49 protein-coding genes and 4 pseudogenes are annotated in these 48,872 nt (G+C 44.1%); 5 read left to right on the top strand and 48 right to left on the bottom strand.

Going from position 1 to position 48,872, the window contains the following annotated elements; translation table 11 throughout:
- Positions 1-358 precede the first annotated feature (358 nt).
- The 40 genes and pseudogenes from cas2 to DXA13_RS22040 form a co-directional block, all read right to left on the bottom strand.
- The gene (gene cas2 / locus DXA13_RS16550; protein ID WP_118246112.1) at positions 359-649 is read right to left on the bottom strand and encodes a CRISPR-associated endonuclease Cas2; all 291 of its coding nucleotides are present in this window, start codon (positions 647-649) and stop codon (positions 359-361) included.
- Positions 650-681: 32 nt separating this feature from the next.
- On the bottom strand, positions 682-1,713 hold the full coding sequence (gene cas1c, locus DXA13_RS16545; RefSeq protein WP_118246110.1) for a type I-C CRISPR-associated endonuclease Cas1c: 1,032 nt from the start codon (positions 1,711-1,713) through the stop codon (positions 682-684).
- Complete coding sequence (gene cas4 / locus DXA13_RS16540) at positions 1,710-2,375, bottom strand: CRISPR-associated protein Cas4 (protein WP_118246118.1); 666 nt, start codon at positions 2,373-2,375, stop codon at positions 1,710-1,712. Before cas4 ends, cas1c begins: the two co-directional genes overlap by 4 nt.
- Positions 2,375-3,263: pseudogene (gene cas7c, locus DXA13_RS16535) on the bottom strand (type I-C CRISPR-associated protein Cas7/Csd2). Before cas7c ends, cas4 begins: the two are co-directional and overlap by 1 nt.
- Position 3,264: 1 nt before the next feature.
- Positions 3,265-4,839 (bottom strand): type I-C CRISPR-associated protein Cas8c/Csd1, encoded by a 1,575-nt coding sequence (gene cas8c / locus DXA13_RS16530; RefSeq protein ID WP_347559899.1) that lies wholly within the window; start codon positions 4,837-4,839, stop codon positions 3,265-3,267.
- A 62-nt stretch (positions 4,840-4,901) separates the two neighbouring features.
- Positions 4,902-5,042: a type I-C CRISPR-associated protein Cas8c/Csd1 gene (locus DXA13_RS23265; protein ID WP_347559898.1), complete on the bottom strand. Its 141-nt coding sequence runs from the start codon at positions 5,040-5,042 to the stop codon at positions 4,902-4,904.
- Positions 5,039-5,698 (bottom strand): type I-C CRISPR-associated protein Cas5c, encoded by a 660-nt coding sequence (cas5c, locus tag DXA13_RS16525; protein WP_118246108.1) that lies wholly within the window; start codon positions 5,696-5,698, stop codon positions 5,039-5,041. The genes DXA13_RS23265 and cas5c overlap by 4 nt, the downstream gene beginning before the upstream one ends.
- A gap of 62 nt (positions 5,699-5,760) precedes the next feature.
- Positions 5,761-7,905: a CRISPR-associated helicase Cas3' gene (gene cas3, locus DXA13_RS16520; protein WP_118246106.1), complete on the bottom strand. Its 2,145-nt coding sequence runs from the start codon at positions 7,903-7,905 to the stop codon at positions 5,761-5,763.
- Between the two features lie 319 nt (positions 7,906-8,224).
- The gene (locus DXA13_RS16515) at positions 8,225-8,641 is read right to left on the bottom strand and encodes a YjdF family protein (protein WP_118246104.1); all 417 of its coding nucleotides are present in this window, start codon (positions 8,639-8,641) and stop codon (positions 8,225-8,227) included.
- Between the two features lie 330 nt (positions 8,642-8,971).
- Positions 8,972-9,337 (bottom strand): CPBP family glutamic-type intramembrane protease, encoded by a 366-nt coding sequence (locus DXA13_RS22055; RefSeq protein WP_243009194.1) that lies wholly within the window; start codon positions 9,335-9,337, stop codon positions 8,972-8,974.
- Positions 9,273-9,752, bottom strand: a complete 480-nt coding sequence (locus DXA13_RS22050; protein ID WP_243009196.1) for a hypothetical protein — start codon at positions 9,750-9,752, stop codon at positions 9,273-9,275. Before DXA13_RS22050 ends, DXA13_RS22055 begins: the two co-directional genes overlap by 65 nt.
- A gap of 62 nt (positions 9,753-9,814) precedes the next feature.
- Positions 9,815-10,315 carry a VanZ family protein gene (locus DXA13_RS16500; RefSeq protein ID WP_118246100.1) on the bottom strand — a complete coding sequence of 167 codons (501 nt, stop codon included), beginning with the start codon at positions 10,313-10,315 and terminating at the stop codon, positions 9,815-9,817.
- A 154-nt stretch (positions 10,316-10,469) separates the two neighbouring features.
- Positions 10,470-11,060, bottom strand: coding sequence for a 4Fe-4S binding protein (locus tag DXA13_RS16495; RefSeq protein WP_118246098.1), 591 nt, complete (start codon positions 11,058-11,060; stop codon positions 10,470-10,472).
- Positions 11,050-11,334 carry a 4Fe-4S binding protein gene (locus tag DXA13_RS16490; protein WP_118246096.1) on the bottom strand — a complete coding sequence of 95 codons (285 nt, stop codon included), beginning with the start codon at positions 11,332-11,334 and terminating at the stop codon, positions 11,050-11,052. Before DXA13_RS16490 ends, DXA13_RS16495 begins: the two co-directional genes overlap by 11 nt.
- 47 nt (positions 11,335-11,381) lie before the next feature.
- Positions 11,382-12,797 carry an oligosaccharide flippase family protein gene (locus DXA13_RS16485; RefSeq protein ID WP_118246094.1) on the bottom strand — a complete coding sequence of 472 codons (1,416 nt, stop codon included), beginning with the start codon at positions 12,795-12,797 and terminating at the stop codon, positions 11,382-11,384.
- A 49-nt stretch (positions 12,798-12,846) separates the two neighbouring features.
- Complete coding sequence (locus DXA13_RS16480; protein ID WP_147348046.1) at positions 12,847-14,028, bottom strand: O-antigen ligase family protein; 1,182 nt, start codon at positions 14,026-14,028, stop codon at positions 12,847-12,849.
- A 94-nt stretch (positions 14,029-14,122) separates the two neighbouring features.
- Positions 14,123-14,985: pseudogene (locus tag DXA13_RS16475) on the bottom strand (fumarate hydratase).
- Between the two features lie 11 nt (positions 14,986-14,996).
- The gene (locus DXA13_RS16470) at positions 14,997-15,500 is read right to left on the bottom strand and encodes a fumarate hydratase C-terminal domain-containing protein (RefSeq protein ID WP_118246090.1); all 504 of its coding nucleotides are present in this window, start codon (positions 15,498-15,500) and stop codon (positions 14,997-14,999) included.
- 15 nt (positions 15,501-15,515) lie between these two features.
- Positions 15,516-16,667 carry an HpcH/HpaI aldolase/citrate lyase family protein gene (locus DXA13_RS16465; RefSeq protein ID WP_118246088.1) on the bottom strand — a complete coding sequence of 384 codons (1,152 nt, stop codon included), beginning with the start codon at positions 16,665-16,667 and terminating at the stop codon, positions 15,516-15,518.
- 2 nt (positions 16,668-16,669) lie between these two features.
- Complete coding sequence (locus DXA13_RS16460; protein ID WP_118246086.1) at positions 16,670-17,563, bottom strand: peptidase; 894 nt, start codon at positions 17,561-17,563, stop codon at positions 16,670-16,672.
- 6 nt (positions 17,564-17,569) lie between these two features.
- Positions 17,570-18,307, bottom strand: coding sequence for a thiamine pyrophosphate-dependent enzyme (locus DXA13_RS16455; RefSeq protein WP_243009193.1), 738 nt, complete (start codon positions 18,305-18,307; stop codon positions 17,570-17,572).
- A gap of 20 nt (positions 18,308-18,327) precedes the next feature.
- The gene (locus tag DXA13_RS22045) at positions 18,328-18,690 is read right to left on the bottom strand and encodes a thiamine pyrophosphate-binding protein (RefSeq protein WP_243009192.1); all 363 of its coding nucleotides are present in this window, start codon (positions 18,688-18,690) and stop codon (positions 18,328-18,330) included.
- Positions 18,691-18,703: 13 nt separating this feature from the next.
- Positions 18,704-19,663 carry an aldo/keto reductase gene (locus tag DXA13_RS16450; protein WP_207662183.1) on the bottom strand — a complete coding sequence of 320 codons (960 nt, stop codon included), beginning with the start codon at positions 19,661-19,663 and terminating at the stop codon, positions 18,704-18,706.
- 12 nt (positions 19,664-19,675) lie between these two features.
- On the bottom strand, positions 19,676-21,022 hold the full coding sequence (locus DXA13_RS16445; RefSeq protein WP_118246084.1) for an MmgE/PrpD family protein: 1,347 nt from the start codon (positions 21,020-21,022) through the stop codon (positions 19,676-19,678).
- 13 nt (positions 21,023-21,035) lie between these two features.
- Positions 21,036-22,169 (bottom strand): ATP-grasp domain-containing protein, encoded by a 1,134-nt coding sequence (locus DXA13_RS16440; RefSeq protein ID WP_243009195.1) that lies wholly within the window; start codon positions 22,167-22,169, stop codon positions 21,036-21,038.
- 183 nt (positions 22,170-22,352) lie between these two features.
- On the bottom strand, positions 22,353-23,042 hold the full coding sequence (locus DXA13_RS21300; protein WP_207662182.1) for a hypothetical protein: 690 nt from the start codon (positions 23,040-23,042) through the stop codon (positions 22,353-22,355).
- 20 nt (positions 23,043-23,062) lie between these two features.
- Positions 23,063-23,551: a hypothetical protein gene (locus DXA13_RS21295; protein WP_207662181.1), complete on the bottom strand. Its 489-nt coding sequence runs from the start codon at positions 23,549-23,551 to the stop codon at positions 23,063-23,065.
- 39 nt (positions 23,552-23,590) lie between these two features.
- A complete protein-coding gene (locus DXA13_RS16430; protein ID WP_118246080.1) occupies positions 23,591-24,373 on the bottom strand; it encodes a sugar transferase in 783 nt (260 codons plus the stop codon).
- 63 nt (positions 24,374-24,436) lie between these two features.
- The gene (locus DXA13_RS16425; protein ID WP_118246078.1) at positions 24,437-25,609 is read right to left on the bottom strand and encodes an acyltransferase; all 1,173 of its coding nucleotides are present in this window, start codon (positions 25,607-25,609) and stop codon (positions 24,437-24,439) included.
- A gap of 25 nt (positions 25,610-25,634) precedes the next feature.
- Entirely contained in the window at positions 25,635-26,234 is a 600-nt protein-coding gene (gene rfbC, locus DXA13_RS16420; protein ID WP_118246076.1) for a dTDP-4-dehydrorhamnose 3,5-epimerase, read from the bottom strand.
- A gap of 26 nt (positions 26,235-26,260) precedes the next feature.
- On the bottom strand, positions 26,261-27,361 hold the full coding sequence (locus DXA13_RS16415; RefSeq protein WP_118246074.1) for a DegT/DnrJ/EryC1/StrS family aminotransferase: 1,101 nt from the start codon (positions 27,359-27,361) through the stop codon (positions 26,261-26,263).
- 245 nt (positions 27,362-27,606) lie between these two features.
- The gene (locus DXA13_RS16410) at positions 27,607-28,233 is read right to left on the bottom strand and encodes a hypothetical protein (RefSeq protein WP_118246072.1); all 627 of its coding nucleotides are present in this window, start codon (positions 28,231-28,233) and stop codon (positions 27,607-27,609) included.
- Between the two features lie 70 nt (positions 28,234-28,303).
- Entirely contained in the window at positions 28,304-29,410 is a 1,107-nt protein-coding gene (locus DXA13_RS16405) for an LCP family protein (RefSeq protein ID WP_243009191.1), read from the bottom strand.
- Positions 29,343-30,041, bottom strand: coding sequence for a CpsD/CapB family tyrosine-protein kinase (locus DXA13_RS16400; RefSeq protein WP_118246068.1), 699 nt, complete (start codon positions 30,039-30,041; stop codon positions 29,343-29,345). The genes DXA13_RS16405 and DXA13_RS16400 overlap by 68 nt, the downstream gene beginning before the upstream one ends.
- Complete coding sequence (locus tag DXA13_RS16395; RefSeq protein ID WP_347559897.1) at positions 30,034-30,816, bottom strand: Wzz/FepE/Etk N-terminal domain-containing protein; 783 nt, start codon at positions 30,814-30,816, stop codon at positions 30,034-30,036. Before DXA13_RS16395 ends, DXA13_RS16400 begins: the two co-directional genes overlap by 8 nt.
- A gap of 129 nt (positions 30,817-30,945) precedes the next feature.
- The gene (locus DXA13_RS16390; protein ID WP_118246066.1) at positions 30,946-31,680 is read right to left on the bottom strand and encodes a CpsB/CapC family capsule biosynthesis tyrosine phosphatase; all 735 of its coding nucleotides are present in this window, start codon (positions 31,678-31,680) and stop codon (positions 30,946-30,948) included.
- A 311-nt stretch (positions 31,681-31,991) separates the two neighbouring features.
- Positions 31,992-32,834 (bottom strand): tyrosine-type recombinase/integrase, encoded by an 843-nt coding sequence (locus tag DXA13_RS16385; protein ID WP_118246064.1) that lies wholly within the window; start codon positions 32,832-32,834, stop codon positions 31,992-31,994.
- A 274-nt stretch (positions 32,835-33,108) separates the two neighbouring features.
- Positions 33,109-36,655 (bottom strand): annotated as a pseudogene (nifJ, locus tag DXA13_RS16380) (pyruvate:ferredoxin (flavodoxin) oxidoreductase).
- A 374-nt stretch (positions 36,656-37,029) separates the two neighbouring features.
- Positions 37,030-38,655 carry a VanW family protein gene (locus DXA13_RS16375; RefSeq protein WP_243009190.1) on the bottom strand — a complete coding sequence of 542 codons (1,626 nt, stop codon included), beginning with the start codon at positions 38,653-38,655 and terminating at the stop codon, positions 37,030-37,032.
- Positions 38,652-38,930, bottom strand: a complete 279-nt coding sequence (locus tag DXA13_RS22040) for a hypothetical protein (RefSeq protein WP_243009189.1) — start codon at positions 38,928-38,930, stop codon at positions 38,652-38,654. Before DXA13_RS22040 ends, DXA13_RS16375 begins: the two co-directional genes overlap by 4 nt.
- 189 nt (positions 38,931-39,119) lie before the next feature.
- Between DXA13_RS22040 and DXA13_RS16370 the strand changes: the two genes are divergently transcribed.
- Positions 39,120-39,977, top strand: coding sequence for a PHP domain-containing protein (locus DXA13_RS16370; RefSeq protein WP_118246060.1), 858 nt, complete (start codon positions 39,120-39,122; stop codon positions 39,975-39,977).
- Between the two features lie 282 nt (positions 39,978-40,259).
- Entirely contained in the window at positions 40,260-40,496 is a 237-nt protein-coding gene (locus tag DXA13_RS16365; protein ID WP_118246058.1) for a polya polymerase, read from the top strand.
- 164 nt (positions 40,497-40,660) lie between these two features.
- Here DXA13_RS16365 and DXA13_RS16360 read toward each other — a convergent pair whose 3' ends face one another.
- The 5 genes from DXA13_RS16360 to DXA13_RS23255 all read right to left on the bottom strand — a co-directional run bounded on the left by DXA13_RS16360 (position 40,661) and on the right by DXA13_RS23255 (position 46,156).
- Positions 40,661-43,753 (bottom strand): insulinase family protein, encoded by a 3,093-nt coding sequence (locus DXA13_RS16360; protein WP_118246056.1) that lies wholly within the window; start codon positions 43,751-43,753, stop codon positions 40,661-40,663.
- Positions 43,754-43,840: 87 nt separating this feature from the next.
- Positions 43,841-44,614 (bottom strand): AI-2E family transporter, encoded by a 774-nt coding sequence (locus tag DXA13_RS16355; protein WP_347559896.1) that lies wholly within the window; start codon positions 44,612-44,614, stop codon positions 43,841-43,843.
- Positions 44,611-45,006 carry a hypothetical protein gene (locus DXA13_RS23260; RefSeq protein ID WP_347559895.1) on the bottom strand — a complete coding sequence of 132 codons (396 nt, stop codon included), beginning with the start codon at positions 45,004-45,006 and terminating at the stop codon, positions 44,611-44,613. Before DXA13_RS23260 ends, DXA13_RS16355 begins: the two co-directional genes overlap by 4 nt.
- Entirely contained in the window at positions 45,003-45,800 is a 798-nt protein-coding gene (locus DXA13_RS16350; protein ID WP_347559894.1) for a DHHA1 domain-containing protein, read from the bottom strand. Before DXA13_RS16350 ends, DXA13_RS23260 begins: the two co-directional genes overlap by 4 nt.
- Positions 45,758-46,156 (bottom strand): alanyl-tRNA editing protein, encoded by a 399-nt coding sequence (locus DXA13_RS23255; protein WP_347559893.1) that lies wholly within the window; start codon positions 46,154-46,156, stop codon positions 45,758-45,760. Before DXA13_RS23255 ends, DXA13_RS16350 begins: the two co-directional genes overlap by 43 nt.
- A gap of 224 nt (positions 46,157-46,380) precedes the next feature.
- On the opposite strand from DXA13_RS23255, the gene DXA13_RS16345 reads away from it, so the two are divergent.
- Positions 46,381-46,611, top strand: a complete 231-nt coding sequence (locus DXA13_RS16345; RefSeq protein ID WP_118246054.1) for a hypothetical protein — start codon at positions 46,381-46,383, stop codon at positions 46,609-46,611.
- 74 nt (positions 46,612-46,685) lie between these two features.
- Here the strand turns inward: DXA13_RS16345 and DXA13_RS21095 are convergent, their stop codons facing one another.
- On the bottom strand, positions 46,686-46,838 hold the full coding sequence (locus DXA13_RS21095; RefSeq protein WP_181995714.1) for a hypothetical protein: 153 nt from the start codon (positions 46,836-46,838) through the stop codon (positions 46,686-46,688).
- A gap of 178 nt (positions 46,839-47,016) precedes the next feature.
- Between DXA13_RS21095 and DXA13_RS16340 the strand changes: the two genes are divergently transcribed.
- Positions 47,017-47,439 carry a hypothetical protein gene (locus DXA13_RS16340; protein ID WP_118246052.1) on the top strand — a complete coding sequence of 141 codons (423 nt, stop codon included), beginning with the start codon at positions 47,017-47,019 and terminating at the stop codon, positions 47,437-47,439.
- Positions 47,440-47,455: 16 nt separating this feature from the next.
- Entirely contained in the window at positions 47,456-47,767 is a 312-nt protein-coding gene (locus tag DXA13_RS16335; protein ID WP_243009188.1) for a hypothetical protein, read from the top strand.
- Between the two features lie 95 nt (positions 47,768-47,862).
- Here DXA13_RS16335 and DXA13_RS22035 read toward each other — a convergent pair whose 3' ends face one another.
- Both DXA13_RS22035 and DXA13_RS22030 read right to left on the bottom strand, forming a co-directional pair.
- Complete coding sequence (locus DXA13_RS22035) at positions 47,863-48,174, bottom strand: hypothetical protein (RefSeq protein ID WP_243009187.1); 312 nt, start codon at positions 48,172-48,174, stop codon at positions 47,863-47,865.
- Positions 48,135-48,872 (bottom strand): annotated as a pseudogene (locus DXA13_RS22030) (hypothetical protein); the annotation flags it as partial. The pseudogene DXA13_RS22030 and the gene DXA13_RS22035, both read right to left, overlap by 40 nt.

Genomic DNA, 48,872 nt, shown 5'->3' with positions numbered 1-48,872 from the left:
TCAATCCACACCACCTTCGCAGGTGTCCACACCACCTTCGCAGGTGTGACTTCACCGTCAACATCACTAATCCCTAACACATCGATTTCAATCCACACCACCTTCGCAGGTGGTGACATTTATCATCCAAGATTGGATCATCCGTACAGAGCAGATTTCAATCCACACCACCTTCGCAGGTGGTGACAGCAATTTTAGACAAAAAACCTTATATCTTTTATCAAAAATCTATCAATATTTAATAATTTCTAAACTTTTTCGATCTCCTCTTTTCGTTACCCATATCCTTTCATTTCTAATTACAGCAATTTTTTTGGTGCGAATCTCCCGGGGATTTCATGTTCACTTGCCATTCGCACTAAAAAATCAATGGCTGCTCGACATGTATTCCCTTGCTCACTCCGACTTGCTCGACCCTGGCCTTCTTCTGGTTTCCTAAATAATAAAATCTAAGGCTGTCCACACTTTCATCAATGATATCCGTTAATATAGATTTTAACATCAGACACTGTCCAGGATCAAGCACACACTCAAACACAGAATTCTGTACTCTGGTTCCGTAGTTTACGCATTGCTTCGCAACCTTTCTCAGTCTAGTTTTACCGGCGGATGTCTCCGTATTTACATCATAAGTAATCAGCACCAGCATGAAATCCTCCTACTTTCTTTCACTACTTACTCCTACTTCCAAAGAAACGGCGGATACTCATCCAGATCCCCCCTCAAATACCGGGCCAGCAGCATAGACTGAACAAATGGTATCATTCCCCATTCTACCTTTTCTCCCAAATACGGGTGAGTAATGACTTCCTGCTTCTTATTCTGCCATTCTACCAGAAGACCTCTCCTGGCTTTATCGCTCATAAGAACTGCGCCGTCTTCTTTTTTGGTAAAATCCTTTCCGGTAACCATTTTCTTATTAATTAATGTGATAACAAACCGATCTGCCAGAACTGGCCGCAGTTCTTCCATCAAATCCAAGGCAAGGGAGACTCTTCCCGGCCTGTCGGTATGCATGAATCCCACATACGGGTCCAGGCCGACTGTTTCCAACGCAGACGCAACCATTCCCGTCAGTAATGTGTAGACAAAAGACAATAGTGCGTTTACGTTATCCAGTGGCGGCCTCTTGTTTCTGCCGGAAAATGTAAAGTCCTTCTTTTGCTGGAGAATCAGCTGATTCAATTCGCCGAAATAGACACTTGCGGCTTCCCCTTCATATCCTCTGAGCTGCGCTATATCGTTACATTTTTCTATATCTCCCAGAGAATTCTGTAAAAATCCGGAGGCCCTTTTTAATTGATCCACATCTACCTGCAGGCTGTGATCCCTGGTCGCCCGCTCCAATATCCACCGGGAGTTATAAATCTTTCCCAAGATGCAGTTTCTGGCTATGCCAAGGGCCGCTGCCCCATCGTTGGAAACCTCATATTGTCGCTTTCGCAAAACTACATTTCCCTTTACGCTACCGGTCACCCGGGCCAGAAATTTCCCATAAGGCGTCATAAAACACAGAGAAATATTCCGGGCGGCGCAGCCGCCCATAAGCGCCGGGCTGGCGCCTCTGTATCCGAAAGACACAATTGCTTCCAGATTGTGCAGCGGTATCCGTCCTGCCTCTTTTTCCTGATCGATAATTACAACATTTTCTCCATCGAGGGAAAGATAACTGTTTTCCGATGTCACATACAGGGTATTCAGCAATTTCTTCATAGACAGTCCTCCTCTACAGCCTTTTGGATATACTCCCTGACAGAAGAAACCTTTCCCAGCTTCGGCATACATACATCCTTGAGGGAACACGCGTTGCAGCCCTTTGACCATTTCACTCTAGGTGTATAACGCCTGTCATACAGCTGATGCATTTCCTCGAAATATCCCTTTACTCTGGAACGGAGTTCGTCCGTAAATGTAATACTGTCCCTCCGTTTTATTTCGCCATAGAAAATAGCGCCTTCATCGATTTTTGCCGTAAGCATTTCTTCCAGGCACATCGCCTGAGCCGTCAACTGCAGAACGTCAATTTCCGTATCCTTCGGCTTTCCCTTTTTGTATTCAATCGGATAAATTTCATAAAGTCCCCTGTGACCATATAGGGAAATGCCATCGTCCGCTTTTCTGAATTCCACAATATCGCATTCCCCGCTGATCCCCATCTTTCTTGAAAACACAGGCATTCCTCTGCTTATAATGACGTCGCTTCTTTTCTGGTTAAAATATGGATCATGGGCATTTTTATGAAGCAGTTCCCCTGCTATCGTCCGTTCATTCTCCGCCCATTGCTGTTCAATGTGAATTAACGCCCACTGACGCCTGCAAAATGCAAAATGCTGGATACCTGAAAGCATTAAATAGTCATCTTCCCCATATTCCATCATATTTTTCTGGACACCTCCACGGTATCCGGTATCTGATCTTCGTGAACCGTGACTGTGTAGTCTTTGTACTGCCTCGGATATACGACATCCTCACATTTTTTCACTTCTACTGCATCGAACAGCTTATATGCCGGACAGTCTCCCAGCTCTTTGCTGTGCTTAAAAACGATCAGTTCTCTGACCGCCATTTTTCCTCTGGCTGCCGAATGATCGATTTCAAACATATTTATAATCGCCTCCCACAAAAGAGAAAGATCGTCTTCGGAAAAACCAGTTACCTTTCTGGCTAAATTTGCAGAAATATATCCTTCTACACGATAAAGCGCATATGGAACGATATTTTTTCTGCCCATCTCCGTACTCTTATTTTCGGCGTCCTTCTCCGTTGTAATCGCTACGCGGGTAATCGTTACCTCTTGGCTTACGATCGGATCGATGCTTCTGGCAAATCCAAGCTGCACCGGTCCCCTTACCTGTCCACAGTTTAATGCTGCCTTTACAAAAGTAGTCATGACTGCACCGAGGTCGGATATCAAAGAAATTTCCACACATAAAGTCTCTGATTTTTTTGTCTATTTCCGGATCTTTTTTCTTTAATTCTTTAATTTCCTTTTCATTGGTGCGTAAATACTCATACGCCGTATTGTCGCTCCTGTTGAGCGGCACGTCTTCTTTAATATATATTTTATATCCGGCTGCATCCTCTTTTACTGTTTCCACATAATTACGAATTTTCCGTTTCAGACAAACATCGGTAACGATTCCATACCCGCTCTCCGGATCAATTCTCGGCAGATTCCCCGCATCTGGATCGCCGTTGGGATTTCCATTTTCCACATCAAATAATACGACGAATTCATACCTGTTTTTAATAACCTCACCCATACTACTCTTCCTCCCTCGTCTTCTTTTCATATCTTTTCTGAGTCTGATGATAGTATCCCAGAATAAACATTCCCTGTTCTTCCAGAGACAGCCGTTTTGGATAAGCGCCGCCTCCATCGTCTGATGTAAATACCTTATCCTGAAGTTCTCCTAATAATTTTTCATAATAAACTTCAGTTCCCTTATTATTCATCTTTCTGATATGACTGTTTTTTAACTTAAATAAAATGGGAAAGATGGAAGCAGGCGTCGCACAGGCTGCATTAAAATACCTGTCTTTGATCGTAGCGTTAATTCCAGGATTCGCGTCCTGCTGAATGGCTTCCAGCACTGCAAATTCCCGTCCTAACACATATGGCATATTTTTACTGTTTTCATTAAGGGCCATGGTAATTTCCTCCTTGTTAAAGGTTCCGTTTCTTAAAAGGAAAGCTTTAATAATTGCCGCTCTTCCCCTTGTAATTTTGTAAATGCCGCTGTCGCTGTCGTCCTGTTCCGCCCGTATCCTGCCCAAAACTGCCTGATACAAGGAATAAGGATAACGATCTCCTGAGATAATCGACCGGAAAACGGCTCCCGCCATGTTGGACACAGGCTTTTTATCCTTCGACTTTTTATTTACAGTCTCCATCAGCATACGCCAGATTCCCATATATTTGACCGTATCTTTCGCAGGCGCTACAATTTCCATCCTGTCATAATGTTCCTTTATGTGCTTCAGGATATTGCCAAAGCTGTCCTGATAGAAGAACCGGACCGCCAGCCTTGCCGCATTGGGAGCAAGACCCAGTATGTAAAAACGCTGATCCGGCGAAATCTGCTTTTCTATCCCGGCGATATTGATTGCTTTACCCGCCTCAAGATTTTTAAACACCCCGTCCACGATTTCGAAATTATCTGCCGTTGGATTCGAAATATTTTGAAAAACATCCTGAAAAACCTCATCTCCATCCTCCGACCAGTAGACGACCGCCGTATCGCCGATCGTTGTAGCGTGCTTTCTGTCGGCCAGCAGATGATTCAGAGCCGTCGTATAGGCATAGACGGCATAATTTCCAACAGGAGCATTGAAGCTCTGTTCCTTTCCATAGGATTCGAATGAAGGCGCATTAAAGGAGACAAGCGCCGCGCCACTGGACTGGGCACCCTGAACTCCTTTGATTGTTCCATGTATTCTGGAAATTGCAGTCCGTTTTCCTGTCACAAGGCAGATGCCCTCCAACCCTTCTGACGTCTCCTGGAAATATGTCTGCCACGCTGAAATAATCTGCTCATCTTTATGGGCGTAGTCATTCCCTGTCCAAAAGACCAGATTGGCCCCTGCGGCTATCTCATCCATGATTTCGGCTAAGGCAGGATGATCCACGGCCATATCCGGATTCCATTTTTCAAAATACCGGATGACAGCCTTAGCAGCCGGAGACTCCAGCGATTCTAGCACTTTGATATGTTTTTCTTTTGCACACTGAAAACATTCCTTCGACCGTTCCGGCTTTCCTTTATTATCGATGCCCAGGAAATAGCTGGAATTGTCGCACAAAAAGTTAGCGGCTGTTCCAGAAGACCTTGTCACCATCTGGGGAACCTGAATCAACTGCGGCTCGAGGACAACTTTCTTTCCCCTTTCCGTTTCCTGTTTCAGAGGATCATGCGTTTCAGTTCTCCATCAGCAGACAGATCCAGGGCAAATGATACCTTTGCATTGCACCATCCCGGCCTTGTAATTTCTCCCCTTTGCGCCAAAGCTTCATAGTATTGCACAAGTGACTGCAGTATCATCGCACCACCTCACAATCTCTGACATCCAGTACTCCATCCGTCAGTACTGCCCTGAAAAAAAGAGGCTGGATGTCTTCCGGGTCAGAGTATTCAAAATCATACAGCATGTATCCTAAATCTTTCGTTTGTCCTGCATACGCTGTTTCAATCACATCGTCCTCAAACAGTTCAAAATTAGCCGGGAATTCCCTACAGCCGAAATAAGGCATGTGATAACATTCACCCTTCCTTAACCGGCGCATGATGATATCCTTGAATTTCCCCGGATTATCGCTGGAATTAGCCTTTTCTGTCATCACAAAATGAGCTTCTATGACATAGTCCACCTCCCGCAGCAGAATCGCCGCCCGCTGGACAATATCTTCCTTGCTGCGGATATATAAAGATTTACTCCCTCCATTCATAACAGTGAGGACATTACCTGCCAGAACCTTGCTTTTCACTTCATTTCTCCGCACGCTTGTGAATTGAATCGGATTTCTGACATAAATCCGATCAATAACCCATCGCATCCCCGGATGCCAGTAGATCGCTTCCAGAATCCCTCTGGCCGCAGACGGCGTCATCATATCGTAGGTACAGCGCTCTACTTTCATTTCCGGACGTGAAAAGAGCGCTAAATCCCCCCACACCCGTACCTTTACTCCATGTCCCATAGCCTTGCATTCCTCCTCTCCAGTTCACTTTCAAACCTCATCACTTTCAAATGTCTCCCAACTCAAAAGATAACCGCCGCCCCTCTTTCCGCCAGAATCTCAAGTCCTTTTTCCTCCGTATACTGGCCCCGGTTCCGCAAGATGTAATATTCCATGTCATTGTCTATGAGCTCAAGCATTCCTGCTCCGTTTAATTTTTCAAAATCGTTCTCATATATATTCACGCAGTACTGTCCCGCTTCTCTTATGAGCCGCCTTGATGTATCTCCTGCTTTTATTCTGCATACAATATTTTTTGCTTCCTCTTCCCAGTCGATTAAGATGGTTTTCGTATCATTTTCAATCAGCTTAAACTGTTTTGCAACCGTCGTAAATGGGAATAGGAGGTTTCTTCTACCATCCTCCATCTGCCTAACAATTTCCTTTATATCGAGTCCGTTTCCTCTGAAATAAAAAAGGCGCCTAAAATATGCTTCAATCGCTTCCAGAGAAGCAATATCCTCGTATTCTTCCCCTACCTGGCCTGCCACTTCCATAGGAAGTTTTAACGCATTGGGCAGGTGAATGTCTTCCGACTGTTCTAATTTGAAAACATAAGTCTTACAATCGTCCCTGCACTTTTTCCCTTCCCGGTTACACCGGCCTGCCGCCTGAATGACAGAATCAATGCCGGCCAGTTCCCGATAGACCGTCTGAAAATCGAAATCCACTCCTGCTTCCACAAGGCTGGTTGCGATCAGCCTGCACGGCTTTCCCGTTTTCAACCGTTCCCTGATCAATTGAAGGAGCTTTTTCCTGTGTTTTGGATACATAAAAGTAGACAAATGAAATGTCCCCATTTCCTGCTGCAATGCCTCGTATACCCGCTGCACCCGTTTTCTGCTGTTTAGAATACACAGAACCTGATTTTCATGTTTCAACCGGTTCACCAGCTCATCTTCCGATAACGTTCCTGACTGTACCAGGCTGGTCCGCCTGAAAAATTCATACTGTCCTTTTACATCCGGACATATTTCTGTAATTTTCATATGTTCTGGGAAAAACTGCCTTAAAGCAGGCTGAGTGGCTGTACAGAGGACGGCGGTGCTCCTGTAATTATAAACTAATTCGCTGATCACCTGGATGCATGGTTTTAAATAAGGAACAGGAAGCATCTGCGCTTCATCGAATATAATCAGGCTGTTTGCCGCATTATGCAGCTTTCTGCATTTCGAAGTCTTATTGGCGAACATGGACTCAAAAAACTGAACGTTTGTAGTTACGATCACCGGGCATTCCCAATTTTCCGAAGCCAATTGAACCTTTTTCAGTTCCTCGGAATCCTCATAAACGACATTACAGTGGTCTTCCAAAACATTTTCTGCTCCTAAAATATCTTTAAACACCTGGGCGTTCTGTTCGATAATCGAAGTATAAGGGATCACATAAATAATTCTCCTCAAATGGTGTTCTTTTGCATGCTGAAGGGCAAACGCCAACGAAGACAATGTCTTTCCTCCGCCCGTAGGCACGGTGAGCTGGTAGAGTCCCTGTTCCTTTTTTCCGGCTTCATAGGAGGCCCTCAGTATCGCAGTTCTCCTTCCGTTTACCGTAGTGAGATCGCGATTGTCCAGCCATGGTTTCACATGGCGGTATAAGCGGTCATATAGGACTTCGATCGAATCAAAATCCCCCCGAGGGACCGTGTCATCGGTCATAAATTTTTCCGTATCCAGATAATCCGCGTCCACCAGACAGGAAAACAGCATACGGATAAAAAAGGACAGGCTGAATCCGCCCTTTCCAAGTTGTTTTAAAGGAATCGGTGGAAAATCAGGGATTGTAATTTCGCTTTGAAAGGCATGATAATTTTCAAGAGGCTTCTCCATCCTGCCTCTCAGCGTCGCCTCACCTGCGGCATCCGCCGCGCTTCCGCCGTCCAGAAGGCCGGAATGATGGCCGGATATACAGTAAGCGCCGATGATATTTTTCCTATGATACAGTTCCCTGGCTCCTGCCGTGGCATGATCTGTCACCGCCCCTCCATATAGACGTTTCTGAAATTTATCCGAATATTTTCCTATATCATGAAGCATTCCACAGCCGTATCCCCATCCACTGCATGAAAATGTTCCTGCGAATTGGCCGGCAAGCACTGCCGTACCGGTCAGATGTTCCTCAATCGTCTGCTCCCGGCCTCCGTCGTCGCTGATATGCGCGAAATACATATGTATATTCCCCCATCTGATATAATTGCTTAAATTTTAAAACTTTACTATATCTATCACAAAAATCCCTAACCATATTTTACCACTTTTTCACCAATAAATCTATCCATTTTCTGTTTCTATTGGTGATTTTGCACATTTCTTGAGAGTTTATAGGACCAGAATTCCTCCACATGGAACCGCTGCCTCCTATAACAGGGGATACAATCGCCAAAGAGGCATTTCTTTAAAAGCAAAAAAAGTCCAGGCATCCGCCGTGAACTTTTTCTGCTAAGCTTGCAAAGCTTCATTTGTCTTACAGAGTTTTTACAGGGACATTTTACCTGCCTCTGTGCTTCTCTTTTTTCTTCTGCTGTTTCAGTTCAAACATTCTCTGCTTTTCAGCTTCCTTTTGCTCTTTACTGATCTGCTTTCGTTCTGTTTTTAACTGCTCCTGCTGTAATTTCAGAGCCTGCTGGGACTTTGTTCCCATCGTATCGTCCTTCATTGATCTGCGGATTTCCTGCTGGATTTTTTTCGGATTTTTAGGCCCCTCTTTTACATCAGCTGCCACAGCCGGACTGAATCTCAGCTGATAGTAATTTCTTAAAATGAACTCATTCACCTCATAATCTTTCGGTTCCGGCCCGAATGTCACCTTGCATACCGACATTTTTCCGTCTGATACTGCTTCAAACACTCCGATCCAGAATGGTTCTTCAAAAAATACCTTCAGCGTTCCCGATGCTCTGTCCATGACAATTCCTCCTTAAAGACCTTGCATTTACTGCAAAGTGTAATGAACAAAGAAGGGACGACCAAGGAGGAGGGTTACTTATGCATGGGCTGATCATGCATGCTCTGAAAGTGCTGCTCTGCCCTATGCACGTCCGGACTACCAGCCGGATCTGTCCAGGCTCTTTCATTCGCCTGTACGTTGTGTTTTTATCTTTGTATATGATTGTTCAGCTGTTCCTTCGCCGTCCGGCCCCGATACTGACAAGAGTTCCGGATCCTGCGTCTGAAAAAGCTGTAAATTTATTATACTTCATGGTAAGAAAATGAGCAATTTATAATGTGCTTTCTCCTATACAAAATGTCTGCCGTCGCAATCGAGCTTTCTTTTGTTCTGAATGTAAAAAAAGAAAACTGCAAAAAACGATACCGCCTGCGCGATCGTTATCCTCACAACCATCAATTCGTCCGCACCTGACAGGGACACAACATGCAAAATATTTACAATCGTGTTATTAACAAAGTGATCACCCATAGCCATAGAAAGAGATCCTGTCAATTTTGTCAGCATTGCGAACTCAAAACCCACAAGCGCGCTTGTGCTTATAAGCATCAGAATGTTTGCTGCCGTTTCTCCCATGCTGCTGATCCCGTCAACATAATTCCGAACGGGGCCTATCACATGCCATACTCCAAAGAGTGTAGATGCTATGACCACTGCTGCGGTAAAGGAATAATGCTGCTGCAGGATTTTTTGATACAGTCCTCAGAACATCCCTTCTTCCATCGACTGCGTAACTGCTAACATATAGCCGCAATGACAAAAAGCGGCCCTGTGAGACGGCAAGCAGAATCTCTACGCCATATGCGATTGTAAATACACTAATTCCAAACAATAATCCTGAAAACAGCCGCTTTAAAGCTCCTTTTCTTGTAAAACCCAGATATTCCAAACTGGAAGAAAGCAATTTTACCGCAATGCATAAAGCCGCAATTCCAGCAATTTTATGTAGAATTGCTTCTCCCCAAGAGGTCTTGTCCGTCCTAATAATGAAATATTCAATCCATCGGAAAATGAAACAAAGTCCATAAATTTCCAGTACCAGCAACAACGGCTTTTTTAGTTTTATCATGGATTCTTCTTAATTTTGACGATCGATTAAAACACTTAATATCTGCATATGCCCTAGCTTTTTTACTGGTTTTTCTCCTTCTTTTCTCTACAGACATAGAACATCTTAACTGCTGCAGCTGCCAGAATCACTCCTGCGGCAACGCCAAAGCTGTCCAATACCATATCGCTGATCTGACAACTTCTTCCCGGAATAAAATACTGGTGAATCTCATCCGTAATGGCATAACACGTCCCTAGCAGCCAACTTTTTCCTCTCTTTTGACTTCCTAATACAGCTAAGCATAAAATTCCAAGAATCATGTACTCTGTAAAATGTGCACTTTTTCTGACCGTATGGTCAATTCGCTCTAAAAATACCTCCTGCTTCTTATCGCTCCATTCTTCAAAATCCTTTACCGTAATGCTGCCGATGATCCGTCCGGCCCTGCGGCTGACTTCTGTCGAATCGTCCGCCGGAGCATGGGAAAACATGAAAATAACGGCCATCCACAGGATCAGAAGAGCCGTCTTTCCATATTTTATTATAAAGTTTTTGTTTTTCCTGTTTCTCTGTATGTTCATAAGAAGAATTTTCCCTTCCAATATAAAATTTATGAATGTCCGTCCATAGAACGTTCACAGTACCAGCAGACATAATACGTTTTATTGAATCCCATAGCAGATATCATGCCTGCTTTAACGAAATTATATTACATCGGAAAGGATTTGGCTATATTTATTCTCGTGTTCCCCTGTGTTTTAACATGCAGATTCCCTGGGTCATGGTTCCCATCGGACAGTAGACGCACCAGGAACGCGGTTTGAAGAGAATCATGGTAAGCAAACCAAGTATTGTAGACGTCAGCATAACACTATAGAATCCAAATGCGAACTGAGCAACCCATGGTGCAATCACCGTACCATGATAGGCAAAATCCCATGGAAACCTGATGGTCCAAAGCACCTTCACAACAGCTCTCATATTGGACTGACCAGCAGACACGAGATATGTAGTGAAGAGCATATTTACAAACATTATCAGAAAGAATGCCAAGAAACCATATCGAAACCATCTGCTCTTAACAAAAGCAGGTATATCTTTTTTTCTTGACAGGCCAAGCCTGTTACCCAGCACTTCCAGCAGCTGCCCTCTTCCACAATAACGGTTGCAGTAATGCTTATTCCCTTTCACGACGGCAAACATCAACGGAACGAAAAAACAGATTAATCCTGCCCATGCAAAGAGGATATTCACAAATCCAAGTACAAGATATATAAGAGACGCAATCCAAAGGTATTCGTACCAGTGTTTTTTCCTATTTTTCATCCATTTTCCCCTCCTGATCTGCCGCTGTACTCCCTCCATTCGCACTGGAAACCGTATAAATCGAAATCGTAGAGGCGGGACATGCCCTGGCACAGAGTCCGCAGCCGACACACCGGTCCGTATCCACCTCTGCATATATTCCTGATACGACCCGGATCGCCTCTCTAGGACAGTATTTCACGCAGCAGCCACAGGCCACGCAGCCTGTTTTATCAACGGATGCCCTACTTTTTTTCCTGATATCTGTATTCTGATTCTGTACAAGACGATTCATCTTCCACACTCCTGACTGTTCTTTTTAGTCAGTATATGCGAAATGTTTTATTGTGTCGGTGACGAGGTCACATTGAGAACTTTTCGGAACAAAATTTTAATAATACCTGAATTTAAGAAGCAGGCTGCGGCTGTTCCTGCTGCAAAATTAATAACATCTAAAATAAACCGCTGTTGGGCGCATGATATACAGAGCAGAATCAATACGCACAAAACTGCAGCGATGTGTCTGACGTTGTAATGAAGCTTTATTAGCTTCTGCACTCCGATTATGCGGAATATGCACAGTACAATATAGCTGGCTAACGTGGATATGGAAGCGGCATATATTCCGATTCTCCGTATCGTTAACAGATCGATTGCCAAGTTTATAGCCGCAGCACAAACAGTAGTCGTTCCAACTATTTTCGTTTTCTTATACGCTACAAAAATACCGCCCCAGAACGATGATAACGCAAAGAACAGCATACCCATATAAAGGATTGGTATTTGATTATAAGCGGCTTTATAATTTCCTCTGACTAAAATTTTAAATAGGATTGGTGTGATTCCTATTAAAACAGCCAAGAATCCGGCAACAATATTAAACAATACCTCAAACATTGCAGAATAATAAGCGGCGGCGTCCTCATCCTTTGATACGATTGAAGCATTCTCCTGCCATGCCATATTAAAGGTCATCTGGGCGAAATTTAATATAGAAGGGATTTTATATGCGACTGCATATATGGCATTCGCCGCAACTCCCATAAACAAAGTGATAATCATGCGATCTGAAACATTCATCACCCATTGGGATAAACTATTTGGCACCATAGGCCATGAATAGCTTAATAATGATTTCAGCTTTACCCGGCTGATTGCATTCATGTCCAAATATCTGTAAATTCCACTTTTAAAAAACAGAAATACAGCCGACAGAAATTCCGCACACGCAAGCGCGATAACTCCCCCCAGCAGTCCGGTTTTAAGCCCGAGGACCAGAATAATGATTAAAAGAATCTGGCCGGCTGAACTTATGCAGGCGCTGATCGTATAATCTTGGTTCTTTGACAATCCCCTGACTATTTGGCGATTGGCATTCGCTATAATATCGAATAAAAAATAAGCGCAGATTCCTAACCGGATCTCAGCCGGCTGGCTCCTTAATAAAAGAAATAGAATCATCAGCACCACCACAGATACCGGAATAATAAAACCATATATATTGCTGACAATCGACTTTTTTTCTACCTCATCTTTTTGTGTATCGATCAAAAAACGGAATGCAGCCGATTGTATCTGCAATGTCGCCGCCGGCAGCAACAGTGCCACAAGTGTAATTACGAGATCATATGTACCATACTCTGCCTGTGTCATGTATGCGGTCAGAATCGGCAGCGTAATAAAAATAGCAAACTTAGGAAAAAATGTCCCTACTGCTAAAATAATCGTATTTTTAACAAGTGCTTTTTGTCTGTTCATTTCTACATCCAATCCTTTTTATTACCCGTCGGTCCCAGCGGGACCGGCCTTACCAATTCTTATATTTTTTTCGGTCGGCATACACCCCATTAATAATCATACAGGATATCATATACATGGAAAAGAAGTAAATATCATAAAACGGCACTTCAATAAAGGCATATGCAGCCGTAAATAGCTGAATAAAAACGGCAAATATAATCATCCATTTTTCCTGTTCGTTATCTTCCCTCCTAATCACTTTTCTGCTTATAAAAACAGCTTGATACAGGGTAGTTACCAATGGAATCAAATTCAAAATCAAGCCAATTATCCCCGTCTCGCACAGCCATTGAAGATAATCCAGATTAACTTGATGCCATGAATTATAACCATAATCCGTCACCGTTTTAGAGACAAAATGATACCACCCAATCCCGAATAATTTATGCGAATTCCATTCTGAAACAGCAATTGCATATAAAATATTTCTTCCGGAATCGACTGCCTTTCCTTTATTCAGGTTATCAAAAAACTGATACATTCTATAAAACACAGTATTATCTGGATGGGTCATAATATAGTATTTCGCCATTTGAAACATTAGATAAGCAGCCGCGACTGTAAATATGGCCCTGTGCCATTGTTTTCTTGAACCGTACAAAATTAAAACACATATAATAAAAGACAGAACTGCAAGACCAAGGACCCCTTTTTTTCCGACTAAAAACAGGGTGACCGACAGAATAATCACAAGAAAATAATTTTTCACCTTGCCTTTTCTTTCAATCACACGCCACAACAGCAGCCCCGCTATGGAAAAGGATAAGATTCCTGCTACTTCATGGGGACTGTATAAAAGTCCGAAATTATAACCTAATCTGCTGTAACGCATTGCGTTTTCTTTCGCTCCGGTAGGTAATATCGGAAAATAAAGGGATTGAAAACTTTCTTCTGCCGCCAGCTGCAGAAGAACAAAAAAAGTATGAAATGCGGCGATTATGACTAACAGACGAAATATCTTATTGAAATTAAGCTCCGTATAGCTGCATGTCATAGTAAAGAGGACAATTTCAACCATAAGTATCGCATTGCCCCATGCGCTGAAAGAAAATCCGCTGATTGTAACACTTAACAGAATATTAAAACAATACAGCAGCCAGATTCCGGATGTCAGACAGATGTGAAATCTCTTTTGTAAAAGCGTAATTAACAACACCGTTCCCAACAGAATAACCGTTAAAAATTTCATCTGTAAAACGCCTTCAAACAACCACTTATTTGTGCATACCAGCATTAATACAGAGATCGGTATATTCTTTTTATTTATACAAAGCGTCCATTTTCTATCCATTTGATAACTCCACGCTCGCAATTCTAGGTTCAAAACAGCAGCACGGCCTCACACAGACGATTCTCACCCCGCTGGCCCTCTGGGGGCCGACTTTCATAAATGTAGCGAGTACGGTTGTATCACCGCCAAGCCCCAGCGCGCCAACATGTGATTCATTCACCCTGCGTGTAATTTCCCTTTCCATTTCAGACTGATTCTCATAAGTGCCGTCTACCAGCGCCTCCACCATCATAGAAGCCGCCTCATAATGGGAACGCCCTACGCCGACTGCCAGCGTGCACGGGGAACAGCCCAGCTTCGCCGTGGATTCTTTTGCCCAATCTACGATCTGATCGATAACCGTGCTCACTTGGTGCTTATGAAACACTCTATGTGTATTGGCCCGGATCGCAGGACCTCCGCCAAACATCAATACGTGAACACGAAGAACCTCCTGATCTGTACTGCGGATCAGAATCGGCGCCGCCTCCAGCATATCCGGCTTACCAAACATCCCCTCCGACTGAGCGATGCGCTGTGCGTCATTTCCCTTTACGGCCATTGGTCTTCCCGGAAGGTTTTCAATCCTTTCCGAATCCCCTCTTTTATGGACTCAAGGACCCTGCCTGTTACAACGGCATTGGGGCCCGCCTCTACAATCACATGGGGGATACCCGTATCGTCACAAAGAGGGCTGCAGTTCCTTTCCGCCACCTCCGCATTTTCCAGCACGGTCTCCAGGACCCACTTTGCCTGGGCGTTTGTCTCATTCTTAATTGCCTTCTCATATGCCTTCTTTTTATCTGGTAAAAATGTTGAACCGGCCCTGACAAGGGTATCGCATACTTTTTCTACAATTTCCTGATCGTACCCCATAATTCCCTCCATCAATAAATGCTCCTGTTATGAGCGGCGGCAATAATTGCCGGATAGTCCACGACTTTTAGTTCGTAAAGAGCTTCCATCCCTAATTCCGGAAAGGCTGCCAGTCTTTGTTCCAATGTATTATTACCAAGCAATGCTGTCACTGGCGGAATAACGGCATAAACAGCATTTTCCGCTTCCAGCATACGGATGGTGTCCCTGCTGATTTCACCCTTACCGAGATGGATTTTCACACCTGCTTTTGAAAGCCCTTCAAAACTGCCTTCAATCTCCGGCTTATTGCTGGAAGTCGGACCAACTCCGGCAGGGCTGACCGCCGTATGGAAAATCACACCGCCCTGCAGGCAGATTCCTATATTTTCAATTTCACCGGACTCAATGAATGCGCAGACCCTGGGGAGCACGGCGTCCCTGCCGCAGTATATGTAACCTGAAATTAAAATCTGATCGCCGACCTGAAGCTCTCTTGCTGTTTCTTCGCTGATCGGAGTCGTTATTCTTTTCATCTTTATCTCTCCTTCTTATTCTCCTTTTGGAGAGAACAGCTGGATAAAACTGTTTTCATTTTCAATCACGCCAAATGCACGGGACCGCATGTAAATCTTTTTGGCCCAGTTTGTGTGTGGCTTTACTTCGTTCATTTTATTTCCGCTCTCACCTTTAAATACGCCGCCTGTTTCACTTCCCAGGATATTGACTGCATCCTGATACTCTTCCTTCGTAACAGCCTGCATTGCATTGACGTATTTAATATGAGTCGGATGTATGACCGTTCTTCCAACAAAACCATTCGCTTTGTCAAGGACCACTTCTCTCAACAAACCGTCTACCTCATTATTCACAATTGGAATTCTCTTGAGCAGGCAGTCTTCAATATCGTGACTTGGCAGTTGATCGAACATCATCTGCTTGCTAACGCGGAAATACTCCCAGACAGGACCGGAAATGACATAGTCGTTGTTTCTCCCGAACACGTTGATAATATCCGTCAGGATTTCCCGTACCGTAAGAATGTCATAAATGGAGTAATCCACGCCGCGCCTTGCGCCAAAACAGGACGAGAAGTCGGTGGCGCCGACACGGACTTGAAGAACAATGTCCTTATACTTGTCGAGAATCTCTTTGATTCCCATCAGTTCGGTCATTCTGGTTTCTTTAAAGGCCACCTCTGGATCTTCGATAATCGGCATACCATAGAGAATTTCTCCGAATTTTTCGTTTAACTGCTTTAAATAAAACATATAGACATTTCCGTTATGCGCATTAAACTTCGGAAAATTGATGCCGGTCAATGCCTTCACATGATGAGGCGTCAGCTGCTTAGCAAACCTGATAAATTGTTCCTGGCTTCTGACACGGCAGAAAATAAGCGGCAGATCATCATAAGTTAATGATCCGTCATCTAAAGCCGTGCTGAGCACGTCCAGCACATGAATGACGTTTTTCTCCGCCTCTTCCACCTTTCCCTCCGGACAGGCATCCTCGAAACAAAATACCATAGACGTAAGACCTGGTATTTCGCGATTTAGTATTTTCTGCGTAAAATCTTTTGTTCCCGGCATATACATCGTAGCTCCAAGACAATACTGCAAAATTTCCTTATCAGAGTATTTTGAAAAGTTCTCCGGTTCCACTACGAATTTAAAATCCGGGTTATATTTATGATGTTTCATACTTATCTTATCGTCCCTTTCTTGGAGCCAACGGCCTCCGGATAATAGTTGTCAATCATCCTCTTAACAAGGGAAACCTGTTTTGCCCGCTGCCTCGCATCTCTCTCCGTACTGTCCCAACTGTGAGTCGCCGCAACAGACCCTCCTGTTTTTAAGTAAATCGGCGCCGCTACCCGGATCATCTCAGGCACTTCATAGTGACGGATAAATCCGCCCGTAGACTTTGGATTCTCCGTATGAATATCGATGGGAATATCAATTGCCTGACGCATCGCCGCCAGCATCGGAAGCTGGATATCACGCACAGGATTAATGGAGCTTGCCCCCAGCATTTCCAGCACCTTTGCGGAGCAGGGATTTCCATGTCCCGCGTGGGCGGAAATTTTAAAATGAGAATCTGCCGGAATCTCGCCTGCCTTCTTCATTTCATTGAGCACCCAAAGGCATCCTTCATCATAGACAAGGAAGGACTTGCAGCCGAGGGAAGCCGCGCGTTTTACATCCTCGATCGCACGGACGATCTGCTCCTGTCCACGAAGGCGGTATCCCATTCGTACTCCTTCTTCCGTATGAACAGAAGCGCTCGTATCCGTCGTCGCTCTCGGTCCGATTGCCAGAATCAGATCGGTTTCAGCCTGCGCTGCAAGTCTCACCATCTCCATGATTTCATTATCCGTTAACATCATAATCCCTTTTGTCTGAGTGACGCGATGCAGCGGAATACCGTACTGATCCATGGTTTCCAGAAGGGTTTCCATCACTTTTGGTCCCTGGATTCCCGGAACTTCAAAGCGGTACTGCGCGCCGTCCGAAAATCGTTTTTCAGAGGTAGGAAGGTCGTAAGCATCTCCTCTCGGCAGACCGATTGACTTTAAAAATTCCCTTGTTTTTTCCATACACGTTTACCTCAATTCTTTCTGTAATTTCTCTATCAGTTGGTGGCTTTTAAGATGAATCGATTTCAAATCGCTGCGAATACCACTGTGAATCCGCATATCTATAAAAGATGCCCTCCCGCATTCCATGCATTTTTTTATTGCTTCCGTCAAATCCTCTGCATTTTCCACAGCATGTCCGACCGTATAATATCCGCAGCTTTCCGCAATTTCCGTAAAGTTGATTAAATGCCCCGCAGACGGCTGCCCACCTACGGACTCATGTTCTCCGTTATTTAATACGATATGGATAAAATTAGGGAGATTTAATTTGCTGACTGTTGTCATTGATCCCATGTGCATAATCGCAGCGGCGTCGCCGTCCAGGCAGACGACTCTGCGCTTTAAATTGCCTAATGCCAGTCCCATTGCCACAGAGGATGCATGTCCCATAGAACCAATATTAAGGAAATCCCGTTCATGTCCCTCTCTCCAAAGTTCCCTTTGGCAAAACAATTCCCGCGTCGCTCTTCCTGTGGTCGCCGCATATAACGTATTCTCTGGTAAAGAACGCAATACAATACTGATCGCTTCTTCACGGCTCAGCGGATAACGATTATCCGGTTCGTTTTTCTTTTTTTCAGTTAAGACGCCGTTCGGAGCAAGCAGCGCAGTCGGAATTCTGTTTTCTCCTGCATATGCCGCGGCCCAGGTAATATCTGTATTCGCCGTGTTATCCGAAAGAACGCGATAAGGAATCTCCATATCATCCAGCAGACGCTTCGTCAGTCTCCCTGCATCGTATGCTGCTCCCTCTCGGCATCCTCAGTTCCTGGTTCTCCCCGCCAGCCGATCAGCAATATCATAGGGATTGAATACACATGCTTATCAGCTAAAGATACCAATGGATTAAAGGAATTCCCCATTCCGGAATTCTGCATATATACGAGAGGAATCTTTCCCGTACTCAGATAGTATCCTGCCGCTAACGCGACAGCGTTCCCCTCGTTTGCAGTAATCACATGATCCTGTACAGAATAATGTAACTTTAGATAATTACAGAACCCGTTCAGGTAAGAATCCGGAACGCCTGTAAAAAAGGAAACATTATTTCTTTTTAATGAATCAAAGAATTGTTCTATAACCATATCGAATCCTCTCTCAGCCTTGGTAGTATTTGAAATATTCAGGCGCATCGTGTTTGCAAAGTTTCCATGCTTCTGAGAATGCGGACAGAATACGTTCAGGAAGCGGTCCCTGCTGTAATGCCGCAAGATTCTGCTGAAGCTGGCTCATTCTGGAAAATCCCGCAATCAATCCGTCTCCCCGCTCCCCGCTTAACATGGAATGGTAAGCCATCCAGCGGTAAGCCGCGGCGGCAATATCAACGTCTTCTTTCCTACAGGCCTCTTTCACCAGACCGATGCCATCAAAATAAGACTGTTTCCAGTAACGGTTTTGATAATTTGGACGGTAAGTAAATCTGCCCTTTGTTGGACCGTCTGCAAAACTGCCGTATTTATTTGTAAGCATCCCACCCGCCAGAGGATTGTAAGCATGGAATCGAATGTGATAGGCATTTAACGCTTCGTTCAGCTCGTTCTCAGCTTTCCTGCTCAGGGGGTTGTAAAGGCCTTCATAAACCGTTGGCAGAACCCATTCACGTTCTTTACAAATGTGATACACATAAGATACCAGCCATGCCGGGAAATTACTGAGTCCCAGTTCTTTCAATTTCCCTTGTTTATGGAATTCGTCACAAGCTTCTAATGCGGATTCTATCGGCGTGTTCCGGTCAGGAAAATGCAGATACAGAATATCCACAGAATCAACGCCCATGCGTTCCAGGGATTTCATGAATTGTAAACGCACCGCATCGCCGTCCAGCCTTCCTGTAGCCCTCGGATTCGCCTTTGTAGCTATCTTTACTTTATCCGGACCCAGCTGCTTCAAGCACATACCGATTAATTCTTCGCTTCTGCCTTCGTTATAAACATAAGCCGTATCGATTTCACGGTAACCGGAATCCAGAAAATTTTTCACGATTTCGCTCACGTCATCTTCAAACAATTGCTCCCCGAACGTCATCGTTCCCAGTATCAGATTTATTTGTTTATTCAAAGTCACCCCTCCTTAAATAACATCGAAAAGTTCCATATATCTATGCTCAAAATCGGAACAGATATCAATGATCTGTTGGATTCGTTCCTCCGGCATACCGGCATACCGCGTCAGCATCCGGAATTTATCTTCTACTTCCTCTTCTGTTAAAGGATTTTCAGGTTCGCCCTTAGGAAAATCGACTTGTTTTGTATAGCAGTTTCCATTTTTCGTGTAAACTTCACAAAGAGCTGTCGTAACCTTTGGAAAAGCTGCCGTCATAGTCTCATCCTCATAGACCTCGACTTTCTTTGTCAGTTCCCTGACCTCTTGTGTTTGAATAATTTCGTTATCAAATTCCCTCATGCCGGCTTTTCCATAGATGAAAGCGACGGCGGCGCTGTATGGAATACTCATCTTTGCCGACGTAATCCCCATGATTTCCGTATGGTCATGTTTTTTGACCGCCCATTTATATGTACGTACGACAATTTTCTGAACATCCGCCGGAATCAGTTTATATTCATTCTTTATATCAATCATAGCGCCAATCGCAGGATGGCAGTATCTGCAGGCCGCAAATGGCTTAATGTAAGCCTTTTCCACGGCATATGTATCCAGATAAAGAGGCGCTTTTATTTCCACCTCATCCAAACCTGTCATCTGTTTTATAAATCCCTGGAATCCCTCCAATACATCATCCGGAGCACGATATCCGCTATAGCCCAGCAGAGAAGAGTAATATCCATTCAAAGCTGCTTTCGCCACATTATACGGCTTATAGTCCGATCCGTCCTCAAGCGCTTTCAGGCTGCCAGAAGCAGCCAGAGCAGCCGCCGAAAATCCGTCCTTTTTCTGTCTCTTATTAAATTTCAACAGATACGCAATTGCCATAGCAACTCCTATCGTTCCACACGTGCCGGTGGCATGATAACCGCGCTCTTTATGTTCCGGCTGTATCGTAATTGCCATGGTAAACGAAGTCTCATAGCCCATAACGACTGCTTTCAAAAACTCTGTCACCGGAATTTTCTTATGGCGTAATAATGGAAGCAGCGCTGTAAATATTGGGGAACCAAGGTGAATAATTCCCGTATTTGTTCCATCATCGAAGTCAAGGGCATGTGCGTTAAGGCCGTTAATCAATAATGCTTTTTCAATATTTACTGTTTTATTCAACCCAATCAGCGGGCTGACGCCTTCTATATCAATAGCTGCATTCAGTATTGCGCTCGTCTTATCTTTCGTGCTCGCAGCTCCAGCAATCGTAACTCCCAGATAATCGAGAATCAGCTGTCTGACCTTAACGGCAACATGTTCAGGTATCGTTTTCTCTGAAAATCTTTCCAGATTATCCAGAAAAGTATCCGTATAATTCATTTTACTGTCTTCCTTATTTATTATTTTCTTGCATAATGCGTTTCACTTCAAAATCAGGATATAACATATTTTTTCCGTCTGTATCAAAAACCTTCAAAGCGTCTTGTACAAACTTGATTGTGTCCGTCAATTCAGCCTCTGAATCGCACACACAGTAACAAATAAATTGCCTCTGTTGTAAAGTACCGTTTCTCGGTATCGTATCGCCGGCCTTGTGCCTGACATCGATATATACCACTCTCTCATCTGCAAGGACTCGATTTACACCTTCTATCCTTCCAATAGTTCCGCCTTTACTGAGTATAAATAAAATACATGCGCGCTTTCCCCTCAGGTTGGCATCAAGCATATCGAGACTATACAAATCCATCTTCCCGGTCAATGCATATTGTGTCATCAATTCCATATCGTTAAATTTATTGATTTTTGACACAAACCGGTATACCGCACCGCCTCCCAGCCTTAAACCACATTCAAAGAAATAAAATTTTCCATTTGCAAACATCCCCTGAAGAAAAAAGGCTCCATTACAATACCCAATAGAACGGAACATTGCGGATATCTTAGGCATTTCAGTATCAAGATATATTTTTGTTTCCTTTGCCGGGTAAATGGAGGCATCTGCAAGGGGCAATAAATCTTTTTGGGTTTTGTTCAATGACTTTGTACACAGTGCGCTGAATCCATACTCACCATCGATTGCAAACATCGTAGCTGAAAATTCTTTTCCAATGAGATATTCCTCAATAATCACCGAATCAGAGGGTGATTTCTCCATCGCATCCTTGTATCCGCTTTTTAATTCCCGGATGTCATTGCATATATGTACTCCAATACTTGCAGAACAATCTGACGGTTTTACGATCAAAGGATAGGAAATTCCGATCGATTTGTTTTGTTCCAGGCAATCGCTGTATGAATATTCCTTTGGCGTTAACAGGCCAAATCTGGTACAAAGTTTTTTAAATTCAGCTTTATTCTGGAATATCTCCCACTGCTCTTTCGTATGATAACATGGCAGCTTCAGACGCTCAGCGGCTTCCCGCACCGCCGCAAGATTAATTTCGCTCACTCCGCAAAAGATGCCATCTATCCCATTTTTTTCAGCATAACGGCACACTTCGTCAATATCGACGGTGCTTATCATCGCATGTTCATTTGCGACCTGTTTTGCCTCCGAACGCTCAGGAGGAATATAGTCTATTACATAGACATACGCTCCTTCCGATTGAGCATATTTTATAATATCTATGGAACTGATACTATTTCCTAAAATCAGTAATTTCTTTCCTTGATACCTACCCGGCATATTCCCATCTCCATAACAGAATTAATTGACCACAACTTTTACATGCTCATAAATATGATTCACAAGATCATTCATCTCATTTTTATCATCAAATCGCAAAACTAATGTCCCGATTGAGAAATTAGCCGCTGAAAATTTATGTACCTCATCCCCCGGTTCCACCCATAAATCTGTCTGGTAAAGATGATCCTTTACAGAATTGTCAGCAATCAGTTCTTTAAACACGCCGTCTTTTTCGCTGTGCAATATAATTTCCGCCCAGTATCCATCATAAACCGGATCGGTCATAGGTCCGACCGGATCACCGACAGCGGCCCGAACAGCGTTTTTAATCAATTCTGTCCCTGTGGCGAATTCCAAAACTTCTGCCAAACGGTTCCCTCCGCCTCTTGGCGTACATTCCATAATATAAGGCTTCCCATTCGTTCCCTCCCTGGTTTCTACATTATAAATGGAAGTATTTAATTTTAAGAGCCTCATCAACCTCTGCAGTTCTGACCGCAATAAATCCTGGCTATCCTGGCTCATTTCGCAAGGCCATGTAAACGCGCACGGCGCATAAGGGTTATCGGCATTTACATCAAATTTCTGATTGTTAAAGGAGGCAAATACCAACTCTCCATTTACACTAAAACATTCCGTATCAGAAGAATCCCCATTTTTTTCGATGAATTCCTCAATGATAAATTCTCCTGTAAAAGAATAGCTCAACGCATATTCGATACTTTCCTTCAGCTTCTTTGGGTCGTCGACTCTGGTGACCCCTTTGCTCCTGCCGAATCAGTAGGCTTAATAATGACCGGCCAGTCATACCAACCGGCATCTTTGAGAGCCTCATCGACGCATGTATATCCCTTAGCCTTTGGGACATGAAAGCCATGATCTGTTAAAAACTCCCGAAATAGCGCCTTATTCTGCATAATCCTAACTGACTCATAAGGATGGGTAGGCAATCCCAGATGTTCAGCCACATAAGCTGCAACTACAACTCCTGGATCGCAGGCAAATGACATAATGCCGTCTACCTTTAATTCAACTGCAAGATTTAAAACTGCTTCCTTGTCTATAATACTCACATTATGATATTCATCAGAAAATTTGTGCGCTACATTATCCGGCAGATAATCACAGGTGATCGCATAATAGCCAAGTTCATGTGCTGCCCTGATAACCGGCAGAAGGTATCGTGACCCGCCCAGCAAAAGAATCTTTTTCATCATTTATACCTTCTTTCATCTAAATATAAATGCCCTTCATTTTCATCCGACTTTTTTCTCCATTATAAATTCATGAAAAGCACGTTCAATGTACTCTTGTGGAACCTGCTCGTAATTAATTACAACTGCGTTTTCGTCATATCCCATAAAAGTTCCGCGCTTAGCGCCAGCTCTTGCAGCAGAGTTCTTTCTGTCAAACGCAAACCTCACTAAATTGATTGCTAATTTGCAATCAGTCAAAAAGCTTATATTCTCCACATACCATACATCGTTTTCAAATTGATCCTGCCAGGTGAGAACATGATCCAACCGGCCACGCGGCGGGCATTCCAAACCTGGTCTGACGGCAAGGCGCATTTTATGTCTATTACTATATCTTTCCAAATATTGCGGTACCAACGGTCTTGGACCTATCAGGCTCATGTCTCCTTTGAGTACAGACCAGAAATTTAATAATTCATCCAACGACGTTCTCCGGACAAATGTTCCCCATTTTGTGACTCTCTGACTGGCTGGCAATAATTCCCCGTTTTCATTCATTGTATTGCGCATATTTCTGAACTTCACGATCGTGAAGGGCCTGCCATCTTTTCCTATTCTCTCTTGTGAAAAGAAGATAGGCCTGCCCACATCAAAAAACGTAATGATGCCAATAACAAAATTGATCGGTAATGTAACAATTAATGCAGTCAAAGAAACCACTATATCAAGCAAACGCTTTATGTATTTCGAGTATAAATTTTGTCTTAAATATACTCCCTCCAATTTTGCATTAATTGCCGGTAATCGATCTTCTGCTAACCAATCGGCTATCTGCCAGCGCATGTATTTTGTTAATTGGGATCGGTCTGTCTCAGCCTTTTCTCTAGCTCCATCCTCTCATTCCTCCTAGCAGCTAAGACACTTCTTTGAAAACTTGTTCCGCATAATCACCCTGATACCAGCATTCACACACCATGCAAAAACAATACTCAACAGAAGTGTACTCAAAAATCTTGTACCTGTGTGATAAATAAGCCAGTTTTTCAGGCTCTTACTGACAATTCCGGCTATAACTGGCAATCCTTCGTACACAAAGGCATGCGTCATATATAATTCAAAGGAGATATCCCCCAGAAACTGCCATCCTCTGCCTTTCATACATTTGGAAATAATACCCATATCGCTGTTAAATGCAATCATTACTAATACAAATGGAATGGACCAGATCCATGCACTCCATACAGAACTGGAAATGAAGTAATTTATCGGGAACCACACGGTCAGCACTATGAAAGCAACCGTTTCAAGCACACTTTTATTCCATGTACTGATCCTTTTCTGTATTTCCGGCATGCTTTCGCAAAGCAGTACCCCAAGCATTCCCTCACCCAAAATGCGAAAATATGGATTTACATAGGTCAAATATAGTCTGTATTCTAAAATTCCTTTCACATCAACAATCATACAAATCGTCAGCTGTATCAGATAAATCAACAATATAGCCCTTCTAAGTCCCCGAAGAATATGGCGGTATTCACTGCTTCTCTTATTTGCGTATTTATCATTTAACTGGGCACGCTTTATCTTTCCTACAACAAAGTATCCGATCACATAGAACGCAAAGAGTACGGAAATGTACCAAGATGGACCATGGAAGGAATAAAACACCTCTTCAATCGGAACAAATGCCTTCAAAAGCAGCAGATTCAATATGATGCTTCCTAACCAAATCGGACTTCCTATTACCATACTTCCGTTTACTTCGTCATTTAAAATAAATGAACACCCTACCGCCAGGATAAACACAAATAAGGCCAGGGGATACAATCGTTTCAGTTTTCCTCTAATATAATCTTTAAAGGGCATATCCCTCCATGTGTAAGCCAGAAGGAAACCAGACATAATGAAGAAAAACGATGTACAGCGGGATCCATATTTCAAAAAACAGTTATAGAGCTGCTGCCAGAAAAGACTGCCTGCATCTGCCAGATATGAATTATGGTGGCAGAAAATTCCCAGTGCACATACGCCTCTAAGGGCGTTATACGAAATGATGGTTCTTCTCTTTCTATTCTCCATGCCTTTCTCCCCTGTAGTCTGTAATTTAAAACACAAACGTACTTTTGAGTCCAAGCCACTTCTGGTCTTTATCACTAAGAATAAGCTCCGTACCGTCTAAGCAATACCCCTTAGCAGAGGCCGTACCAGCATATTTTCCAGTGACATACGGCCACTCCACACCGATCTCCGGATCGTTCCAGGCCACGCCGCCTTCGTCTCCCGGATGGTAAAAGTCAGTACACTTGTAACAGAACACCGCTTCTTCTGTAAGTGTGAGCAAACCGTGAGCGAATCCCTCTGGAATATAGAACTGTTTTTTGTTCTCTGCTGAAAGCTCAACACCGTACCATTTTCCATAGGTCTTACTATTTCTTCTCAAATCCACTGCAACATCAAACACTGCACCTTCCAGCACTCTTGCCAGCTTACCCTGCGGATATTGCTTCTGAAAATGAAGCCCGCGCAGCACACCCTTTATAGACTTAGATGTATTTTCCTGGACAAATGTCATACCCAGTCCGGCTTCATGCATATCGTTTTGGTTATAAACCTCGAAGAAATATCCCCTCTTGTCTTCAAAAACAACAGGTTCAATCACATACAGCCCTTCGATCGTACATTTGGTCACTTTTATTTTTCCCATAATATTTCCTCATATCTTCTATGTAATCAGTTAAGAATTATGTCACAGATTCGATCTACGTCTTCAACGGTCAGGTCTGCATACATCGGAAGTGTCAGCACATGATCTGCAATATGGGCTGATACGGGCAGATCCACACTGCCATATGTATCGGCATAGCAGGCCGCCCTATTGACGATCGGATAGAAATACTTACGGGCATAGATATTATGCTGTTCCAGCTCCGCCTTAATCTGGTTACGGTTCTTAAAACCATCGAATACCACCGGAAAATAAGCATAGTTCCACTTCAGATCAGCAGGAATTCTGTTCAAAATAATCCCTTTTTTACCGGACAGTCTCTCATAATATCGATTAGCTGCTGTTTTACGCTTGGCAATCTCTTCTTCAATATATTTCAGATTACAGATACCGGCGACTGCTTCAAATTCATTCATTCTGGCATTTGTACCTATATAGTCAATATCTTCCTGGGAAGTGTATCCAAAGTTGACAATCTTCGACATAGCCTTGAACAGTTCCTTATCCTTATAGCTGATAATTCCCCCTTCTATGGTGTGGAATACCTTTGTTGCGTGAGTACTGAACATAGCGGCATCACCAAAATTGGCAGCACTGATTCCTCCCTTAGTAACGCCAAATGCATGAGCTGCATCATAGATCACGAATAAATTATGCTTTTTGGCGATTTTACTGAACGCCTCATCATCACACAGGAAACCATATACGTGGGTTGCAACAATAGCCACCGTATTTTCAGTGATTTTTTCTTCAATCAGGTCTGCATTCAGGGTATAGTCATCCTCTTTAATGTCGCAGAACACAGGGGTCAGCCCATTTCTGACGATGGCATGAATCGTGCTGCAATGTGTATACGCAGTCGTGATCACTTCACCTTTCAAATATAGAGCATTCAATGCGACTTCCAGGGCCACATGACCATTTGCAAAAAGGTACAGGTTCTCAGTATCCAGATAGGACTTCAGCATTTCCTCAAATTTGATCGATGCTGCGCCGCGGTTGGACAGCCATCTGCTGTCCCATACAGGTTTCAGCTCGGCCATATATTCCTCAAAAGGAGGCATAGATGACCTAGTCACATTAATTCTGTTCTCATTTGTACTCATAACTGTTCTCCCCATTATTTATTTGACTTACTCTGTTTCATAATTTATATATCTAAAAAGTTCAACTGCAGATATATACAGTTAGAATCTTAATCATTCTTATTCATGCGATCCCTGACAGAACTATCCTGTAAATTTTAGCCAGAGGTTCATCATCCATTCTTAAAAATTCAAGCTTAACATTAAGCAGTTATCTGAGAACGGCCTTGCGGCCGCCCTCAGTAAACCTTTGCCAACTGCACAAATTACTTCTTGTAAATTACCGTATAAGTACCGGAACCGCTGATATTTACTGTCAGCTGTTTCGTTGCGAAATCAACCTTTATCGGCTGAATCACTTTCCACTGTCCAGTTACATTATCGTAGAATAAAAGCTGAACATCATTCAGATTCTCTACGAGATTTGCAACATACAGTGTAACCTGTACTTCACCTGTTGCCACATTCTGTGTAGCAGCATCCTTAACAACTACTGCCTGTGTTTCCGTCAAAGCCGCATAGCCGCTCACGTCAACGCCGCTTACTGCTGAAGCCAGTTCCGTGCCTTTGTTAATGGCATTAATCGCTTCTACAGCTGCAGCCGGTAGTCCTGCTGTTGCAGCTTCTCCTGTTGCGAAACTGAGACTCTTATCGCCTACTGTTGCGCTGTTGGATGCATTACTGCCGCCCGTCACAAAGCCTGTAGGTCCCTGGCTTGCCGATGAATTGCTCGTAGAGCTTGTTGAACTGCTGGAGCTGGATGAGGAACTATTCGAAGCATGTCCGCCTGAACCTGATGATCCACCCTGGATACTCCCTGCTGCCAGTACGCAGAATGACTGTGAGGCCACAAGCGCCATTGCCAGCATAATCCCTGCACATCTCTTTTTCATGTTACTTCACCTTTCCTTTCCTTTTGGCTTTCCGCCTTTTATCAATAAACAGCATTTCTGCTGATTACTGTCATCTGATTTCCTTATAAAACAGGTCCAGAACAATCTGTTTTGAAGCTTCTATATCCGGATGGTATTCGTCAAATAATTCTGTTTCTACGCCCTCGCCCGGCAGCATGATGAAATCGCTGTTTCCCACACTCTGCCTGCTGTTTAATACGGCCAGTCCCATATCCATGTATTGGTCCTTTGCCATATTGGTAATCATATGATCCTGGATATCATTCATCATGCGTGTAATCAGATTTTGATCCCTGGCAGCAGTTTCTTTTGATTTACTTATAAATGCTTCTATATAGACCATCTGGCGGCTCATACGGCCAATTGCCGTCTGCGGTTGATTAATATCCCGGTACCGCACGAATAGTTCAGCCTGGCTTCCATTCAGCGTAATTGTTTTCCCTTTTGTCATTTCAGGGTCTCTCGCTTCCATGCCGCTTTCTTCGATCGTAACCTCCACTCCGCCAATTTCATCATTCAGTATGGGGATCATACTGGTATTCACGGCCATGTATCCGTCGATTTTCAGGCCTCCCAGCAGTTCGGATACTGCCTCCTTTACAAGCTCACAGCTCTTCTCCCGCCCATCACCATATGCAAATGCAAGAGTCAAATGCTGCTTATCTTTTCCCAGACTGTTTCCTGATAAATCATATAGGTTAATATCTGTCATCGTATCTCTCGGAATCATCAGTATTTTGACCGTATCCCTGGCCATGTCCTGTGCTACGAGGAAAATTCCGTCTGCCTGTCCAGCTGAGCCGATCACCTGGCTTTGTTCCATTTTTCCGGCTGTATCCACACCGATGCATAAGATCGCCCTCACAGCTGTATTTCGTCTGTATTTTTTTTCACCGTACTCAACCGTTCCGTCCTTCTTATTTTCTGCAAGCCACAGTTCTTCCGTTTCTCTCCTGGCCGACACAGCCCGTTCCGCTTCCTTTCTGGAACCGTAAAGGCTGACTGTCGTTCTGACAAACCAGACTGCAAGCACTGCCGTCAATATCATCCCAATGACGATTACTGCCCTTTTCTTCATCCTTGTCATTTTAATCTTCTTTTCCATAGGAGTAATACTCTCCATACTTGCCGTAGTAATGGTAATATCCGCTCTCATGGATATTCACCTTATTCAGCACTACACCGAGTATTCTACAGCCGCTCTTTGAAAGCTGCGTCTTTACCTTCTGCAGAATACGGTAGCTGATTGCCCCGCTCTCTATCACGATGACTGCTCCGTCACAATGCTGGGAAATTACCGCCCCGTCGATCAGATTGCTCATAGGAGGCGTATCGATAATCACATAATCGTAATATTCTCTTCCCCTGCTAATCAGGTTTCCCATGAGGTTTTCTTCCAGCAGTTCCGCCGGATTTGGGCAGAACGGACCTGCAAATATCATGCTCAGGTTCGGAATATTCGTCTGATACACCACTTCTTCCATCTTCTTCTGACCGCTCAGATACTGGGAGAGGCCGTCAACCGCTTTTCCCAAATGATACCTGGATGCAAGAACGGATTTACGGATGTCCGCATCGACCAAAAGCACCTTTTTGTCCAGCTGTGCAAGGGAGGATGCAAGGCTGAACGACGTTTCGCTTTTCCCCTCATTTGGAACAGAACTCGTCATCATAATCACCTTTAAATTTCTGCCAGAAAATTGTATGTTGGTACGGAGCGTCTTAATCGCTTCTTCATACTGGTAATCCTTTACCTCTAACCGGTTCAGACGTATTTCATTATTCATCGGTCTCTGTTCCTCCTGACTTCTTTCTGGATGTGCCTGCTTTATTTGTACTGCCTATTTTATCTGCATTGCCTGTTTTATTTCCGCTTCCTGTTTTGCTTATTGTTCTTCCGCCCGCTTTTACGTTCCCGCTCTTGCGCTTCTGTTTCGACCTTTTGTCCCGATCTGCAGTTCTCACGGGAACTACTGCAAGCACCGGCAGGTCGAGGTATTTCTGTACATCCTCTTCTGTCTTAACCGTATCATTTAAAACGACCCGCAACGTAATTGCACCGCAGACGAGAAACAGTCCGATCAGACCACCGATTGCCGCGTTTCTTCCATTTCTAGGACTCGTCTTTTCGGTCGCTACTTCTCCATCTTCAATGAGTTTTGGAGGAATCATTTCCATGATCTCTCCTATGTAATCAGAGGCAGTAGACGCTACGTCGTCGACAATTGCCTTCGCCATATATGGATCCGGGTCCTCAATCGACAGGGCCAGAATTCTGGTATTGTTTGGATTATCAATTTTCAGCTTTTTCTCCAGTTCCTTGTAGTCCATATCCAGTTCCAGATGAGCGATTACATCCTGAAGAACCGGCCGGCTTGTAATCATAACTTTATAGTCCTGCGTCAGCTGGCTGCCGATCTGAAGATCGGCCAGGGAAGCAAGTGTTGTCTCCTTCGAAAGTACATATAACTTGGCTTCGGACGTAAATTGAGGGGTCAGGATCAGCTTGCTGTAAGCACCTACGGAAACGGCGCCAATTAAAAATGCAGCAAAATGACCCACCACCGCTTTCTAAATTCAAAAAACAATTCTCCTAAGTCAATTTCAATCTCATCATTCTCTTCTTCATGTGGTCTTTTCATTTCAATTTATCCTTCTCTGTTTACCCTTTCCCTTTATTATGTATACTCGTCAGTTCAGAAACTTGTTTTCCAGCATGGAAACAGGATTTCCCCATACTAGTCTGTCGGCCTGTCCCTGATCTACTTTTCTGTAAAGCCAGCCAATACCCTCGGTTACCTTCGGAGGGCGGTAATCCATCCTGTGCATATCAGTTCCCAGGAAGTGAATTTGATCCTCTAAAATCATTTTTCTGCACCACCTTCTGTCTGCCAGATGACGGAATCCCATAAGGCTACCATAATTCATCTGCATACACGCACCGGCTTTTGTAAGTTCCTCGACAGCGCCCTCTGTCCTAAGGCTGCGGTAACGTTCAATATGAGCAAGAATCGGAATGTATCCGGCGCCTATAAGCTTTCTGACTGCCCTGTAAATTCGGTTATAAGAAGCGCTTAAAGAAAATTCCACCAATACATATCTGGTTCCTGCCATAGTCAGAATTTCCCCGTTTCCCAGCTGATCCACAGTACTTTCGGCATAAAAAATTTCCTGACCAGAATAAATCTTAAAGTCGTCGGCAATTTGCTCAGCGATTTTTTGAACCTCTTCTGTCAGGATTTTTATAGACTCTGGCTGTATTTGGTGATTCCTGTAATGATAGTGAGGCGTTGCAATTATGATTCTGATGCCTTGAGCATATGCCTTTAAGAGCATAGCCCTCGTTTCCTGCATGTCTCTGGCACCGTCATCAAGCCCAGGCAATATATGAGCATGAATGTCGATAATTTCAGCTGTTTCATTCAACGTCCGTTCTCCTTCGTTTTTTCCTGAAAAGAACAGCCCATGTTTCACTACAGAATGTTTATTATGTTGTTACATTTGTTGGAAATAATCAGTGACGCGAAAAAAGTACTTAATAAAATGCAATCTGAGATATGATTTTCGTTTGTTTAAACCTTGCAATATCCAATATTTGGTGTTATGATGTAGGAAATTGTAAAAATAAAGTCAATTCTAGAAATATCAGCCTATTTCATACAACATAATAAACATTATGTCGTAAAATATCAGTCTATTCTATACAACATAATAAACATTATGTTATTATGTCTATTTCACAAAACAAGCTTCATTTGTTCAATCTGTTTCTTATGTTCTTCCCCTGATGTCATAATATAAATTCTTGTCGTGTTTACATTGCTGTGTCCCAGAAGATCTGCAAGCTTTGCTATGTCTTTTTCCATTGTATAATAAGTTTTGGCAAATAAATGGCGCAGATTATGTGGAAACACTTTGCTTTCAGCTACCCCTGCTTCCCTGCAGAGCGATTTCATCTGCCGCCAGATATTGCTCCTGTCAAGACTCGCCCCTCCTTTTGTTACAAATACCTCTCCTTGAATAATACCCTGCTCTTTTATGTATAAAAACAGCTGATGGCGCAGCTTCTGCGGCAAAAAGACCTGACGGTATTTCCCTTTGCACTCAACGCGTATAATTCCTTTCTGTACGGCGTCTACTGTCACGTAAGACAGTTCGCTCACACGAATTCCAGTGCTGCAAATCGTCTGTATAACGAGCCCAAGACGATCTCTCTTCAGTTTTTTTGCCGTCCTGATCAGGCGGAAGTACTCCTCCTTTGTTAAGTCCTTCTCTTCCGGACAATAAACATTTCTCTGCTGTTTTAACTGTTTCACTCTGTATTGATGATATCCTGTAAAATCCAGGTAGCTGTTGATCGCCGACAGGATGGAATTTACGGTGCTTACAGAATAGCAGTCTGCCAGCCTTTCCTTATATTCGATCACAATCTCTTTTGTAACCTCTCTTCCATTCAGGAACCGATTAAACGTCCTTAAATCCCGTATATATTTCTCTATTGTCAGTTTTCTTTTCTCTTCTTCTACCAAATGATGCATGTAATCATTCAAAATCGTCTCCGTTATTATGCAGCTGTCCATGATGATATCCTCCCTTGTTTGAAAACCAATTTGAAAGTAACAATTTATTTTTCAGTATATCACAGATAAATAATTCAACAATTATCCATTATTTTCCAGTCACTACCTGATATATTTAAAATTGGCTCCTTTTTCTTATAATACTGAGAGGCTGAAAAACGATAATTATTCTTCTCTTAACAAACGGAGGAAATCCGTGCAAGCAAAAAAGCCCGTCCCCCGCCAAAGCGGGGAACGAGCCTTTTTTAAATCTACTGTATTGCGAAGATAGTAATTAGTCTTCAACTTTATACAGGTCTGCCAGTCTTGTCAGATGTCTGTATCTTTCCTTAGCATTCTGAGCTGCCTTCTCAAACAGTTCGTCTGCTCTTCCAGGATTCTTAAGAGCTAAGGATGTGTAACGAACTTCGCCCTTTAAGAAGTCTTTGTAATCGCCTGTTGGAGTCTTGCTGTCTAATGTATAAGGATTCTTACCCTGTTCTTTAAGAGCCGGGTTGAATCTGAACATATGCCAGTAGCCTGTCTCAACTGCCTTCTTCTCTTCATCCTGAGCCTTGCTCATACCAACCTTGATACCATGGTTGATACATGGAGCGTAAGCGATGATTAAGGATGGTCCCGGATAAGCCTCTGCCTCTGCAATTGCTTTTACGGTCTGGTTGTAATCAGCACCCATAGAGATCATAGCAACGTATACATAGCCATATGTCATAGCGATTCCAGCAAGGTCTTTCTTCTTGATATCTTTACCGCCAGCAGCAAACTGTGCAACTGCACCAGTCTGTGTAGCCTTGGAAGCCTGTCCACCTGTATTGGAGTAAACTTCTGTATCGAATACCATGATATTCAGATCCTGTCCGCTTGCCAGTACATGGTCAAGTCCGCCGAAACCGATATCGTAAGCCCATCCGTCACCACCGAAGATCCACTGAGATTTCTTAGCGAGGAAGTCTTTGTTATCAAGAATTTCCTTGCATGTCGGGCAGTCAATGCCTTCCAGAGCTGCAACTAACTTGTCTGTAGCTTCTCCGTTCAGAGAACCAACAGCGAATGTATCCAGCCAGCCCTTGCAAGCTTCTTTAACTTCTGCAGAAGACTTGTCAGACTCATAAACTGCTGTTACTTTATCTTTTAACCAGTCTCTTAAAGCGTTGTTTGCCAATACCATACCATAACCAAACTCTGCGTTATCCTCGAATAAGGAGTTATCCCATGCAGGACCCTGTCCTCTCTTGTTAACTGTGTATGGTGTGGATGGTGAAGAGTTGCCCCAGATTGAAGAACATCCAGTTGCGTTTGCAATGTACATTCTCTCACCGAATAACTGTGTAATCAGTTTTGCATATGGAGTCTCACCACAGCCTGCACAAGCGCCGGAGAACTCAAACAGAGGCTGTTTGAACTGGCTGCCTTTAACAGTTGTTGGTTTGAACTTAGCAAGAACTTCTGGCTTTTCAGCTACATTTAAACCAAATTCGAAGATTGGCTGCTCACCCATCTGGTTAGCGAGACGATCCATGGTAAGAGCCTTCTCACCCTTCTTGCCTGGGCAGACATTTGCACAAGAACCACAGCCTGTACAGTCAAGTGCGGATACTGTCATAGAGAAGTAGTATCCTGGCATACCTGTCATAGGAAGCTTCTTCATCTCAGCCGGAGCTGCTGCTGCTTCTTCTTCGTTCATAACTACAGGACGGATAACTGCGTGCGGACATACATATGCACAGAAGTTACACTGGATACAGTTATCAGAATTCCATACAGGAACATTAACTGCGATACCACGCTTCTCATATGCAGAAGATCCGGACGGTGTTGTACCATCTACGTAATCTTTAAATGCAGATACTGGTAAGGAGTAGCCCTCCTGAGCATTAACCTTAGCCTGAACATTGTTAACGAAGTCAACAACGTCTTTTCTGCCTTCTTCGATGTGAACCATGTCAAGACCCTCGTCTGGGCAGCTCTTCCATGATTCCGGAACCTGAACTTCAACAACCTGCTTAGCGCCGGCGTCGATAGCAGCCCAGTTCTTCTTAACAACGTCTTCACCCTTACGGCCGTATGTTGCCTGAGCAGCAGACTTCATTAAGTCAATTGCTTTCTCCTCCGGAATAATCTTAGCCAGCTTGAAGAATGCGGACTGAAGGATTGTGTTGATACGTGTCGGGCCCATGCCTGTTTCGATACCGATCTTAACACCGTCGATGGTGTAGAACTTGATGTTGTGATCTGCAATATATTTCTTCATCTGTCCTGGTAAGTGCTGATCAAGTTCTTCAGCGTTCCATGGGCAGTTCAGCAGGAATGTACCGCCGTCAACAAGTTCCTGAACCATGTTGTACTTACGTACATATGCAGGATTGTGGCATGCTACGAAGTTTGCCTGCTTGATTAAGTAAGTTGATTTGATCTTGGAATGACCAAAACGTAAGTGGGACATAGTAACGCCGCCGGACTTCTTGGAGTCATAGTCAAAATATGCCTGAGCATACATGTCTGTGTTGTCACCAATGATCTTGATGGAGTTCTTATTAGCGCCTACAGTACCGTCTGCACCAAGGCCCCAGACTTACAGTTAATCGTTCCCTCTGGTGTTGTAACAAGCGGAGCGCCTGCATCCAGAGACATGTTTGTAACGTCATCAATGATACCGATTGTAAATTTCTTCTTATCGCGGTTTTTGTAAACAGCTACGATCTGAGCCGGTGTCGTATCCTTAGAGCCTAAGCCGTAACGTCCTGAGAATACAGGAATTGTTTCGAACTTTGTTCCCTTGAATGCAGCGATTACATCCAGGTACAGAGGCTCGCCGATAGCGCTGGTTCTTTTGATCTGTCTAATACAGAAACGATCTTAGCAGTTTCAGGAATTGCTTCTACCAGCTTCTCTCCAACGAATGGTCTGAAAAGACGAACCTTAACGACGCCGACTTTCTCGCCCTTAGCCATTAAGTAATCGATTGTCTCTTCAATTGTATCGCATGCAGAACCCATAGCAACGATAACATGCTCTGCGTCTGGTGCTCCATAGTAGTTGAACAGCTTGTAGTTTGTTCCGATCTTCTCGTTAACTTTGTTCATGTAATCTTCAACGATTGCCGGAAGAGCATTGTAATATGGATTACAAGCTTCTCTTGCCTGCATGAAGATATCAGGGTTCTGTGCAGAACCTCTCTGAACCGGGTGATTTGGATTTAAAGCCTGCTTACGGAAAGCAGCAACTGCATCCCAGTCTACCATTTCCTTTAAATCATCATAATCCCAAGCTTCGATCTTCTGGATTTCGTGAGATGTACGGAAGCCGTCGAAGAAGCTGATGAAAGGAACTTTTCCCTTGATTGCTGAAAGATGTGCAACTGCAGTCAGGTCCATAACTTCCTGTACGTTGGATTCGCACAGCATAGCACAGCCTGTCTGACGGCATGCATAAACATCAGAGTGATCGCCGAAAATAGATAATGCATGGGTAGCCAGTCCACGTGCAGATACGTTGATAACGCCTGGTAACTGCTCACCAGCAATTTTGTAAAGGTTTGGAATCATCAGTAACAGACCCTGGGAAGCTGTATAAGTAGCGGTCAGTGCACCAGCAGCCAAAGATCCGTGTACAGCACCTGCAGCACCTGCTTCAGACTGTAATTCTGTGATTTGTACAGGACGTCCGAAAATATTAAGTCTTCCGTCTGTTGCCCATTCATCTACATGCTCAGGCATAACAGATGAAGGGGTGATTGGAAACATAGCCGCTACTTCGGTAAACGCATACGATGCATGAGCCGCAGCTTCGTTTCCATCCATGGTTTTCATTTTTCTTGCCATTGATTTATCCTCCTACAATGAAATATGAATATTGTATAGTTGTTCTCCTATTGGGAGACTGACCTGTATTATATTATAACAATAATTTGACAATTTGCAAAGACATAAAACAGCAAATTAACGTATTATTTTACGAACAATCAGAAAAGACTGCGCGAATATGCCGTCTCTCCCTGCAGCAGGCCGTAAAAGCGACACCATATTCATACGCCGCCGGCTCCTTTCGTACAAGTCATATCTGAACGAATCAGGTTCTGCGGCCGGACCGGAACACTTCTTTCGCCGCAACAGCACGTACCCGCGGCTGAATAGGATATAAAAAGAGCCTGCACTATGCCCTTTCGGACTGCCGTGCAGGCTCTTCTATACTTCTGTTATAGTCCCGGCCCCGCCGGAACTTCCTGTACTGCTTTACTCTCCGTGGACGGAGGAGCTACAGTAGCGCTTTGTGAACCGGATGTTTCCGCTTCCGGCCCATTCGGCACCTGCGGAGGCTCTGACTGGCCGTTTCCAGCAGGTCCGTCCGTCGGATGGCCTGGCCCTCCCGAACCGTCGTTCGTTCCGGTGTTAGGGGCATTGCCGTCTCCCGGTGTCCCCGTTCCATTCTCACCATTGTCGCCTGGCTGTGCCGCCGAACTCTCATCCGGATTCTCAACCGAGGAGGATTCCCCTTCTCCGGCAGTCGTGATCTGTACATCCGACGTATTTCTATGGATAAGTGCCTCATGCCCCTTATATGTGCTGCTGTGGAAGAACTCATCACTGATGACCTCTCCATTTTTCTTCTTTACAAGATTCGTCACCCAAACGCTTCCGTTGCTTCCCTGCTTAACGACCTTTTCCTCTCCCGGCGCAAGCGTCTGGTCTTCTTCATAGGTCGGTGCCGGAGGATCCAGCTCTTTCGTTTTTTTCGAATGCATGGAAACGGTTACACCTTCTTCCAGAATCGGAATTCCGACAATGGAAATCGTCAGCTTCATTTTTCCGCTAAGACTTCCCTCCAGTTTTGCACGAATAGCGATCGCCGTATTGGATGTATTAATAAATTTCATATCTGGTCCGCCGAAGCTTACTGTCGCATCTTCACCCGGCGTTACATAAGAAGGTTCAAAGCTGTGTGCATGGCGCTCCGTCGTATTCAGACCTGAAAAGATAACTGCATTATATAAGGTAGACGAAACCTGGCACACACCGCCGCCTGGTTCCTCAACCAACTTTCCTTCCACATAGGCTCCGGCGGGTCTGTATCCCTTATCCGTCGACCTTTTTCCAGTCGTATCGTTAAATGAGAATGTTCCGCCCGGCTGGATAATCTTGCCGTCCAGGCTCTCGGAAGCCAGCTTGATATTTGTATTTCTGTCTTTGTTCGCGGTCGTCGTCGTCGTATACTGCCCGATCACTTTATACATGGACTTGGCCTGTTCTTCCGAAATCTCCGGTGCCACATCCTTCCCCTGGGCTTCGATCTGAGCAATGAAGTTCTTAGCCTGAATCGCTTCGTTGATGTCGGATTTCAGTTTTTCCTGATCAATTATCACACCTGTTTCTTCACCGGAATATATGAACGTACCCTTTTCCTTGTCAAACCCGGAAATCTCTCCGTTCTTGGCAGGTTTGTCCCATTTTTCCGCCATATTTGCGACTTCTTTTTCTACATATGATTCCATGCCGGATGTATCCAGGCTGTAAGATTCCTTTGGTTCCCCTGTGAAAATTTCCTGAAGTAGACGGTCTACCTTATCTCCCATCAGATTTTCCACTTCGTATACATCATCCTTGTAAGTGACCTTCATAGACCACGTATAATTATGGAGAATTGCTTCCCGTGCCTGTTCTCTGGACATTCCAGTGATTGTTACGCCGTCTACTACGACCTCTCTCTGAAGCTCTGTCTCAGATTCCGTCGTAGGCTCATCGATCCGCTCTTTTCCAAATCCCTTCATCATCATTACAATTCCAAAGATAACCAGGATCAGTAAAACACCTCCTACGGCAATCATCTTGTAATTGTGCTGCGGTTTTCTGTTTCGAGTACCATTGCGCCTTGCCTGTCCAGCTGCATTCGCTCTGGCAGCCTGCCCGGTGCTTCTGGAAGAGCCGGTACTTTTGCCGGAGGAACTGCCGCTTTTGCTATAAGAAGAACCTGACCGCGAAGATGCGCTTCCCCTTGCCCTGCTGTTCCTTGGCCCTGAATAGCCATTGTTTGAGGCAGTGCTTTTCCTCGTTCCGCTGCCTCCTGCTCTGGAGGAGCCTTTCGTTCTGTTTCTTTCATCATTTTGATTCATACTGTCACCTATCTATACCCTATCTAGTTTACAACCTAGAGTATAACACAATTCCTAGAAAAAGAAATGACTATTTTCATGTTTTTTTCTGAATATTTTTTGACATTTTACTTATTCTTTTTCATGTGTTACTATTGTATTATCAAATTGTTACTAATGTGTTTCAACAGGAGGTTTTTATGAATTATGTAGATCTTCACGTCCACTCCAATGCGTCGGACGGCACCCTCTCCCCATCCGGTGTTGTCGCTCTGGCGGCCGAAAAAGGTCTGAAGTCAATTGCTTTAACTGATCATGACACCATAGATGGCATAGAGGAAGCTCTTTCAGCGTCATCTTCTCATCATATAGAAGTAATTCCAGGTGTAGAGCTGTCCGCCTTATACCATGAAAAAGAGATTCACATACTGGGACTTTTCGTGGATATCCATCATCCGGTCATTGAAAAAGCGCTTGGCCATATGCGTGAAATCCGGCACAGGCGAAATGAGGAGATTCTGCGCCGTTTTTCAGAAGCCGGAATGGAAATTACCATGGCAGAGCTCCAGAATGGCAATCCCGGTACGGTGATCACCAGAGCTCATTTCGCACGTGTGCTGTTCCAGAAAGGTTATGTCTCTTCCATGAATCAGGCTTTCAAGAAATATTTGAAGCCAGGCAGCAAATACTGCCCTGTAAAAGAACGGATTGCCCCGGAACTGGCAATGGAGCTTCTCACTGCCTGCCATGCAGTTCCTGCTCTTGCACATCCACTCCAATATAAGTTCGGAAATGACGAACTGGACGGTCTGATTGCTTACCTTACTGGACTCGGTATGCAGGCACTGGAAGTCTATCACTCTTCCAACAGTGCTTATGAGAGTATGCGTCTGAAGGAACTTGCTGTAAAATATGGCCTTCTTCCTACAGGCGGCTCTGATTTTCATGGAGCCAATAAACCGGATATCGATATTGGCTTTGGCCGCGGCGGGCTCCGGATATCCTCTCTTCTTCTGGAAGATATCCGTCAGCTTTATCAGTCAAATTCAGGCAGATAAAGCTTTAGCCTGCGGGGCGTTTCTTTTGTACTAAACTGCTCAAAGCATACGATTAATTTCAGTGAGCAGCCTCCTCCTCTTCAGAAGGACTGCTGATGAAACGCAGGGATAAGACGGTTCCATTTCAGCAAAAATCAATCACGAACTGTCAAAATATTCCATTTCGATTAATTCAAACGGTTATTTTTGGTAATATTACTGATTGTATTTTATTTAGCCCCCTGATATAATAAATTTGTTAAAAAGTTAACTCGTTTCGCATTCTGGAAAGGAGCGTATCTTATGAAAATTCAGAATATTACAGATGTAGATAAGTTTTTCAAGGTAATTGACCAGTGCTCAGGAAAGGTAGAACTTGTTTCTCCTGAAGGGGACAGAATCAACTTAAAATCCAAGTTGACACAGTACTTATCCATGGCAACTATTTTTTCAAACGGCTATATTGATGAGCTTGAACTGATTGCATACGATAAGGACGACATCGACCGTCTGATCTCTTTCATGTATCAGGGTCAGTAATCAGAATTATCAAGTTAATATCACAGAGGGTGCTGCAAAAGCAAGATCAGGCATGCCCCCGATACCAGATTCCGTTTCATGGCAGCAGCCATGTCACTTTTTCCGGTATCCAGGGGCAGCGCTTTTTCTCTTTTACGGCACCCTCTGTATTATTTTGTCCGTATTTAATCGGATGACGAATCTCCCCAGTCCAGCAGCACGTCAAAACACGCTTTCCCCTCTTCTATTATACTGCCCTTTCCCACAGCTGCGGCCGAACCGTTTCTGATCTGCTCTTCGATTGCCTGTGCCGCCTCATCCTGATCTTCCAGAGACGCTTCCTTTATCAGCCGTATTCTCTCCGCAACCGCATATTCATCGATTCCCTGAAGATATCTCTCAATTGATTGTTGTTTCTCATGGAAAATTCCTGATGGCCGTGTGGCCTCAGCATATGCGCTTAAAATATAGCCGTCGAAATCTTCCTGACTGATTTTTGCATGTCTTAAATAATCCCCAACACCGTCGAAAACCTCCAGCGACTCTTTCACATTGGGATCGTCGAGCCGGTAAAGGCAGAACTGCCCTGTTTCCGTAATCATATATAAGCCCGCACAATTCTGTCCCGCTTCCGCTTCCAATCCTGGAACGATATATCCTTCTTCTGCTGCTTTCAAAAAAGCGGCATACCTCCCGTCACTGCCGTCTTCTTTTCCATAGGAGGAAACAAGGGCCGTACACGCTTCAGAAGCCGCTGTGCAGATACCAGTTCTCTTCGGCCAGCCTGACAGTGACAGTCCCTCCCACTTCTGAGACACTCTCTCGTGAGACATAAGCGCTCCGAGCATTCTTCCCGCGGTCTGCTCCATTTCCTCCAATTCATTCTGATCTGCAATAATGACTGAAATAATATCCTTTTTATTTAACAGTATTCTGGATATTTCCTTCATCTTATCCGCAAATTCAACGCTGTATTCCGGTTCTTCCTGAAGGCGCCTTAATGTCGTTTTCATAAAATGGTAAGAATCCTGCCCGTGAAACAGCTGGTCAAGGGTTCTGTTGTTTCCCATGTATGACTCTGCAAAAGAAACGGCTGTATCCATTAGCTTGGTCGGCTGGTCATACCCTTGCTGGTCAGTCCGGGAAAGATATTCCCGAAGGAGCTCCGTCGTCTTTTGGGGATCGTCAAACTTTGTCTGCATCATAAGTTCCATCAGCAGTTTCAGGCTTGTTTCATAGTCTTTTGTCATACAATACCAGTTTACTTCCATGACCGGTCTGTTACCCGATGATCCTTCTTCTATAAGCAGTTCACGAAAGCTCATTTGATACAGATACTGGTCGGAAAGTGCCCTCAGCTCCCCTGACTCCCTCAAATTTCCGTCCAGCCTGGATATCAGCAGCTGATATATGGGAAGATAGAAGATATCCTCCTCCGGTATTTCGCTCAGATCGAAATAAATACTGCAGGCGCCCACTTTCTCCATAGAGACAGCGGCCGTGCAACTGGTCAGTTCTCCGATTTTTTTCGTACTAAAATCAGCTGTTTCTGCCTTCGCCATAAGCCCTGACAGCGGAATCAGAAAGTCTGCGTTCACTCGTTCTTTTTCACTCCACTGCCGGAATTCTGCCGTATCTGATACCAGCTGTCTGATTTCTTTCCCTGTCATTTGAACCTTCCGCCCCGCCATGTCTTCTTCCAGTTCCCGTTTCTTCTTTTCAGCAAGTCCGGGAACAGGAACGTTTACAACGAGCGCGCTTCTGGACGGTGCTAAAGCCTGTTTTGCAAGTTCCTTAAAATACATCTGGGAACGGTTCGCCTTTATTTGGTTCATACATGATCTTTTAATGGAATAATAGTCGGTCCGTCCAGTATTCGACCAGTAAACGGAAAGTGTATTAAACAGTCCGGCGGCCGCAGACGGCGCGTTTCTGGCCAGATATGCTTCCATCTCAGATGATTTAAGCACCGACTGAAAAATCTCCTCATCAATTCCTCGCTCACTGACCTCTTCCATTGCCCCCAGAACCGTTGCTTTAAACGCATCTTTTTTATCCGGATCCGTATTGTTTAAATAAAAAGCAAGGTACGGTTTTGCTGTTTCCATAACCACTTTCAGCTCGATCCTGCCCGAAATGCCGTTTTCCTTTCCGCGGCGTTCCAACGGTGAGTTTTCGGAATTGAGCATTGCAGAAAACAGCTCCCATCTCATAATATCCTCCCAGGAACTTTTAGAAAGATCCATCGCATAACAGATCACAGAAGCCTGTTCTGCGCTGCTTTCTTCATAGGCAGGAATTTCCGCTGTCTGTTCTGTGTAACCTCCTGGCACCTCTTCATTCATCGCCCCGGAAAAATCTGTTCCGTTGTCTTCTTCTGCTGAAAGATATTCCTGATCCAAGAATCTCAGAAATCTCTGATAATCCAGATCCCCATAAAGAATGATCAGACTGTTGTCAAAATGGTACATCGATTCGTAAGCTTCTTTTACTTTATCGTAAGTAATTTCTTTATAGCTCTTATAGAGCATTCCCTCTGCGTTTTGGGCCGCCAATTCCGGATAGAGCGCTTTTCCTACATTTCCTCTGGCATTCGCTTCCATATCAGTAAGGTTTTCCATATCCTCATGAAATACGCCCCCCTCTGCTGTTATCTGTGCTTTTTCATTTTCCAGCTCGCAGCGGAATGCCTCTCTTTTATATATATTTTCATTTATAAGAAATTCCGGCGATGTCATACAACTCAGATAGACGTCTGCAGCCTTCATCAGCTGCTCTTCACTTTGGCTGCAAACAGGATAATAAGTTACAGCCGGGTGAGTTTCCGCATTCATATATGTAATGAATCCCCTATTTTTCATATCAGAATAGAGATTGGTGCTTGGATACTTTTCAGATGATGCAAGAACGACATGCTTCAGGATATGGTTCATATCTGTTTCATCCATACTGGGCGTGCGGTATGCAATAGAAAATCCCAGTTCTTTATCGTCATTTTTAATATACAGAAGCTCCGCTCCGCTTTGTTCATGATAAAAAAGGATTGTTTCCGCACCGACTTCTTCAATTTCTCCCAGTTCCATAACCTCAAAGCCTGCAATTACGTCATACTGACTCAGTTCTTCTTCCTCGAATGAATCCGTTTCAGCTTCCTCCAGTGCCATATTAGAAACCGAAGAATTCATCTGTGTTTCTTTCTGCTCTTCTGAGCAGCCCGCAACTGCCGTCAACAGCACGGCAGCCGTAAGAATCGCCTGCAACCTATCGTATTTTTTCATATGCTCCTCCCCAGGACCATCGAGAACTTATGCTGCAAAGCCTCCTTTTTTATTGTAACCATACAGACAGATCTCTGTCCGAACAGCTTATGCCTCTGCCTTTCCCTTAATCTCCAGCCTTTTGTTGACTGTTCTCTTTAGCAGGCTGTAGAGTACCGAGCAGATCGGTATGAACACCAGCATCCCCACGACTCCCATCAGACTGCCCCCAAGCGTGACAGCAACAAGCACCCAGATCGAAGGAAGACCAACCGAACCGCCTACAACATGAGGATATATAAAATTCCCCTCAATCTGCTGAATGACATTAAATAGAATTACAAACGCAAGCGCGTTCATCGGACTCACCATAAGCATGAGGAAAATTCCAATCGCACAGCCGATAAACGCTCCGAAAATCGGTATCAATGCAGTAAAGGCAATCAGTACGCCCATAAGAAGGGCATAAGGCATACGGAGCACGCTCATAGTGACAAAAAACATGCTTCCAAGAATCACAGCTTCCAGACACTGTCCTGTCAGGAAATTCGAAAATGTCCTCTCTGTAAGAGCTGCAACTTCCAGAAAACGCTCTGCGATCTGCTCTGGAAGAAATGCCATTATAAATTTCTTAAACTGCCTGGCCAGCACTTCCTTCTGAAGCAGAACATAAATGGAAAACACAAAACCGATGCCAAAGGTAGTTACGCCGCTGACAATGGACACGGCCGCTGCAAATGTCGTATTCAATACGGAACCGGCTCCATTTTTCAAAAATGCTACTACCTCATTAAATACGGCGTTCCAGTCAATGACCAGGCTGTTCAGATAAGATACCATGTCCGGATCCCTTGCAAACAGGTCCGTAAGCGTATCTATCATCTGTCTGCGAAGACGGGAACGCTCTTTTTCAGCCCGACCGCAGTATTTGCAAATTCCGGAGCCACTACAAAGATGACAACCGCCAGAATTCCAAGTACAAATATGAGTGTGATAAGCAGGCTGACCGGCCTGTGCCACCTCTTATTTGCTCCCTTTCCTGCGATCTGCGTTTCTATGCGTCTCATCGGCACATTTAAAATAAAGGCAATGGCGCATCCCACCAGAAAAGGAAGTATCATGTGTACTCCCCTTCCAAGGACGGCCAGTACCTCTTTGTAATGGACGCATCCGACTGCTACAACAACTGTATAAAGAATCAGTCCTCTGAGTTTCTTTAACTGTGTACTGTCAAGATTCATATAATTTGCTATGATTTCCTTTCTTTCACTCAAATATTTTCTTCAACTGCTTTTCTGATTTCCTCTTCAGACGCCTGAAAGGTTCCCTGTGCCATTTGGCTGCTTCCCCCGCCTCTGCCGTTTAGAAGCCCGTTCAGCGTCCTGCTGAAAGCTTTCATGTCTTCACAACTGCTTCCGGCCGCATACTGATAGATGTCGCCTTTCTTCGCACATACGACAACTGCATTTCCCTTTTTTTTCTCATATAAAAGGGTACAGAACTGGCGAATCTGGACGGGATTCAGCCCTTCTTCAAAAAGTAACAGCGGCCTGTCGCTGTCGGGATAGTTCTCTGCTTTAACTGCAAACATCTCCTGATAAGCCTTTGCCAGCTGGAACTCCTTATCTGTATTTTCCATTTTAAGCTTTTCCACTGCTTCTGCAACTTTTCCAATTTTTGAAGAGAGCAGAACAGACAGCCCGTTCATCTGTCTCTGGAGATTGTCCAGGTATTTGAGCGCCGGCCTTCCGCACAGCATGGAAATTCTGACGCCCCCCTTATAGTGTATCATTCCCAGGACTTTAATCAGGCCGATTTCACCCGATTTCTCCACATGGGTACCGCAGCACGCACATACATCTACATCCGGCACCGTTACGATTCGCACTTCCCCTGTCAGCTCCTTCTTACTCCTGTATTCCATCCGCTCCAGTTCTTCCGGTTCAGGGCATGTAATCATAAATGGAATATCGGCATATACCGCCTGATTTGCCTTCATCTCCAGCTCCTGAAGTTCATCCATTGTCATGGTTCCGTTAAAATCAATGGTAATTTCTTCACTTCCCATATGGAAGCCCACGTTATCAAATCCGATTTCTTATGTATCAGCCCTGTCAGGATATGTTCTCCGGAATGGCCTTGCATATTGTCAAATCTTTTCTCCCAGTCCAGTACGCCTTTTACCCTGCCGCCGACAGGAAGAGGCCGATCTGTCAAATGAAGAACTTCTCCGTTTTTTTCATGTGTATCCATTACCATAGCTTCGCCGAGGCAGCCGGTATCTCCTGGCTGTCCCCCGCCCTCCGGGAAAAAGGCAGTCCTGTCCAGAACAATCTCATACGTTCCTTTTTTTCCTTCTCTGCATTCTAAAACTGTACCCTCAAATTCCTTTACGTAAGGCAATGTATAATATAATCTTTCCATGATCAAAATCTCCTTCTTTTGTTACAGCTCTCCTCCGGCGGATTCCAGCGCCCGGATTTTGGCGGCACGCGCCAAAACCGGTATGCGCAGGTATAATAACCGCTCTGCGGATATTATACCACATTATGGATGAAAATAAACTTATATTTTTTTTAGAAATCGGGAAACAGTGGCAAGCCAGTCGACATATGATACATTGTAATCAAATTATTGGAGGAACTAACATGAGTGATTTAGCTGCAACAAACTGCGGATGCGGTTGTGGATGTGACGGTGGAGGAAACGGAGGATGCAATTTTATCTGGATCATTCTTCTCTTATGCTGCTGCGGCGGTAATGGCTTCGGATGCGGAAACAGCTGTGGCGGAAATAACAGCTGCGGCGGTGGCTGTGACTGGATCTGGATTATCATTCTTCTGTGCTGCTGCGGCGGTGGAAATAGCTTCTGCTGCTAAAATACTTACCAACTATCCGTAATATCTTCCTTTTTTTGATGGAGGGGGCAGTAATATCTGCCCCCCTCTTTCATTTATTTGTCAGATCCTTTTTCCGTTTCCTCCTGAATCCAGGTTCTTCTCCTGCCCTCTGCATTTCCTCTGGTTTCATGTTCTTTCTTCCTTTTCATGCAGTCCTCATCGATTTCGTAAACAGAATTTCCATCTATAATTAAACGGCTGTTCATCTCTGATTTCTCCTTATTTCAATTGTCATGTATTTAGAAGTACACGTTTTGAAAGCTTTGCCATGTACTTATATATTATACATATGCCGCATTTTTTTCCTTGTGAAAGCTGTCCATGCATGAAACGGAAAGCTGCCGCATATATTGTCACCAAAGAATTCTAAAGGACATATCAGTAATGGACGATTATAAAGATGACGCATTCAAACCAACGGAACTGGATTATAAGACCTGTGACTCCCATCTGCAGATGATGAAGGCTGCTCTCCCCTATCTCGGGCTGAGACAGCAGAGAATGATTTCCATGTATGTACGGGTTCAGGAAATGAACCGTACCATGCGAATGTTCAGCCAGGGAGAGATGACAGCTATGAGCGCCGGTTCCGAAGAGGAAGGAAAAAGGCCTTCCGTATCTGAAATGCTGGAAGCCATAAAACCTTATGGAAATACATATGAACAGGAAATCATTTCTCTCATCTCCAACATGACAAAAGGTGTTTCCGCCCCTATGGAGCAATTGAAAAATTTCCTGTCTCCGGAACAGCAGTCCAGAATCGATACAATACAGTTCATGATGCAGGCTATGCAGACAATGACTTAAAGGAGGTAACTGATCATTGAATAACTGGAAAGAGGATCCACGATTAAAAGGAATGGACAGCCAGAAGCTGGATATGTTGGATGAGTTTGCGGAACGGGTAAAACGTACTCCGAAGCACAATCTCATTTCGTCCCTTCTGTCCCTCAATATGGAAGCACAGGCAAAAGGTATTTCGTTCTCAGATTCCGAAACGGAAATCATCGTTTCCATCCTGGCCGCCGATATGCCGCCTCAGGAGCGCAAAAAGATTGACATGCTGAAAATGTTTTCAAAGCAGCTCACCGGACGTAAAAAAAACGTCTCCATAAACGCATTCTGCTTCCACTGATAATTTTTTCCAACAAAAATGGCAGCGATACCATACCCGGCAAAATGCCTCTGTCTTTCATATGGTATCGCTGCCAGTATTTAATTTCCAGCTTTCTACTGGTTTTTTAACGCTTCCTTATCAGGCACGATTACAATTTTCATCGTTTCATCCGCCTGTCTGATAACTGTTTTCATGTATTCTTCCTCAATACAGATACAGCCGCTGGAACCCGTATAGCCTTCTGCCGTACAGTGCAGAAAAATGGCCGATCCCTTTCCGGGAACTGCATCTTCGTTATAGTCGAGTGACAGCACATAGTTGTAATATGGCGCAACCTGTATCAGATGTTCTGCCGAATTCCAGTCTTTTTTCACTAAATCCGTATTCACCATCCTGTTATAATGGATGCTTGCAGAATCATCCACCCAGTAGTCATTATCCTCAGCTTCTCATAAGGCATGATACAGCCTGGATCCCCAAGGATTCCAAATGCCTTATTGATTCCAAATGTGCCGTAAGGCGTCTTTCCGTCCCCTTCTTTTTTCTCATATGTTCCGCCGTTCCTGCCGTATACGCCGCTCGTTTCGAAGATTTCATTCCACACGTCCTGACCATCCTTTTCATAATAAGAAACGTGTACGTTCGCCCCTCCCTGTCCTACAACGAGAACAAGTTTCGACGACGACTTTGCCGCTTCCATATCTTTTACAGAAAAAACGTCCCCGGAATTCTTATGTTCATTAATTTTCTTCTCAATCAGATCGGCTCCCGGACCGCCTTCCTCCGCCCCAGCTGCCATTGCCGTAGCGGCTGCTCCGCCGGTCATCAAAAGAACTGCGGCTGCAAGAAGCAGTAATTTTCTTTTTTTCCTCATAATCGATCCCTTTCTTTTTAACCGGTATGTCTTAAGGCATGTCGCAAAATTGAATCTCAAAATTAAATCTCTTAATGATCCGCCATGCTCCCCTATGCTGTCCCGCTCTATTTTATTCGCATATGTTCCCCTCGCTTCAAAGGCTTTTGGCGGTGAACGCCAAAACCGGTATGCGCAGGTATAATGCGCTCTGCGGTCATTATCACTCTTTTTCCTGATGGCGTAAATGGAGGATTTCTTACGATTTTC

This window comes from Clostridium sp. AM58-1XD, assembly GCF_003464085.1.
Classification (GTDB): Bacteria; Bacillota; Clostridia; order Lachnospirales; family Lachnospiraceae; genus Lachnoclostridium_A.
Note: the sequence above shows the minus strand (reverse complement) of the source record. Positions and strands in the feature narration are given on the sequence as shown.

Coding starts and splice junctions, on each gene's coding strand:
- cas2 (WP_118246112.1), bottom strand. CDS start 649: ATGCTGGTGCTGATTACTTATGATGTAAATACGGAGACATCCGCCGGT.
- cas1c (WP_118246110.1), bottom strand. CDS start 1,713: ATGAAGAAATTGCTGAATACCCTGTATGTGACATCGGAAAACAGTTAT.
- cas4 (WP_118246118.1), bottom strand. CDS start 2,375: ATGGAATATGGGGAAGATGACTATTTAATGCTTTCAGGTATCCAGCAT.
- cas8c (WP_347559899.1), bottom strand. CDS start 4,839: ATGGTGACAAGGTCTTCTGGAACAGCCGCTAACTTTTTGTGCGACAAT.
- DXA13_RS23265 (WP_347559898.1), bottom strand. CDS start 5,042: ATGATACTGCAGTCACTTGTGCAATACTATGAAGCTTTGGCGCAAAGG.
- cas5c (WP_118246108.1), bottom strand. CDS start 5,698: ATGGGACATGGAGTAAAGGTACGGGTGTGGGGGGATTTAGCGCTCTTT.
- cas3 (WP_118246106.1), bottom strand. CDS start 7,905: ATGTATTTCGCGCATATCAGCGACGACGGAGGCCGGGAGCAGACGATT.
- DXA13_RS16515 (WP_118246104.1), bottom strand. CDS start 8,641: ATGGACAGAGCATCGGGAACGCTGAAGGTATTTTTTGAAGAACCATTC.
- DXA13_RS22050 (WP_243009196.1), bottom strand. CDS start 9,752: ATGATAAAACTAAAAAAGCCGTTGTTGCTGGTACTGGAAATTTATGGA.
- DXA13_RS16500 (WP_118246100.1), bottom strand. CDS start 10,315: ATGAACATACAGAGAAACAGGAAAAACAAAAACTTTATAATAAAATAT.
- DXA13_RS16495 (WP_118246098.1), bottom strand. CDS start 11,060: ATGAAAAATAGGAAAAAACACTGGTACGAATACCTTTGGATTGCGTCT.
- DXA13_RS16490 (WP_118246096.1), bottom strand. CDS start 11,334: ATGAATCGTCTTGTACAGAATCAGAATACAGATATCAGGAAAAAAAGT.
- DXA13_RS16485 (WP_118246094.1), bottom strand. CDS start 12,797: ATGAACAGACAAAAAGCACTTGTTAAAAATACGATTATTTTAGCAGTA.
- DXA13_RS16480 (WP_147348046.1), bottom strand. CDS start 14,028: ATGAAATTTTTAACGGTTATTCTGTTGGGAACGGTGTTGTTAATTACG.
- DXA13_RS16470 (WP_118246090.1), bottom strand. CDS start 15,500: ATGAAAAGAATAACGACTCCGATCAGCGAAGAAACAGCAAGAGAGCTT.
- DXA13_RS16465 (WP_118246088.1), bottom strand. CDS start 16,667: ATGAAACATCATAAATATAACCCGGATTTTAAATTCGTAGTGGAACCG.
- DXA13_RS16460 (WP_118246086.1), bottom strand. CDS start 17,563: ATGGAAAAAACAAGGGAATTTTTAAAGTCAATCGGTCTGCCGAGAGGA.
- DXA13_RS16455 (WP_243009193.1), bottom strand. CDS start 18,307: ATGGAGATTCCTTATCGCGTTCTTTCGGATAACACGGCGAATACAGAT.
- DXA13_RS22045 (WP_243009192.1), bottom strand. CDS start 18,690: ATGGTTATAGAACAATTCTTTGATTCATTAAAAAGAAATAATGTTTCC.
- DXA13_RS16445 (WP_118246084.1), bottom strand. CDS start 21,022: ATGAATTATACGGATACTTTTCTGGATAATCTGGAAAGATTTTCAGAG.
- DXA13_RS16440 (WP_243009195.1), bottom strand. CDS start 22,169: ATGATAAGCACCGTCGATATTGACGAAGTGTGCCGTTATGCTGAAAAA.
- DXA13_RS21295 (WP_207662181.1), bottom strand. CDS start 23,551: ATGATGAAAAAGATTCTTTTGCTGGGCGGGTCACGATACCTTCTGCCG.
- DXA13_RS16430 (WP_118246080.1), bottom strand. CDS start 24,373: ATGCGCTGGCAGATAGCCGATTGGTTAGCAGAAGATCGATTACCGGCA.
- DXA13_RS16425 (WP_118246078.1), bottom strand. CDS start 25,609: ATGGAGAATAGAAAGAGAAGAACCATCATTTCGTATAACGCCCTTAGA.
- rfbC (WP_118246076.1), bottom strand. CDS start 26,234: ATGGGAAAAATAAAAGTGACCAAATGTACGATCGAAGGGCTGTATGTG.
- DXA13_RS16415 (WP_118246074.1), bottom strand. CDS start 27,361: ATGAGTACAAATGAGAACAGAATTAATGTGACTAGGTCATCTATGCCT.
- DXA13_RS16410 (WP_118246072.1), bottom strand. CDS start 28,233: ATGAAAAAGAGATGTGCAGGGATTATGCTGGCAATGGCGCTTGTGGCC.
- DXA13_RS16405 (WP_243009191.1), bottom strand. CDS start 29,410: ATGAGAGCGGATATTACCATTACTACGGCAAGTATGGAGAGTATTACT.
- DXA13_RS16400 (WP_118246068.1), bottom strand. CDS start 30,041: ATGAATAATGAAATACGTCTGAACCGGTTAGAGGTAAAGGATTACCAG.
- DXA13_RS16385 (WP_118246064.1), bottom strand. CDS start 32,834: ATGGACAGCTGCATAATAACGGAGACGATTTTGAATGATTACATGCAT.
- DXA13_RS16375 (WP_243009190.1), bottom strand. CDS start 38,655: ATGATTGCCGTAGGAGGTGTTTTACTGATCCTGGTTATCTTTGGAATT.
- DXA13_RS22040 (WP_243009189.1), bottom strand. CDS start 38,930: ATGATGAAAGAAACAGAACGAAAGGCTCCTCCAGAGCAGGAGGCAGCG.
- DXA13_RS16370 (WP_118246060.1), top strand. CDS start 39,120: ATGAATTATGTAGATCTTCACGTCCACTCCAATGCGTCGGACGGCACC.
- DXA13_RS16365 (WP_118246058.1), top strand. CDS start 40,260: ATGAAAATTCAGAATATTACAGATGTAGATAAGTTTTTCAAGGTAATT.
- DXA13_RS16360 (WP_118246056.1), bottom strand. CDS start 43,753: ATGAAAAAATACGATAGGTTGCAGGCGATTCTTACGGCTGCCGTGCTG.
- DXA13_RS16355 (WP_347559896.1), bottom strand. CDS start 44,614: ATGATAGATACGCTTACGGACCTGTTTGCAAGGGATCCGGACATGGTA.
- DXA13_RS16350 (WP_347559894.1), bottom strand. CDS start 45,800: ATGGGAAGTGAAGAAATTACCATTGATTTTAACGGAACCATGACAATG.
- DXA13_RS23255 (WP_347559893.1), bottom strand. CDS start 46,156: ATGGAAAGATTATATTATACATTGCCTTACGTAAAGGAATTTGAGGGT.
- DXA13_RS16345 (WP_118246054.1), top strand. CDS start 46,381: ATGAGTGATTTAGCTGCAACAAACTGCGGATGCGGTTGTGGATGTGAC.
- DXA13_RS21095 (WP_181995714.1), bottom strand. CDS start 46,838: ATGAACAGCCGTTTAATTATAGATGGAAATTCTGTTTACGAAATCGAT.
- DXA13_RS16340 (WP_118246052.1), top strand. CDS start 47,017: ATGGACGATTATAAAGATGACGCATTCAAACCAACGGAACTGGATTAT.